Source organism: Desulfoluna sp. HI9BLuna (assembly GCF_056829775.1).
The window spans coordinates 5,242,501-5,300,171 of sequence record NZ_CP186555.1; the positions used below are offsets into that span (position 1 = coordinate 5,242,501).

The 57,671-nt window shown below is 58.6% G+C and carries 40 protein-coding genes and 1 pseudogene (1 of these 41 running past the window's edge); 22 read left to right on the plus strand and 19 right to left on the minus strand.

Going from position 1 to position 57,671, the window contains the following annotated elements; all coding sequences use genetic code 11:
* Positions 1-811: 811 nt before the first annotated feature.
* The 13 genes and pseudogenes from ACOYW0_RS21400 (at position 812) to tnpC (ending at position 16,036) form a co-directional block, all read left to right on the plus strand.
* Complete coding sequence (locus ACOYW0_RS21400; protein WP_482415794.1) at positions 812-1,252, plus strand: hypothetical protein; 441 nt, start codon at positions 812-814, stop codon at positions 1,250-1,252.
* A 729-nt stretch (positions 1,253-1,981) separates the two neighbouring features.
* Positions 1,982-3,310 (plus strand): NADP-specific glutamate dehydrogenase, encoded by a 1,329-nt coding sequence (gene gdhA / locus ACOYW0_RS21405; RefSeq protein ID WP_482415795.1) that lies wholly within the window; start codon positions 1,982-1,984, stop codon positions 3,308-3,310.
* Positions 3,311-3,482: 172 nt separating this feature from the next.
* Positions 3,483-4,850, plus strand: a complete 1,368-nt coding sequence (locus tag ACOYW0_RS21410) for an aminotransferase family protein (RefSeq protein WP_180142215.1) — start codon at positions 3,483-3,485, stop codon at positions 4,848-4,850.
* 128 nt (positions 4,851-4,978) lie between these two features.
* Complete coding sequence (gene mmsA / locus ACOYW0_RS21415) at positions 4,979-6,508, plus strand: CoA-acylating methylmalonate-semialdehyde dehydrogenase (RefSeq protein WP_482415796.1); 1,530 nt, start codon at positions 4,979-4,981, stop codon at positions 6,506-6,508.
* Positions 6,509-6,673: 165 nt separating this feature from the next.
* Positions 6,674-7,159 (plus strand): universal stress protein, encoded by a 486-nt coding sequence (locus ACOYW0_RS21420; protein WP_482415797.1) that lies wholly within the window; start codon positions 6,674-6,676, stop codon positions 7,157-7,159.
* Positions 7,160-7,265: 106 nt separating this feature from the next.
* Positions 7,266-7,985: an ABC transporter ATP-binding protein gene (locus tag ACOYW0_RS21425; RefSeq protein ID WP_482415798.1), complete on the plus strand. Its 720-nt coding sequence runs from the start codon at positions 7,266-7,268 to the stop codon at positions 7,983-7,985.
* Between the two features lie 312 nt (positions 7,986-8,297).
* Positions 8,298-9,410 (plus strand): ABC transporter substrate-binding protein, encoded by a 1,113-nt coding sequence (locus ACOYW0_RS21430; RefSeq protein ID WP_180142207.1) that lies wholly within the window; start codon positions 8,298-8,300, stop codon positions 9,408-9,410.
* 118 nt (positions 9,411-9,528) lie between these two features.
* A complete protein-coding gene (locus tag ACOYW0_RS21435; protein ID WP_180142205.1) occupies positions 9,529-10,323 on the plus strand; it encodes an ABC transporter permease in 795 nt (264 codons plus the stop codon).
* A 5-nt stretch (positions 10,324-10,328) separates the two neighbouring features.
* Complete coding sequence (locus ACOYW0_RS21440) at positions 10,329-11,168, plus strand: ABC transporter permease (RefSeq protein WP_218951053.1); 840 nt, start codon at positions 10,329-10,331, stop codon at positions 11,166-11,168.
* A gap of 25 nt (positions 11,169-11,193) precedes the next feature.
* Complete coding sequence (locus ACOYW0_RS21445; RefSeq protein ID WP_180142203.1) at positions 11,194-11,970, plus strand: ABC transporter ATP-binding protein; 777 nt, start codon at positions 11,194-11,196, stop codon at positions 11,968-11,970.
* A gap of 340 nt (positions 11,971-12,310) precedes the next feature.
* The gene (locus tag ACOYW0_RS21450; RefSeq protein WP_180142201.1) at positions 12,311-13,027 is read left to right on the plus strand and encodes a GntR family transcriptional regulator; all 717 of its coding nucleotides are present in this window, start codon (positions 12,311-12,313) and stop codon (positions 13,025-13,027) included.
* Positions 13,028-13,242: 215 nt separating this feature from the next.
* Positions 13,243-14,028: a sulfite exporter TauE/SafE family protein gene (locus tag ACOYW0_RS21455; RefSeq protein ID WP_180142199.1), complete on the plus strand. Its 786-nt coding sequence runs from the start codon at positions 13,243-13,245 to the stop codon at positions 14,026-14,028.
* Positions 14,029-14,613: 585 nt separating this feature from the next.
* Positions 14,614-16,036, plus strand: a pseudogene (gene tnpC / locus ACOYW0_RS21460) (IS66 family transposase).
* Between the two features lie 161 nt (positions 16,037-16,197).
* On the opposite strand, the gene ACOYW0_RS21465 reads toward tnpC, so the two are convergent.
* The gene (locus tag ACOYW0_RS21465) at positions 16,198-16,632 is read right to left on the minus strand and encodes a hypothetical protein (RefSeq protein WP_482415799.1); all 435 of its coding nucleotides are present in this window, start codon (positions 16,630-16,632) and stop codon (positions 16,198-16,200) included.
* Between the two features lie 9 nt (positions 16,633-16,641).
* Entirely contained in the window at positions 16,642-17,490 is an 849-nt protein-coding gene (panC, locus tag ACOYW0_RS21470) for a pantoate--beta-alanine ligase (protein WP_482415800.1), read from the minus strand.
* Between the two features lie 396 nt (positions 17,491-17,886).
* Here panC and ACOYW0_RS21475 point away from each other — a divergent pair, with 396 nt between their 5' ends.
* The 6 genes from ACOYW0_RS21475 to ACOYW0_RS21500 all read left to right on the plus strand — a co-directional run bounded on the left by ACOYW0_RS21475 (position 17,887) and on the right by ACOYW0_RS21500 (position 25,497).
* Positions 17,887-20,832, plus strand: coding sequence for a PEP/pyruvate-binding domain-containing protein (locus ACOYW0_RS21475; protein WP_482415801.1), 2,946 nt, complete (start codon positions 17,887-17,889; stop codon positions 20,830-20,832).
* A gap of 514 nt (positions 20,833-21,346) precedes the next feature.
* Positions 21,347-22,039 (plus strand): GntR family transcriptional regulator, encoded by a 693-nt coding sequence (locus ACOYW0_RS21480; protein ID WP_482415802.1) that lies wholly within the window; start codon positions 21,347-21,349, stop codon positions 22,037-22,039.
* The gene (locus ACOYW0_RS21485) at positions 22,032-22,781 is read left to right on the plus strand and encodes an RluA family pseudouridine synthase (RefSeq protein WP_482415803.1); all 750 of its coding nucleotides are present in this window, start codon (positions 22,032-22,034) and stop codon (positions 22,779-22,781) included. The genes ACOYW0_RS21480 and ACOYW0_RS21485 overlap by 8 nt, the downstream gene beginning before the upstream one ends.
* A 346-nt stretch (positions 22,782-23,127) precedes the next feature.
* Complete coding sequence (locus ACOYW0_RS21490) at positions 23,128-24,048, plus strand: dihydroorotate dehydrogenase (RefSeq protein ID WP_482415804.1); 921 nt, start codon at positions 23,128-23,130, stop codon at positions 24,046-24,048.
* Between the two features lie 321 nt (positions 24,049-24,369).
* Positions 24,370-24,831 (plus strand): DUF2147 domain-containing protein, encoded by a 462-nt coding sequence (locus ACOYW0_RS21495; RefSeq protein WP_482415805.1) that lies wholly within the window; start codon positions 24,370-24,372, stop codon positions 24,829-24,831.
* Between the two features lie 93 nt (positions 24,832-24,924).
* Positions 24,925-25,497, plus strand: coding sequence for a chalcone isomerase family protein (locus ACOYW0_RS21500; RefSeq protein ID WP_482415806.1), 573 nt, complete (start codon positions 24,925-24,927; stop codon positions 25,495-25,497).
* Positions 25,498-25,786: 289 nt separating this feature from the next.
* Here the strand turns inward: ACOYW0_RS21500 and ilvC are convergent, their stop codons facing one another.
* The 15 genes from ilvC to ACOYW0_RS21575 form a co-directional block, all read right to left on the minus strand.
* A complete protein-coding gene (gene ilvC / locus ACOYW0_RS21505; protein ID WP_482415807.1) occupies positions 25,787-27,253 on the minus strand; it encodes a ketol-acid reductoisomerase in 1,467 nt (488 codons plus the stop codon).
* 154 nt (positions 27,254-27,407) lie between these two features.
* Complete coding sequence (locus ACOYW0_RS21510) at positions 27,408-28,946, minus strand: 2-isopropylmalate synthase (protein WP_482415808.1); 1,539 nt, start codon at positions 28,944-28,946, stop codon at positions 27,408-27,410.
* Positions 28,947-29,182: 236 nt separating this feature from the next.
* Complete coding sequence (gene cimA / locus ACOYW0_RS21515; protein WP_482415809.1) at positions 29,183-30,763, minus strand: citramalate synthase; 1,581 nt, start codon at positions 30,761-30,763, stop codon at positions 29,183-29,185.
* Positions 30,764-30,892: 129 nt separating this feature from the next.
* Positions 30,893-31,378: an acetolactate synthase small subunit gene (gene ilvN, locus ACOYW0_RS21520; protein ID WP_482415810.1), complete on the minus strand. Its 486-nt coding sequence runs from the start codon at positions 31,376-31,378 to the stop codon at positions 30,893-30,895.
* 113 nt (positions 31,379-31,491) lie between these two features.
* Positions 31,492-33,177, minus strand: coding sequence for a biosynthetic-type acetolactate synthase large subunit (gene ilvB / locus ACOYW0_RS21525; RefSeq protein ID WP_482415811.1), 1,686 nt, complete (start codon positions 33,175-33,177; stop codon positions 31,492-31,494).
* A gap of 125 nt (positions 33,178-33,302) precedes the next feature.
* Positions 33,303-34,970, minus strand: a complete 1,668-nt coding sequence (gene ilvD / locus ACOYW0_RS21530) for a dihydroxy-acid dehydratase (protein WP_482415812.1) — start codon at positions 34,968-34,970, stop codon at positions 33,303-33,305.
* 535 nt (positions 34,971-35,505) lie between these two features.
* Positions 35,506-36,270 (minus strand): nickel pincer cofactor biosynthesis protein LarB, encoded by a 765-nt coding sequence (gene larB / locus ACOYW0_RS21535; RefSeq protein ID WP_482415813.1) that lies wholly within the window; start codon positions 36,268-36,270, stop codon positions 35,506-35,508.
* Positions 36,271-36,324: 54 nt separating this feature from the next.
* A complete protein-coding gene (locus ACOYW0_RS21540; protein ID WP_482415814.1) occupies positions 36,325-37,365 on the minus strand; it encodes a response regulator in 1,041 nt (346 codons plus the stop codon).
* 34 nt (positions 37,366-37,399) lie between these two features.
* Positions 37,400-40,708 (minus strand): hybrid sensor histidine kinase/response regulator, encoded by a 3,309-nt coding sequence (locus ACOYW0_RS21545; protein WP_482415815.1) that lies wholly within the window; start codon positions 40,706-40,708, stop codon positions 37,400-37,402.
* A 265-nt stretch (positions 40,709-40,973) separates the two neighbouring features.
* Complete coding sequence (locus ACOYW0_RS21550) at positions 40,974-42,674, minus strand: N-acetylmuramoyl-L-alanine amidase (RefSeq protein ID WP_482415816.1); 1,701 nt, start codon at positions 42,672-42,674, stop codon at positions 40,974-40,976.
* A gap of 13 nt (positions 42,675-42,687) precedes the next feature.
* Entirely contained in the window at positions 42,688-45,366 is a 2,679-nt protein-coding gene (gene mutS / locus ACOYW0_RS21555; protein ID WP_482415817.1) for a DNA mismatch repair protein MutS, read from the minus strand.
* A gap of 184 nt (positions 45,367-45,550) precedes the next feature.
* Positions 45,551-45,952: a hypothetical protein gene (locus tag ACOYW0_RS21560; RefSeq protein ID WP_482415818.1), complete on the minus strand. Its 402-nt coding sequence runs from the start codon at positions 45,950-45,952 to the stop codon at positions 45,551-45,553.
* A gap of 221 nt (positions 45,953-46,173) precedes the next feature.
* The gene (locus ACOYW0_RS21565; RefSeq protein ID WP_482415819.1) at positions 46,174-46,914 is read right to left on the minus strand and encodes a UPF0280 family protein; all 741 of its coding nucleotides are present in this window, start codon (positions 46,912-46,914) and stop codon (positions 46,174-46,176) included.
* A gap of 7 nt (positions 46,915-46,921) precedes the next feature.
* Positions 46,922-48,085, minus strand: coding sequence for a deoxyguanosinetriphosphate triphosphohydrolase family protein (locus tag ACOYW0_RS21570; RefSeq protein WP_482415820.1), 1,164 nt, complete (start codon positions 48,083-48,085; stop codon positions 46,922-46,924).
* A gap of 77 nt (positions 48,086-48,162) precedes the next feature.
* A complete protein-coding gene (locus ACOYW0_RS21575; protein ID WP_482415821.1) occupies positions 48,163-49,011 on the minus strand; it encodes a P-loop NTPase in 849 nt (282 codons plus the stop codon).
* A gap of 476 nt (positions 49,012-49,487) precedes the next feature.
* Here ACOYW0_RS21575 and ACOYW0_RS21580 point away from each other — a divergent pair, with 476 nt between their 5' ends.
* Positions 49,488-50,831, plus strand: coding sequence for a CCA tRNA nucleotidyltransferase (locus ACOYW0_RS21580; protein ID WP_482415822.1), 1,344 nt, complete (start codon positions 49,488-49,490; stop codon positions 50,829-50,831).
* 654 nt (positions 50,832-51,485) lie between these two features.
* Here the strand turns inward: ACOYW0_RS21580 and ACOYW0_RS21585 are convergent.
* A complete protein-coding gene (locus ACOYW0_RS21585) occupies positions 51,486-51,932 on the minus strand; it encodes a methyltransferase family protein (protein ID WP_482415823.1) in 447 nt (148 codons plus the stop codon).
* A 397-nt stretch (positions 51,933-52,329) separates the two neighbouring features.
* Complete coding sequence (locus ACOYW0_RS21590; RefSeq protein WP_482415824.1) at positions 52,330-54,060, minus strand: ABC-ATPase domain-containing protein; 1,731 nt, start codon at positions 54,058-54,060, stop codon at positions 52,330-52,332.
* A gap of 291 nt (positions 54,061-54,351) precedes the next feature.
* Between ACOYW0_RS21590 and ACOYW0_RS21595 the strand changes: the two genes are divergently transcribed.
* Positions 54,352-56,679: an efflux RND transporter permease subunit gene (locus ACOYW0_RS21595; protein WP_482415825.1), complete on the plus strand. Its 2,328-nt coding sequence runs from the start codon at positions 54,352-54,354 to the stop codon at positions 56,677-56,679.
* Positions 56,679-57,671, plus strand: partial view of a DUF1302 family protein gene (locus tag ACOYW0_RS21600; protein WP_482415826.1) — the 5' portion only. It continues 420 nt past the right edge of the window; 993 of the gene's 1,413 nt are visible here — the first part of the coding sequence; its start codon is at positions 56,679-56,681; its stop codon lies beyond the right edge, outside the window. Before ACOYW0_RS21595 ends, ACOYW0_RS21600 begins: the two co-directional genes overlap by 1 nt.

Genomic DNA, 57,671 nt, shown 5'->3' on the forward strand with positions numbered 1-57,671 from the left:
AAAATCGACCGATTTTATGTCGTCATCTCGTTTAGTCTTTAATGCCCCCGATTCAAGATCCGTGTTTGCCGAGCGTTGTTGGACATCCCGAAAGCCGATGCCCCACGCCAAACGGTGCGGGAGCCGCACCCTACAGCCCACGACGTCTATCGGTGTCTCGTCGGGTGCCTCGTGCGCACCGAAAGACGCCTCATAGACTGAAATGGACAGATCTGATGTCGCCATCTCGTGCTGTTTTTGGTGCCACCGATTCAAGATTCGTGTTTGTCAGCATGGTCAGGCTCTCTGAAAGTTGATGCCCCGAGCGATGCCAAGCGGTACGGGAGCCATGCCCACAGTTCACGAAGCGGGTGGGGGTGGGGGTGGGGCTGCGTGGCGCATCGTGTTTCAGTTGAATAGTCGGTAACGGTAATTCGTGTTGGAATGATGGACCCGAGGGCCACGTGATGCCATGCGGTTCAGGTCCTGCAACCATCGCTTCGGAAACCGTGCAGTCACCGGTACACGATACGGCGCAGCGTGCAAGAGATGTCTGTAGGAATTACTGAATCGATCTGTTTGTGTCTTACATCGATTGTTACGAAGAAGAGTGGAGACGCATCATAATAGGGTTTCTTCGGCGGATATAGAAGTAAGGTGAGGAAACATCACTTTACTTTTTGGGCCCGGAATTGTATAGCCTATGGATACTTATTGGGCCTGTTTCTCCAAGGGGAAAACTGGTTGCCCGAGGGTTCAATCCGGACAATCGAGCCTGAGTGGCTCATGAACAGTGTTATACAAATCATGCATGAAAACAGAGGAGACGACAATGAAGAAGCTTCTGGTTCTGTTCTGCTCCGCCGGTGTTCTGTTGATGGCGGGATGCGGGAGCGAAAAGGTGACCCCCGAAGATGTCGGGAAGAAGTACATGGAAAAACGGTTTGCCGGTGCCGAAGCCAATTTGACCGAGCTCAAGTATGACGTCGTGGATACCGGTGATGACACGGCCACGGTATCCATTGAAGGCAGTATCTCCTACAAAGAGCAGATTTTCCTCGAGAAAAAAGGTGGCAACTGGGTTGTGGCTGCGGAAGCTCCAGAGGCCACCGAAGCTGTTGCTGAAGCTGCAGAGGCAGACGAGGCCGTTCATGCAGAGGCGGATGCTGCACAGGAGGCAGAGGTCGATGCCGAGGCCCCTGCTGAGCCCGAAGAAGAAGCCCATGACGGCCACGACGACAGCCATGCTGCCGAAGAGGTCGCTCACCACTGATTTTTGAGGAATGCACGGGCTATAGGATCGCGTGATGTTTTCCTTGCCCGGTAGATTCCCTGGCTTGGTTATAAAAAACCGCCTCTTTCATATTTTGGGAAGAGGCGGTTTTTTTTGTTTCAATGTTGCCGATTCTTTCCCTCCTTGGCTGTAAGACCACCATGAATCTTGACGATGTACCGTTACCGTGGTATGTAATGTCATGCTTTTTTAGGTGGTTATGTCCTTATTTTTGTTTTGTCCATCTCTTGTAGGTTTCCCCGCTGTTTTTTTCTTCCATGGCTCCCCCCACGTGACGATTCGGCCTGTTTTCCCTTCTGATAGCGCAGTGAAGGCTCCATCTGTTGTTCGGACATCTTTATATAAAGGTGGTTATGGATCCCACGGTACCCGGCTACCCTGATGTCCTCTGAAGTATTGAAGCGGGGTCTTCCGGCATGGAATCGTGTTGCCGGTTTGGGGGCTGTAGATGAGGGGCACGGGGGCGTTGCGCAAGGTGTCATCAGTCCGTTTGATCAACATATTCAATGGGTCACAGGCCACTGGTTTGTGTGTTCAGGGCAGGGTGAACGCAGCCTTTGCCAATCGCGTGGCTTTGACTGATTTTAAAATGCAACGGAACGCTGTTTTAGTTCTTGACGCTCTCTTTTGGTATCTGATATATCAGATACAGAAGATCACGCATCATCGGTGATGCGCTGGTATGTATATTAAATTGGGATAAGCGACATGTCAGAGATTTTAGAAATCGTAAAAAACAGAGACCCTCATCAGCCGGAATTCCACCAGGCCGTTACCGAAGTGGTGGAGTCCGTAATGCCCGTTCTTGAGCAGAACCCTCAGTACCGACAGCACAATGTCCTGGAGAGACTTGTGGAGCCGGAGCGTGTCATTATGTTTCGAGTCCCCTGGCTCGACGATGAAGGCAAGATTCAGGTGAACCGAGCCTTTCGCGTTCAGATGAACAGTGCCATCGGCCCCTACAAGGGCGGATGTCGTTTTCACCCCTCGGTGAACCTCAGTATTCTCAAATTCCTCGCCTTCGAGCAGGTCTTTAAGAACGCTCTGACAACCCTTCCCATGGGAGGCGGCAAAGCAGGTTCCGACTTCGACCCCAAAGGCAAGTCCGACAACGAAGTCATGCGCTTTTGCCAGAGCTTTATGGCGGAACTCTTCCGTCACATCGGTCCCAACACCGACGTACCTGCCGGCGATGTGGGGGTAGGGGCCCGTGAGATCGGCTACCTGTTCGGTATGTACAAAAAACTCACCAACGAGTTCACCGGGGTTCTCACCGGCAAGGGCCTCAACTGGGGCGGCAGCCTGGTTCGCCCCGAAGCCACAGGGTACGGCGCCGTCTACTTCCTGGACGAGATGCTCAAGACCCGCGGCGAGAGCATTGAAGGCAAGACCGTAGCCATTTCCGGTTACGGCAACGCCGGCACCTATGTCATTGAAAAAATCAACGAACTCGGCGGCAAGGTGGTCACCATCGGCGACGAGTATGGTTACGTTCACGACCCCGACGGCATCAAGGGTGAGAAGCTGAAGTACATGGCCGACCTCTGGACCATTTACCGTCGCCCCGCCAAGGATTACGCCGACAAGTACGGCTGTGAGTGGGTGCCCGGCAAAAGGCCCTGGGAAGTCCCCTGCGACGTGGCCATGCCCACCGCCCTTGAAAACGAGCTCCAGCTCGATGACGCCAAGACCCTCGTTGCCAACGGCTGCAAGGCCGTTGTTGAGGTGGCCAACATGCCCTGTACCCTTGAGGCGGCACATCACTTCAAGGAGAACGGGATTCTCTTTGCCCCTGCCAAGGCAGCCAACGCAGGCGGTGTGGCCACCTCCGGCCTGGAGATGAGCCAGAACAGCATGCGCCTCTCCTGGGGCCGCGAGGAAGTGGACGCACGCCTCAAAGGCATCATGCAGAACATCCACAACACGTGCCTGTCCGCAGCCGAGCAGTACGGTATGCCCGGCAACTACGTGGCCGGCGCCAACATTGCCGGTTTCATCAAGGTTGTGGACGCCATGATCGATCAGGGCGTGGTTTAATCCGGGTATTTTAAGACGGTTACCAATGAAATACCCGGAATAAGACAATACAGACGGGGGACCGGCGCTTCTCAGAACGCGTCTTATGCAGCCGAAGTGAGTCGAGAGGGTCGGCGCCCCCACCTGTCTTTAACATACATGAGTTTCCATTTTTTCTGGAAGGAGTGGACCATTGATAGATTTAAAAAGCATCCCCACAACCAAGGAAGACCTCGATTCCTACGAGGTGAAAAACAACTTTCATTCCTGGTCTTACCAGCCTGAGAAGTCCCCCCTGCGCGTTGTGTCCGCCAAGGGGGTTCGCTTCACCACCGAAGACGGTCGTGAGCGCCTGGACTTCAGCTCCTGCTTTGTCAGCCACAACATCGGCCACCAGGACCAGCGCGTCATCGACGCCATGTGTAAGCAGGCCAACGAGCTGACCTCCTTTGCTCCCAGCATGTCCACCAAGCCCCGCGCGGTCCTGGCCAAGATGCTGGCGGAAGTGACCCCCGGAGACCTCTCCAAGTCCTTCATCTCCCTGGGCGGCACCGAGGCCAACGAAGCGGCCATTAAGATTGCCCACCAGTTCACCGGACGCCGCAAGATCATCGGCCGTTTCCGCAGCTACCACGGCGGCACCGCCACCTCCATGAGCCTTTCCCTGGGCGACTCCCGCGGCTGGCAGCAGGTCCTGGGCGGTGCGGATCTCGTTCGCGTGCCCCAGCCCTACTGCTACCGCTGCATGTTCGGCCAGAGCTACCCCGGCTGTAAGATGGAGTGCGTCAAGTACGTGGACGAGGTGATTGAACTCGAAGGCGGCGGCGACAAAGTGGCTGCCATCATCTTCGAGCCCATCACCGGCGCCAACGGCATCATCGTGCCTCCCGACGAGTACATGAAGGAGCTCCGTGCTGTCTGCGACAAGTGGGGCGTTCTCATGATCGCCGACGAAGTCATGACCGGCTTCGGTCGTACCGGTGAGTGGTTCGCCATGAACCACTGGGACGTGGTGCCCGACATCATGACCATGGCCAAGGGCCTCTCCTGCGGCTACCTGCCCATCGGGGCCACCATTGTACGTGAGCACATCGGCGAAGCCTTCAAGAACACCTTCTTCGGTCATGGCTGCACCTACGCAGGCCACGCCATGAGCTGCGCGGCCGCCGGTGCGGTGCTTCCCATCTACCAGGAAGACAACCTCATCGAGAACTCCCGCGTCATGGGCGCCTACCTCCTGGACAAGGCCATGGAGCTCAAGGAGAAGCACCCCAGCGTGGGCGATGTTCGCGGCAAGGGTCTGTTCGTGGGCATTGAGCTGGTCAAGAACAAGGAGACCAAAGAGCCCATCATGGCCGTTGCGGACCGCGTTAAAAAGGGCCTCAACCCCAAGACCGCCGTTGCTGCCAAGCTCGGCGAGCTGGGCATGATGGCCATGGCCGCCAACCCCAGCAACGTCATCGCCATGGCTCCTGCGCTTATCGTGACCAAGGATGAGATCGACGAAGGCATCGCCAAGATGGACGAAGCCCTCAATGTTGCCGACACCTATACTGAATAACAGCCTCTCTCCGGCTCCTGTCGGGAGCCGGAGGGACCTGTGGTTATAACTGAAGACCATTTCGCCGGGGCTGGGTTTATGAAGACCCCGGCGTCTTGAAACACGCTTTTCAAAAGGAGAGCAGTTACATGGAATTTACGAGAGTCAAGAACTTCATCAACGGTGAGTGGGTTGAAGACCCCAAAGCAACTTATATTCCCCTGCACAACCCCTCTACAGGTGAAGTGATCGGTGAAGTTCCCATGAGCAGCACCGAGGCCTCCATTGAAGCAGTCAAGGCTGCGGATGCCGCTTTCCCCGCATGGAAGAACCTGTCCATCGGCAAGCGCGTAGGTTACCTTTTTGCTCTTCGTCAGGCCATGCTTGACCATCAGGAAGAGCTCGCCGTTGCCATTGCCACCGACCAGGCCAAGCACATCAGCGAAGCCCGCGGTGAGGTGATGCGCGTTGTTCAGATTTTTGAAGCCGCCTGCAGCATCCCCACCCTGATGCAGGGCGAGACCCTGGATAAGATCGCCAACGGCATCAGCGGTCGTGTCACCAAAGAGCCCATGGGCGTGTTCGGCGGCGTGGCTCCTTTTAACTTCCCCGCACTCGTGTTCGGCTGGTTCATCCCCTACGCCATCGGCACCGGGAACACCTTTGTCTACAAGCCCTCCAACGAGTCTCCGCTCTTCATGCAGATCATCGGCGACATCTTCAACGAAGTGGGTCTCCCCAAAGGCGTGGTCAACATCATCCACGGCGACCCCAACGTGGTTGAGGCCTGGTACGACCGCCCCGAAATCGCAGGTGTCTGCCTCGTGGGCTCTTCCCCCACGGCCAAGGCCATCGCACAGGGCTGCGGCAAGAACGGCAAGCGCTCCATGCTCCTCGGCGGCGCCAAGAACTTCCTCGTGGTCATGGAAGACGCCAACATGGATGTGTTCATCGAGAACTTCATCCACTCCGCCTACGGCTCCGCAGGTCAGCGCTGCCTGGCCGGCTCCATCATCGCCGTTGTCCCGGAAGTCTACGACGAGTGCATCGAGCGCATGGTCGAAGCCTCCAAGAAGGTCACCGTGGGTGATGCCATGGATCCCGATATCTACATGGGGCCCGTCATCAGCAAGGAGGCCAAGGAGCGCATCGAAAAGTACATCGAGATCGGCATCGAAGGCGGCTCCAATCTCGTTCTCGACGGCCGCAGCCCCGAGCTGCCCGAGAAGAACAAGGACGGCTACTTTGTCGGTCCCACGATCTTCACCGACGTCACCCCCTGCCGCACCATCGCCCAGGAGGAGATCTTCGGCCCCGTGGTTTCCGTCATGAAGATCAACGACCTGAACGACGTGCTGGGACTCATTAAAGAGCAGCCCTTCGGCAACGGTGCCTGCATCTTCACCCAGAACCAGTACTACACCGAAAAATTCATCTCCGATGCCAACGTTGGCATGGTGGGTGTGAACGTGGGTGTCTGTGCCCCCCACCCCTACCTGCCCTTCGGCGGTATCAAAGACTCCCTTGTCGGCACCGACAAGGTCCAGGGGAAAGACGGTATCGACTTCTTTACCCAGAACAAAGTGGCCACCGTTCGCGTGACTCCCCCCGAGGGCGTTGCCGAGTGCGGCACCCGCGTAGACGGCGACAAGTCTGTTCGCAGCTGCGTAGCCCAGTAGGAGAAAGCTGATCCTGAAAAGGGAAGAGGGGGCCTGTGACAGGGCGCCCTCGACCCTTTCAGGACTGCCCGGACAAGGGGAGATGTGCCGCTCCCCGGATCCCTGCAAGGGGCTCTGAACTCCGGCTTAACCTGTGAAGTTACAAACCATACCGACAGGTGCACTATGGCGTACAAAAAAATTGTCGTGGCTGTTGATGTCAACGACGCAAGCTCTGCCCTCATGGAGCAATCCGTTGAGCTTGCCGTGAAAGAGGGAGCGGAACTCGCCGTGTTCCATTGCCTACGCCAGTCTACGGTTGCGGAACTGGAAGACCGCATAGGAACCTTCACGGAGATGGACCAGGCCTCATCTCACCGGAAACGCATTGAACGAAAAGATGCCCAGGTGATGCACGCCGAGGCATGGCTCCAGGGCCTGTGTATTCTGGCCAAAGGGAAGGGAGTCAAAACGAGAACCCATGTGGCTGTGGGAAAACCCGGGGAGGACATCGTCGAGTATGCCGGCGACTGGGGGGCGGACCTCATCGTGCTGGGGCGGACAAACCGCGGCACCCTGACCGACCTTCTCCTGGGGAGCGCCAGCAACCACGTGGTCCATCATGCGCAATGCTCCGTACTGCTCGTCCACACGAATCCGACGAGCGGGTAAAACCGACAGCGCCTGGTGACCTTCACGCCCAAAATAGATAACATCAAGAAACTATGAGGGGAATTTAAAGGTGGGGAACAATCCAGCTGTAAGAAATAAAATTGAAGTGAAGAACCTGACCAAGCGATTTGGCGACCTTCTGGTTCTTGACAAGATCAACTTTACCGTGGCTGAGGGGGAATTCCTCAGCATTGTCGGTCCGACCGGGTGCGGGAAAACGACCTTCCTGAACCTTCTGTCCACGCTCATGCCTTCCTCTGACGGCAATATCTTCATCGATGGAGAGGTTGCCGATCCCACCAAGCACAACCTTGCCTTTGTTTTTCAAGAGCCCACATGCCTGCCGTGGCGAACCGTACGTGAAAACGTTGCCTTTGGCATGGAGGTGAAGAACGTCTCCGAGGCGGAAAAAGAGGAACGCCTTAATCGCATCATGGATATGGTTGGCTTGACTGACTGCGCCAGCCTCTATCCCAACCAGGTATCGGCCTCCATGATCCAGCGTATCGCTGTGGCCCGTGCCTTCTCCGTCGACCCTGACCTGCTCCTGATGGATGAACCCTACGGCCAGCTCGACGTCAAGCTCCGCTATTACCTGGAGGACGAGCTTGTCTCGCTCCAGAACAAACTGAAAAGCACCGTTATTTTCGTAACCCACAACATTGAGGAGGCCGTCTACGTTGCCGACCGCATCCTGGTCCTGAGCAACAAGCCCACAAATGTTCGCGCCGAGGTGGTGGTGGACCTGCCCAGGCCCCGCAACCCCATGGACCCCAAATTCGTTGAGATCCGTGAGCACGTCACCGAACTCATCCGCTGGTGGTAACCGCCGCCTTTGGGGAAAAGATGCACGAAACCTTTTTTTAACCGGATGGTTGAAAGGGGCAAAAGCCGTTCAGACTGCAATCCCGGCTTTTAGCTTCCGCGCCACCCGGCAGCACCACGGTCCGCAGGCGAGGTTTACGCCGATGGGACCGCTTAAAGAACCCGACCTTGAGGCGATCGGGCGAGAAAAGACCCGATGGATGTCGGGCACTTTAGCACCTGTTGGTGAACCCTCCCCTTTTGAGGTGTGCAGGAGGAGGGACGAGGTGTCACTCCGTGAAACATTAACTGTAGTTATGCGAAGGAGAGTGTAATGAGAAAGCTTAAATTAATCGGCATCGTGTGCCTGGTTCTTTTGTTTGCCGTGACTGGCGTCGGAACGGCATTCGCCAAGAAGAAGCTTTTTAAATTAAAGACCTGCTGGCTTCCCGAACATGAAGCATTCATGGCCTGGTACATGGTGGAGAAGGGCTGGGACAGGGAAGAAGGTCTGGACATGGAACTTCAGTACTACGACTCAGGGATGGCACAGCTGGAAGCCCTTCCCTCAAAATCATGGCACCTGGGCGGTAACGGGGCCACTCCCCACGTCCTGGCAGGCCTGCGCTACGGCACTTACTGCGCCATGGTGGGCAACGACGAATCCTTTACCAACTCTGTGCTCGTGCGCGCCAACAGCCCCATTTTAAAGACCAAGGGATGGAACCCCAAGAACCCTGAGGTCTACGGCAGCCCCGAAACCATCAAGGGCATCACCATTCTCACCACCACGGTCTCTTCTCCCCACTACACCATGAGCTCCTGGCTCAAGGTTTTCGGCCTTAAAGACAAGGACGTCATCGTCAAGCACATGGACCAGGCCCAGGCCATGGCGGCCTTTGAAGCGGGCGTGGGCGACGCCGTCTGCCTCTGGGCTCCCAACATGTACATCGGCATGGACCGCGGCTGGAAGGTTGTGGGCAACATCCACACCTCCGGCACCAGCCTGCCCATCACCATGATGGTGGCCCGTGAGTTCGGCGACGAGCACCCCGAGATCGTGGCCAAGTTCCTCCGTCAGTACTTCCGCGTGGTCAATCTCATGAAAGAGCACGGCCAGGGCAACTTCGACACCCCCACCAGCAAGCAGCTCCTCGCCGATTACCGCCGGTTCTTTGAAGAGTGGGTGGGCACCCCTCTGACCAAAGAGATGGCCATGATGGACATCAAGATGCACCCCGTGTTCACCCTGGAAGAGCAGCTCGAACTCTTTGCCAAGAAGGACGGCCAGATGAGCACCGTGGAGATCTGGATGCGCGACATCACCGATTTCTTTACCGCCCAGGGCAAATTCACCCAGGCCGAGCGCGACAAGGTCGTCAACAGCGACTACATCACCGACAAGTTCCTGAAGCTGGTGAAGACTCCGATCCCTGCGTACAACTAAGGATTGCTTCCTCCTGACATAAGGGATTTCCCCCTTTCCCTTTCCGGTGTTTTCGGAAAAGGGGAAGGGGGATCGGATGCAAAAAAGTACACGATTACGACTCGGAGGTTCATGATCCATGAGTTATGAAGAGGTGAAGGTTACCAAAGAACCCATCATGGTGATCCTTCCAATCATCAGCATCATCTTCTTTTTCGGGGCCTGGCAGTCCCTGCTCACCTTCGGGGTGGTGCCCAGTTCCCTTTTGGCGTCTCCCCTGGAGGTCCTCAAGCTGTTCATTGCCAAGTGGACCCAGTTGAACCCGGACGGCGCACTTCTCACCACCCACATGTGGACCAGCATCCAGGAGGCATTTACAGGGTATGTTCTGGCGCTGCTGGTGGGGATTCCCCTCGGTCTTGCCATGGGGTGGTTCCCGGTTGTGGAAGGCCTCGCCCGACCCATTTTTGAATTGATCCGACCCATTCCCCCCATTGCCTGGATCCCCCTGACCATTTTCTGGTTCGGCATCGGCATCCCCGGCAAGGTCTTTATTATCTGGATCGCCGGTATTGTCCCCTGCGTTATTAACTCCTACGTCGGGGTGAAGATGACCAACCCCGTGCTGATTCAGATGGCGCGGACCTACGGTGCCTCCAGCTGGCAGATTTTTACCAAGATCTGTATTCCGTCTGCGCTTCCCATGGTTTTCGGCGCGCTCCAGATTGCCCTGGCTTACTGCTGGACCAACCTGGTGGGGGCCGAGCTCCTGGCTGCCGACAACGGACTGGGCTTCATGATCACCATGGGCCGCCGTCTGGCCATGCCGGACATGGTGCTCCTCGGGATGGCCATGGTAGGGTTGACGGGCGCTGTCATCGGCGTGGTCATCGATGCCGTTGAAAAGCGACTTCTTGCAGGGATAAGGAGGTAGGACACGTGACATCAATTGCCAACGAAACCCAATCGACGGCCAAGGAGCGGAGCCCCATCACGGTGAAGACCGTTTTGATGAACAAGTGGTTCCTCTACGCCGTCTCCCTGACCTGTTTTTTCGGGCTGTGGGACTATGTGGCCTACAAAAAGATCCTGGGCAGCTCCCTGGCCCGTCCCCTGGAGGTGGTGGAGTACATGGGGTACATGATCACCCACCGCCTGGCCGGCAACTCTTTGTGGGGCCATGTCTGGGCCAGTACCCGGCGCATCCTCATCGGCTTTTCCATTGCGTCCCTTGTGGCCGTGCCCCTGGGGCTGATGATGGCCCTGAACAAGTACGTCAACGCCATCGTCAAGCCGATCTTCGACCTCATGAAACCCATGCCCCCCATTGCCTGGATCTCCATCTCCATTCTCTGGTTCGGTATCGGGGAGCCCTCCAAGGTCTTTATCATCATCATCGGGACCTTTGTGCCCTGCCTGTTGAACTCCTACAACGGGGTGCGCCTGGTGGAGCCCGAACTTTACGATGTGGTCCGGGTCCTGGGCGGCAACCGGCGGGACGAGATCCTTCAGGTCTGCTTTCCCGCTGCCTTTCCTTCCATCTTTGCAGGGCTCCAGATCTCCCTTAGTATCGCCTGGACCTGCGTGCTGGCAGCTGAGCTCGTCAGTGCCCGCTCCGGCCTGGGGTACGTCATCATCAAGGGCATGAACCTGGGGCGTCCTGCCATGGTCTTGGGGGGCATGGTGGCCATCGCCCTTGCTGCACTTCTGACATCGCAGCTGGTGGGATTGCTGGAAAAAGTGCTCTGCCCCTGGAAGCGTGAAATCGAGGGACTCTAACCCATTGGAGGATGGAAACAAGACAATGGCTGAAAACGGAAACACAAACGCAAAAATTTCCTGTCGGAACATCAGCAAGACGTTCATCCAGAAGGGGAGCCAGAAGGTCCATGTTCTTGAAGACATCAGCCTTGATGTGGAAGAGAACGAGTTTGTGGTGATCTTAGGGCCCGGTCAGTGCGGGAAGAGTACCCTCTTGAGGATTATGGCGGGCCTTGAAACCCCCACCACCGGCAGCGTGGTCATCAACGGCAAGGAGGTGGACGGTCCGGGACAGGACCGGGGCCTCGTGTTCCAGAGCTACATGCTCTTTGCCTGGCGAACCGTCATGGGCAACGTGGAGATGGGCCCGAAGCTCCGCGGGGTCGGTAAGGAGGAGCGCCGAAAGGTGGCCCAGCACTATATCGACATGGTGGGCCTCCAGGGCTTTGAGAGCAAATTTCCCCACCAGCTCTCCGGCGGTATGAAGCAGCGCGTGGGCATTGCAAGGGCCTACGCAAACCAACCCGAGGTGATGCTCCTGGACGAACCCTTCGGCCAGCTTGACGCCCAGACCCGTATCTACATGGAGCAGGAGACCGTCCGTATCTGGGAGCAGGAGAAACGAACCGTCATCTTTGTCACCAACAACATCGATGAGGCCCTGTATTTAGGGGATCGCATCATCTGCATGGAGGGCAAGCTGCCCGGTCGCATCCGCGAGGTGTACGAGGTCAACCTGCCGCGACCCAGGAAATTTACCGACCATGAATTTTTGAAGCTTCGCCATGAAATTACCGAAGCCTCGGAGTTGACCTTGTAACCCAAACGCGTTTACCGCACATCGGCGGGCCCTTCATCTTTCATGGGAAAGGTGGAGGCCTGCCGGGCGGGACCCGGGAAGGGGTTACGGTGTTTTTTTTTAGTGGGAGGGCCTTTGGCCGCGGCACAGAGTGTGTGTCTGACGGGCAAGGGGCCGGGTTTTAACGGATTCATCTGTTTTGTGCGTGGTGTTCAATGAAGAATACTCTGTGCTGGATATTTCATAAAATATATAATATAAAATATCAGATAATTTGCAATGCGAGGCACAGGGGGCTCCAAGGGCCATGAGGCCGGATCGACCCCTGTTTGCCTGAAATAAAAGACCATAAGGAAGGACCATGCAGTCGTCAGCAAGACAGGGGGAAAGCGGGGTGATTAACGTTCAACCCCTGCGCGAACAAATTTACGATTACCTTCGCAATGATATCAACAAAGGCAACCTGCAGCCCGGACAGTTGGTGAACACCAACGAGATCAGCCGGAGCATGGGCATCAGCAAGACCCCCCTGCGCGAGGCGCTGATTCAACTGGAGTGCGACGGTTTTGTCACCATCCTCCCCCGGCGTGGGGTGATGGTCAACCGGCTGACCCTTTCGGACGTGCGCGAGTCCTGGGAGATCTGCAGGGCCTTTGAGTCCGAGATGATCAACCGCCTGTTTCACCGCATCGACGCCTCCTGCATCGCGTCCATGGAGGCCATCAACAACGAGATGAAAGAGGCCATGGCCGAAAAGGACACGGATCGCTTCTACCAGCTCAACATCGACTTTCATGATGCGTTTCTCTCGTTGTCGGACAACCGCCAGATGCTTCGCATCCTGAAGCGCATCAAGCAGAGGCTCTACGATTTTCTGTCCCGCTCCTGCATTCCGGAGTGGGAGACCGTCAACTGCGACGAGCACGAGCACCTCATCGAGCTGCTGCGCTCCGGGGACCGGGAGTCCGCCACGGCGTTTCTGCGGGATATCCACTGGTCTTTTGAGAAGCAGGAAGACCATATCCGGCGCTTTTACAAGCAGGCCACCAAGGAAGAGGTGGCCCTGGCCGGGGAGTGAGGGTCAGGAAACACAGGCTATATCATCCCGGGGGTCAGGCCCGGGGTGCGATCAATATGAAAAAAGACGGGTGAACGCAGCAAGGCTGCATTACCCGTCTTCGTGGTTTTAAACACAGGTGGGAGCCTGCTGTGGTACCGAGCCGGAAGGGGGCAGGGGGCAGCATGTTTTCGGTTCTCCGGCCCCGACCGTTATGTACGAAGGATGTTTGACGTATGATGACCTTTCTCTTGACCGGTATCGTGGTGTTCCTTACCCACACCCTGGAAGTGATTACCGGCTTTGGGTGTACTGTTCTCGCTTTTCCCTTTGTGACCTGGATCCTGGGGATCTATGAGGCCAAGATTCTGTTGGCCGTGTTGACCTGGATCCTGGGCGCCTACCTCGTCTCAACGAAGTTTCGCCACATCAACTGGCGCCAGTTCGGCATCATCGTGGCCCTGGTTGGCCTGGGCATGCCCGCGGGTATTTACCTCTTCAACCATTTTCCCAGCGACACCCTGAAGCTGCTTTTGGGGATCTTCATTGTCTGCACCTCCATCATGCAGCTGAAAAAAGAGTACGGCGGCATCCAGCTTCGCGTCACCATCCCCGAGTGGGTCTACTACGTGCTCCTGGTGTTGGGCGGTGTTCTTCACGGTGCCTTTGCCACGGGCGGTCCCTTTGTGGTCCTCTATGCCACGCGCAAGCTCCGGGACAAAGGAGAGTTCCGGGCCACCCTGAGCCTCCTGTGGGTTTCGGTCAACACCTTTCTCATTGCCACCGACGCCACCTTTGATCCCATCCTCTCCAACATGGGCGCCGTGATCACCCAGGGCGCCGCCATGGGCCAGAGCCTCCTCAACCTGGTCTGGTCCCTGCCGTTTCTGCTGGTGGGCATTCTCATCGGTGAGGTGGTCCATCATCGGGTGGATGCGGCCCTTTTCCGAAAGATCGTCTTCTGGGTGCTCCTGGCCACGGGTGTGTTCATCATCCTCGCCAACGTGCTTCATATCGCATAACGATTCAGCCCGAAAAAAGCCTCCGGCGGCCCTGCCGGGGGCCAAACTTTTAAAAAGTTTGACAAACAGGTCTTAAGTAAGCCTTCCAGGCTACGCCGAAACAATTTCGACATTTTCTGCCTTAGAAGAGTTTTTTGCGGAGCTTTTTTTTAAAAAAGCGACCCGCCGGAGGCATAGCTGAATAGTTACACAGATTTTAAAAATTCTTCTTAAATGAATTTTACGTGATTTTGCCCGAGAAACGAGGGACGAAGCGCAAGGGCAATCAGCTTTCGAGGTGGCTCACCTCGCCGCCGGATGTCTTTTTTTATTGTAACTATTCAGCTCACACATAAAATGTATTGAACTGCATTTTTTTCTTGACAGGATTTTTGATCAAATTTTTCATTTTGACCTGCGGATCTCTTACTCCGTTATTCCGGTGCTCAGGCCTGGCTATGAGGACCATAATTCATCTTATATGAAGGGCTATACGACCCGGCACCCTCAAATTTTTAAAGCCTGAAATTCGAAAGCTCAGGAGCCAAAATTCCGTTTTCAAAACCTGTGGTATACTATCCTCGTCAAAAAAGATGAGGAGACAGGGTGAAGATCGAAAGCATTGATATTCAAGCGGCGACAGACAACGCAAGGAAACTGATTCAGCAGGACGAGGACCTCTCGCCCGCAGTTGCAGCTGTGATCGAATTGCTGCTTACAATCATCACCCTTTTGGCGAACCGTCTAAATCTCAATAGCAAAAACAGCAGCAAACCGCCTTCTACCGATCCCAACAGGAAGAAGGAGAAAAAGCAAAACACCGAAGGAAAAAGCCCGGGGGCCAAAATGGCCACGAGGGAAAAACTCTTGAGCCCGTAGACAAGGCAGATCTCGTATTGCCGTTGAAACTCAATATGACCGAACTGCCACCGGGTGACTATCGCCACGTAGGTTACGAGACCCGGCAGGTCATTGATTTGAAGGTTGCTCAATACGTTACTGAGTATCGATCCGAGATTCTTGAGGATGCCTTCGGCAATCGATATGTTGCTCCTTTCCCGAAAGGAGTAGATCGACGCGTCCAATATGGCACGGGTCTCAAGGCTCACGCGATCTATCTTTCCCAGCATCAGCTGGTCCCCTACGAAAGAATCTGCGAGCACTTTCGGGATCAGGCCGGTATCCCAATCAGCGCAGGGTCGATTTTCAACTTCAACAAAGAAGCGTTTAACGCGCTTGAGGCGTTTGAAGAAATCGTCAAAGCCAGATTGTCCGGCTCGTCCGTCTGCCACGCAGATGAAACCGGCATCAACATGAACGGTAGTCGATTTTGGCTGCACTGTCTGTCGAACGATCTTTTCACTTACTTTTACCCGCACGAAAAGCGTGGCAGAGAGGCTATCGATGAAATGGGAATTATCCCAAGCTTCAAAGGCGTGTTGTGCCACGATCACTGGAAACCCTACTTCAATTACGACTGCCTGCACGCATTGTGCAACGCTCATCACTTAAGAGAGCTGGAGCGGGCTTGGGAGCAGGACAGTCAGCAGTGGGCCAAAGACATGAAGTTCTTGCTCCTTGAGATCAACAAGGTTGTGAACGAACACAGCGGCAAGCTTCCATCGGATATTGCCGGGGGCTTTCGAAAGCGCTACCTGAGCATCCTGGAAAAAGGAAATCTCGAATGCCCGCCCCGGATGAAACGAAAAGGAAGAAGGGACAACGCGGGCGGATGAAACGATCAAAAGCGAGAAACCTTCTCGAACGGATGGAAGACTTCGAGAACGAAACCCTTCGTTTCATGGACGACCCGCTGGTTCCTTTCACTAATAATCAGGGTGAAAACGACATCCGGATGACGAAAGTCCATCAGAAAATTTCTGGGTGCTTCCGATCTATGGAAGGGGCCAAGATCTTCTGCCGAATACGCAGCTACCTTTCTACATGCAAGAAAAACAACGTGCATGCAAGCGACGCATTGCGCCTGTTGCTTCAGGGTGAATTACCCTCCTTTTTTGAAGCTGATTAACCCCTGTCGGCGAACCTACAGCTGAATAGTTACTTTTTATTTACTTTAAATACGCAAAAACCGGTCCCGGCATGTCATGCCGAGACCGGTTTTTTTGTTTGGTAACCATGGGCTCCCATTGACGGGAGGCCGGGGTATCTATGTCTACGCCTTAGTGGTGATCATTTGAGAACCGTGACATCCATGGCCGCCAGGGCCATGCGGGTGTCCGGGGATGCCTCGTAGAGTCGGATCATCTCGGTGGTGATGGGACGGCCCAGCTCCATGGAGAGCTTGTCGGCCAGGAGCTCCCTGTCGAGGTCCGGGACCCGGGCAGGGGACATGCCGGCCTGCTTGAGGTGCTTGTCTATGATGGATTTGTCCCCCTGGGGCACGTAAATGGTCCCGGTGGAGATATCCACGGCAAAGGCGATCACCCCCGGGATGATGCCGAACAGGAGCCCTGCGGCATCCAGGAGAAACACGGCGGTATCGAGCCTGCCGCCGGACTGTCCCTTGCGCTCGGGGTAGAGGAGGTACCCGCAGGCCGTGAGGCTCAGGACGGCCGTCAACAGGGCGATGGCCGTCATTTTTCGTATCAGGTTTCTGGCTTTCATGGTGAGTCCTTATTGCGGCACCAGTACCGTATTGTCGATGAGCCGGGTTTTGCCCAGCATCACGGCAAGGGCCATGAGGGTAGGGGAGGTGACGGTCTCCACCTCGTCCAGGGTTTCGGGGTCGCACAGGGAGATGTAGTCGATGGTCATGTCCGGGCAGCCGGACAGGTGGGTCTCGGTCATGGCCTTGATGGCTTTGGCCTGGGTCTCTCCTGCGGCGATCATCTCCCGGGCCTTTGACAGGGACTGGCTGAGGCGAAGGGCCTCAATACGCTCGCCTTCGCTTAAGTAGGCGTTGCGGGAGCTCATGGCCAGGCCGTCTGCTTCCCGGATGAGGTCTCCGCCGATGATCTCGATGTCCATGTTGAGATCCTTGACCATGCGGCGGATGATGGCAAGCTGCTGAAAGTCCTTTTCACCGAAGACGGCCACATGGGGCTTGACGATGTGAAAGAGCTTGGTGACCACCGTGGTGATCCCCTTGAAAAAAACGGGGCGGGAGAGGCCGCAGAGGTGATTGGGCAGGGTCTCCAGCTGGACGTAGGTCTCGTAGCCCTCGGGGTAGATCTGATCGCTGGTGGGGGTGAACACCACGTCCACACCCGCGTCCCTGGATTTGGCCAGGTCACTTTCCATGGCCCGGGGGTAGGCGTCCAGGTCCTCATTGGGGCCGAACTGGGCCGGGTTTACAAAGATGCTGGTGACCAGGATATCTGCGTGTTTCTTTGCCTCCCGCATGAGGGAGAGGTGCCCGTCGTGGAGAAAGCCCATGGTGGGTACAAAGGCAATACGTTTTCCCTGTTGCCTCAGGCTGTCGCTTAAGCTCTGCATCTCGTGAATTGAACCGATGACGTCCATGTGGGTGGCCTCACTATTGGGGTTTGTTTCTTTTTTAACGTATGACGGCACCTGTGTCCGGGGCGGCTGTTTCTCCTGCCGTTCCAGCACCGGATGCCTGTTTTATCAGCCATGGGCTTAATCCAGTCCCGCTGAAAAGTCAATCCGTTGGCGGCGCTTTCCAGTGGAAAGGCCGGGAAACAGGCCGGAATTGAGAGTCCAAGGACCCTTGGAGGCCCCAGATCCGCAGGCCCTGTGCGGGGTGTGGTGGCAGAGCTTCCCATGCCTGGTCCTTGCATTGGTATTTGGTGTCTGATATATCAAAAGGTGCCCCTTTGTAAATCATGGCAAGCGGTATATATCTCTGAGACTCGGTACGAAGGAGGGTGTGGATTGACACAAAACGGCAGGTTGTCCATGGAAGAATTTGATTCCCGGTTTAAGGTGTTCTATGAGTTGATGCCCTGTAAAATCAGGGAAATCCTGTTGGTGTCCAGCCTGTATGATGCGTGTATCATGGAAGAGGACGGGCGCCTTTCCGAAAAGATCGTCACCGAGTACCGGGGGCTCAACCTGAGCCGTCCCCCGCGCCTGACCTGGGTGTCCACGGCCGAAGAGGCTCTGGACATGCTGGAGAAGCGTTCCTTTGATATGGTGGTCACCATGTTGCGCCTCGTGGACATGGATGCCTTCACCCTGGGGGAAGAGATCAAGCGCAAGTGCCCGAATATCCCCGTTGTGTTGCTCACCCACAGCCCCCTGCCCAGCCAGTTCGACCCGGTTCGGTCCAAGTCCCGGGGCGTGGACCGCATGTACGTGTGGACCGGAAACGCCGACATCCTCCTGGCCCTGATCAAAAGTGAGGAAGACCGTCTCAATGTGGCCCACGACACCGAAAAGGCCGGGGTCCGTATCATTTTGATGGTGGAGGACTCTCCTCTGTACACCTCGGCCATTCTGCCCATCCTTTACAAAGAGGTGGTGACCCAGGTCCAGGACGTCATGGAGGAGGTCCTGAACCACGAGCACCGGCTCCTCACCATGCGGGCCCGTCCCAAGATCCTCGTGACCCAGAGTTATGAAGAGGCCATGGAGATCTACGAAGAGTACAAGGAGTACATCCTTGGCGTGATCTCCGATGCCAGTTTCCCCCGGGACGGAGCCGTGTGCGATGATTCCGGGTACCTGGTGCTCTCCCATATCCAGGGGGAACAGGCGGACATCCCCCTGATGATGGCCAGCACCGAGTCGTCCAACCGCAGAGTTGCCGATGAGCTCGGTATCTATTTCGTGGACAAGAACTCTCCCTCCCTGTCCGGTGACTTCCACCACTATTTTGTGAACCAGCTGGGCTTCGGAGACTTCGTGTTTCGGGACAGCGACGGGGGAGAGCTCTGCCGGGCCCCCAACTTCCGTGCCCTTGAGAAAAAACTGGCCGATATCCCGGATGAGTACTTTTACAACCACTGGAAGAAAAACGATTTTTCCCGCTGGTTCTTCGCCCGTTCCGAGACCCTTCTGGCAAACAGGTTGCGTCCGGCCACGGACGAAGATTTCATGGGCAACATCGCCGACATGAAGGCCTTTATCCTCAAGAACATTCAGGAGCGGCGCCGCAACCGCCAGAAGGGGGTGGTGGTTCAGTTTGATGCCGATGAATTTGACCCCGAGACCGAGTTCCTGAAAATCGGGAACGGCTCCCTGGGTGGCAAGGCCCGGGGCCTGGTCTTTGCCTCCACCCTGCTTCGTCACCACCCGGAACTCCACGACAGCTTCGGGGGCGTTGAAATTTCCCTGCCCCAGACCCTGGTCATCTCCACCGAGGGTTTCGACGCCTTTGTGCGGGAGAACGACCTCAAGTGGGTGGCCAAGGCCGATCTGCCAGATGAAGAGGTGATCGAGTTGTTCCAGGACGCCACTTTCCCCGGCTGGATCGACGAAGAACTCCGGGCATTTTTAAAGGAGATCAACCATCCCCTGGCCGTCCGCTCCTCGGCCCTGTTTGAAGACGCCCAGTTCATGGCGTATGCGGGGCTCTACCATACCAGCATGATCTCCAACGACGATGCGGAGTTGGAGGTGAGGCTGAATCAGCTCATCTCCGCGGTGAAGCTCGTCTACGCCTCCACCTATTTCCAGGGACCCAAGAGTTTTGCCCGGCGGGTAGGGCATCGCACCGAAGAGGAGAAGATGGCGGTGATCATCCAGGAGGTTTGCGGGCGGCGCTGGGGTGATTACCATTATCCGGCAGTCTCGGGGGTGGCCCAGTCCTACAACTACTACCCCTTCGGCAAGATGGAGGCGGATGAAGGCATCGCCGCCATCGCCATGGGGCTCGGGCGCACGGTGGTGGAGGGAGAGCAGGCCCTGCGGTTCTCGCCGCGAAGGCCCCATATCCTGCCGCAGTTTTCCCGGGTGGAAGAGATCCTGAAAAACGCCCAGCAGAGCCTGTATGCCCTGAAGGTGGGGGCCAAGGCCCGGCGCTCCGTCATGACCCTCAACTCGGAAATTGAAAAGCTCAACATCCGTGACCTGGACGACGCCGGACCTGCCTCTTTCCTTTCCGGGACCTATGTCCGGGAAGAGAACACCATCCGGTACGGCCACCAGTGCCGGGGCCCCAAGGTGTTAACCTTTGACAGGATCCTTAAGTACAACATGTTTCCTCTGCCTGAGCTCCTTTCGAAGGTCCTTGAGATCGGTTCCCAGGGCATGGGCTGCTCCGTGGAGATCGAGTTTGCCGTGGAGCTTCCCCTCAAGCCTGGGGAGCAGGGGCGCTTTGTGCTGCTTCAGATACGGCCCATGACCGACCGTGACGAGCTGGCCGACGTGGTGATCACCGATGAGGAGAAGGCCGCCGGGGTCAGTGTCTCCTCCCACGCCTTGGGAAATGTCAAGGGGCAGCCCGTCACTCATATCCTCTATGTGAAGCCCGATACCTTTGATCTGAAGAACACCCGGGAGATTGCCCGGGAGATCGGCCGCATGAACGCGGAGATGGCCAGGCGAGGGGAGAAGTACCTGCTGCTGGGACCGGGACGCTGGGGCTCGGCGGACCGCTGGCTGGGGATTCCCGTGACCTGGGAGGAGATCTCCGAGGTGTGCGGCATCATCGAGAGCAGCCACGCGGACCTCAAGGCCGATCCGTCCCAGGGTTCCCACTTTTTTCATAACATCACGGCCCTGGGAATCAACTACGTCTCCATCCTGGCGGAGCGGGGCGATTTTTTCGACATGGAATGGCTCCTTGAGCAGCCGGTGGCCGTGGACGGGGAGTTTACGGCCCTTGCCAGCTTCGAGGTCCCGTGCGTGATGAAGGTGGACGGGCGACATGCCGTAAGCGTTCTGTTACCGCCTGCCTGAGGCACCGTGCAGGGGGAACATGTTGGGACCGTATCGCCCTGGGGTAAACACGTTTTCCCTTGGTGAAGGCCCTTGAACAGGCGTTGACGGGCGAGACATTTGTGTGTACATTCCGTTTTTTTGCATGATGGGGGCTCCTGTTTTTTTAAGGGATTGGTGAAAAGGGGGCTCCTTGCCTCCCCGTGGGAGGAGGCAGGTTGAAGAGCCGGTGTTGCCATGGGGCGCTGCCGGCTGGTGTGATTATATTTGAAAGGATACTTTGGAAAGGGTTTTCCGGCGCGCAGGTTTTGGCGCGAGCGGAAACATGGCCCGGGTGCTGTTGAATTGACCAGACTGATTTTTTTGACATCCATCCGGAGTTACCGACGGAAGAGCTGAACAGGATGCCCGCAGGGCATCCTCCTTGGGGACATTCCATGGAGCGGGAACACAACCCGTGACCCACGGAATGATGGGGACCCCGAGGGGCGCGTTGCCGCACCGCCCTTCCGCATACTGATGAAGGAGATGTGTGATGGATAATCAGGGAAAACAAGGCATAAGCATCATTGCCAAACCTTTGCGGGAACAGATTTACGAGTATTTAAGGGATGAAATGTATCGGGGCAGCCTCCTGCCCGGCTCCCTTGTGAACGTCAATGAGATCAGCCACCGCCTGGGCATCAGCAAGACCCCCCTCAGGGACGCGCTGATCCAGCTTGAGTGCGACGGGTTTGTCTCCATTCTTCCCAGGCGCGGGGTGATGATCAACAAACTCTCCCTGGAAGATGTCAAAAACGCCTGGGAGATCTGCAGGGCCCTGGAATCGGAGATCCTGATTCCCGTGTTCGACAAGCTCAAGGAACCGGCCCTGGCCGAGATGGAGCGGTTGACCAAGGAGATGAAACGGGCCTCGGAGGTCAAGGATACCTACAGCTTCTACCAGAACAACGTGGCCTTTCATAACGTCTTTCTAAACCTCTCCTCCAACGACCAGATGCGCCGCATCATCCAGCTCAACAAGCAGCGCCTCTATGACTTTCTTACCCGCAAGCACATCCCTCAATGGGAAGAGGAGCACTGCGAGGAGCATATGGCCTTCATCGACCTGATCCGTCGCGGAGACGCAGACGAAGCCGCCCAATACCTGAAGGTGACCCACTGGTCCCTGGAGGACCAGGAGACCTATATCCTCCAGTTCTACTTCAACGGGGAAACCCATGAGTAAGCGCGCTTCCGTGAGCCTGGAGACCTTGGGCATACGCGTCCTTGACGGCGGCAGGGGCTGGGTGGCCCTGGACAAACCCTGCGGGGTCTCGGTCCATAACGATCCGGGCAGGGACCTGGTCTCTGCAGTGATCCATACCCTTGCCACGGAGCCCGTAAGGCTCCTGCAGGAAGAGGGCGCCAAAGCCGACTCGGTCCATGCCGTGCACCGCCTGGACGGGGACACCAGCGGGGTGGTGCTCTTTGCCTTCGGCAAAGAAGCGGCACGGCACCTGACGCGCCAGTTCGAAGAGAAACAGGTCACCAAGGAGTACTTGGCCCTGGTCCACGGCGACCTGACACCCGAAAAGGGAAAGTGGGCGCAGCCCCTGGCCAAGGAAGCCGGCGGGCGCACCAACCCGGCAGGCAGCGGAAAGCGCATGGCCTCCACCACCACCTTTTCCGTTGTGTCCCGGTCCGTGCACTACACCCTGGTGCGCTGCAGCCCTCTCACCGGCCGCAAACACCAGATTCGCCGCCACGCCAAACTGGCGGGCCACCCCCTCACAGGAGACCGGAGGTATGGCTCCAAACGCGCCCTGGCCGTTCTGGAAGAGCGATTCGGGTACCGTCGCCTGGGCCTCCACGCCCGGACCATCACCTTTTGCCCGCCGGGTTCAGACCAGACCATCACCGTGGCGTCGGCCGACTCCGTGCCCGAGGCCATGGAGGCCCTTCTCCAGGGCGATATGGCCCAAGAATGATTTTACGTCAATGACGTTTAACCTGTCAGCAGCTTAATAAGCTGCTGTCATGGCGTTAACAGCTTGCATGTGACATTTTGTAGGGTGTGCTTGCGCACCATTTGTTCTGAATCGTTACGCCGATGTTTAAAACCTGTTTGTTAAACTTTTTTAAACGTTTAGCCCCCGGCAGGGCCGCCGGAGGCATGCTTTTCGCTTTCGCGAACCCCGGGGTGTTGCATGGGGACCGACTGTGGTATAGTGCGCCATTCGGATCGGCATCCGTGGATACCGCCGGGCCTGGGGAGTTCCCTGAAGCATTTGCGGGCGGGCAGATAAGTCACCATCAATCTATACGAAAGAGATCATGAGCCAGACCATCAATACATCAGTGGATATCGGAGGCGTACGCCTCGCCAACCCGGTGATGACCGCATCGGGAACCTTCGGGTACGGCAAAGAGTTTGCCGAGGTCCTCAACCTCAACCGGCTGGGCGGCGTCGTCATGAAGGGGCTTTCCCTGTATCCCGCCAAGGGCAACCCTCCCCCCCGCATCGCAGAGACCTCCTGCGGCATGCTCAACGCCATCGGCCTTGAGAACGTAGGGATCCAGCGGTTTATCAAGGAAAAACTTCCGGAGATGAAGGCCTTTGACACCAAGGTGTTCATCAACATCTACGGCAAGACCGTGGAAGAGTACGCGGCCATCGCGGACACCGCCGAGGGCGTGGAGGGCATCCACGGCATCGAGATCAACATCTCCTGCCCCAACGTGAGCGCAGGGGGCCTGGCCTTCGGCGTGGATCCCGTTGCAGCCGCCGATGTGGTCAGGGCGGTGAAGGCAAAAACCAGCCTGCCCGTCATGGTCAAGCTCAGCCCCAACGTCACGGACATCACCGAGATCGCCCGGAGCGTGGAAGGGGAGGGGGCTGACTCGGTTTCCCTGATCAACACCCTCACCGGCATGGGCATCGACATCCATACCCGTAAGCCCCTGCTGGCCAACGTGGTGGGGGGGCTCTCCGGCCCCGCGGTGAAGCCCGTTGCCATCCGCATGGTGTACCAGGTTGCCAAGGCCGTGAAGATTCCGGTCATCGGCATGGGCGGGATCATGACCGCCGACGACGCCGTGGAATTCCTCATTGCAGGGGCCTCCGCCGTTCAGGTGGGCACGGCCAACTTTGTGTACCCCGACGCCGCCGAGAAGGTGGTGGACGGCATTGAAGCCTTTCTCAAGGAGAAGGGGATCAGCGATGTCAACGACCTCATCGGGAGCGTAGAGGTCTGAAGCCCTTAAAGCCCTGACAGCCAGTCTTCGATGATCGGGTTATACGAAAGAATTTTAAAAAGCCGCGTTTTTACGCGGCTTTTTTTATTGGGGCACGACACCTTGGGATACGGCTTCAGCCGTGGGGCTTTTCCCTTGCGTCTCGTTCCCCTCAGGTTCCGAAGGCGGTGCCCCGGGATCGGCAGGTGGTGAATATCCTTGCTTTTGAGCTCTATCTTTGTTTATTAAGACTGAACATAGTTAGGGTTTATGTCTGTTGTCTTTTCATTTGGTTTGTCGTTCGAATGTTAACCGATGTGAAACAATGGAAAGGGGGAGTTGATGAAGCGCACCATCCCGGTTCTTCTTGTTCTGGCTCTTTTGGTCTGCCTGCCCGGCGCAGGCTCTTGCGAGGTGTCGGCAGACGCCATTCTGGGGCAGTGGTACACCAAGGATAACGAGGCTGTCGTCGAAATCTACAAAGAGGGCGACACCTATGCGGGGAAGATTGTCTGGCTGGCCGAGTCGGTGGCCACCGATGAGAACGGGGCCCCTGTGGTGGACGCCAACAACCCCGACCCGGAAAAGGCCAAACAGCCCGTTCTGGGCATGACCCTGGCCCACGGGTTTTCCCATGTGGGGGGCAATGACTGGGAGAATGGTCATATCTACGACCCGGACAACGGAAAAACCTACAAGTGCCTCATGAAGCTTAAAAAAGGGGGCAAGCAGCTGAAAGTGCGCGGGTTCATCGGGGTGTCTCTGCTGGGACGCAACGAGTACTGGACGCGCAAGGGGCAGTAGCTGTTTTATCCCCGGTGCAGACATGCGCGTGTACCGGCCCGGGCACCCCGGGCCGACATCATACCGACCATCAAACGTCAATGAGGAGGAAATATGTGTAAGCGAATTGTGATGATACTTCTGGCCCTCTGCCTTGCCACAGGCACTGCTTTTGCCGTGGATGCAGAGGATGTCACCTTCCCGGAAAAGGTCACCTTTGACGGCGTGGACCTTGTCTTCAACGGCTCGGGCATCCGTGTCAAAAGCTTTGTAAAGCCCTATGTGGCGGCCCTTTTCCTCCAGGAGAAGAGCTCCGACGGCGACGCCGTGGTCGCGGCCGATGCCCCCATGGCCATCCGGCTCCACATCACCAGCAAGCTCATCACCTCCAAGAAAATGTCCAAGTCCACCCGCAAGGGCTTTAAGACCTCCACCAACGGCAACACCGCCCCCATTCAGGCGGAGATCGACCAGATGATGGACGTGTTCAGTGAAAAGATCCACGTGGACGATGTCTACGACATGGTCTATGTCCCCGGCACCGGCACCTCCATTTACAAGCAGGGAGAGAAAAAGGCCACCATCAAAGGGTACGAGTTCAAAAAAGCCCTCTTCGGCATCTGGCTCGGCGCCAAGCCCACTACCGAAGCCCTCAAGGCCGGCATGCTGGGACAATCCAACGGTTAGTAAAAAACAAAAGCATGCCTCCGGCGGCCAAGGGCTGACCTTGGAACCCAGGTTCGCACATGCTCCGTTCCTTCGTTCCTCAGGTACGTCACATGTGTTGACGGGCTGCGCCCGTGAGCAGTGGGAATGGCTACCCGAGGCTCGTCATGCAGCCTGTTGCGATGCTTAAAAATAAAAAAAGGTGGAACCGAACATTCGGTTCCACCTTTTTTATTTCAGCTTGCTCTCCACACCGCCGAAGGCGGTACGTAGAAAGAAAACGCGGTCGCGATGCGACCGCGTTTTCTTTCTACAAGATAGCTTTCATGGCGGTCATGAAGCTGCGGAGTTCTTTGCCGATGACTTCCACGGGGTGGTTGCGGATGGCATCGTTGACGCCGATGAGGGCCACGTTGTCCACGCCGTTGCCGTCTGCGGCAAGGCCTTTGCCGATGATGTCGGTCTCTACGCTCTTCATGAAGTCGGCCAGAAGGGGCACGCAGGCATTGGCGAAGAGGTAGCAGCCGTATTCTGCGGTATCGGAGATGACCTTGTTCATCTCGTAGAGCTTCTTGCGGCTGATGAGGTTGGCGATGAGGGGGGTCTCGTGGAGAGACTCGTAGTAGGCGGATTCCTCTTTGATGCCAGCGGCCACCATGGTTTCAAAGGCCAGCTCAACGCCTGCCTTGACCATGGCCACCATGAGGATGCCGTTGTCAAAGAATTCCTGCTCGGAGATCTCCATGTCGCCGGCGGTGGACTTTTCAAAGGCAGTCTGGCCGGTCTCTTCACGCCACCCCAGGAGCTTGGCGTCGCCCTCGGCCCAGTCGGCCATCATGCCTTCGGAGAAGGCGCCGCTCATGATGTCGTCCATGTGCTTGTTGAAGAGGGGACGCATGATGGTCTTGAGCTCTTCGGATACCTCAAAGCACTTGACTTTGGAGGGGTTGTCCAGACGGTCCATCATGTTGGTGATGCCGCCGTGCTTGAGGGCTTCGGTGACGGTCTCCCAGCCGTACTGGATGAGCTTGCTGGCGTAGCCTGCGTCCATGCCCTTTTCGATCATTTTATCAAAGCAGAGGATGGAGCCGGTCTGGAGCATGCCGCAGAGGATGGTCTGCTCGCCCATGAGGTCGGATTTGACCTCGGCAATGAAGGAGGAGAGGAGAACACCTGCGCGGTCACCGCCGGTACCGGCGGCGTAGGCCTTGGCGATCTCCAGGCCGTCGCCGTTGGGGTCGTTCTCTTTGTGGACGGCGATGAGGGTGGGGACGCCGAACCCGCGCTTGTACTCTTCGCGAACCTCGGTTCCGGGGGATTTGGGGGCCACCATGACAACGGTGAGGTCCTCGCGGACCTGCATGCCCTCTTCAACGATGTTGAAGCCGTGGGAGTAAGCCAGGCAGGCGCCTTTTTTCATGAGGGGCATGACGGCCTTGACCACGTTGGTGTGCTGCTTGTCCGGGGTGAGGTTGAGCACGAGGTCGGCGGTGGGGAGCATCTCTTCGTAGGTGCCGACGGCAAAGCCATTTTCGGTTGCGTTCAGGTAGGACTGGCGCTTCTCGTCGATGGCTGCCTGACGCAGGGTGTAGGAGACGTCAAGGCCGCTGTCACGCAGGTTCAGGCCCTGGTTAAGACCCTGGGCCCCGCAACCCACGACAACGATTTTTTTGCCTTTGAGCTTCTCCACGCCGTTGAACTCAGACGGGTCCATGAAGCTGCATTGGCCAAGCTGTTCCAGTTGAAGGCGTAAGGGAAGGGTGTTGAAGTAGTTCATCTTTGGATGCTCCATATCGTAAAAATAAAGATTAATGGGCCATATCGGCTTGCTGGGGCCACCCGCGGGCGGCCCGAAGTTTTCTTACCTGTTTATCAAACGTTTCAAAAGCTTGGCCTCCGACAGGGCCGCCGGAGGCTTTTTTTATATAAACCTATATCACATCACAGGACGTGACGGGGTTTGACTTGAAATATTCAAGGCGGTTGAGGCCGTTGATGTAGGCCTTGGCGCTGGCCGTGATGATGTCCGGGTCGGCGCCGCGCCCCAGGGAGACATGCTCCCCTTCCTTCATGCGGACGGTCACCTCACCCTGGGCGTCGGTGCCGCCGGTGAGAGCGCCGATGGAGAAGCGCAGGAGCTCGGGCTCCCGCCCGGCGATTTTGGCGATGGTGTTGAACACCGCGTCGATGGGGCCGTTGCCTTCAAAGGCTCCCTGCTTCACCTTGCCGTTGATGCCCAGGCGCACGCTGGCCATGGGGTAGACGGTGGTGCCGGAGGTGACGTGGAGGTACTCCAGGGTGTACACCTCGTGGCTTCGCAGGACCACGTCCGTGACCAGGGCTTCCAGGTCCTCGTCCATGATCTCTTTTTTCCGGTCGGCCAGGACCTTGAAGCTTTCGAAGACGGTGTTGAGTTCCTCTTCGGTGAGGTTGTAGCGCATCTCCTCCAGGCGGGAGCGCAGGGCAAAGCGTCCGGACAGTTTGCCCAGCACCAGCTTGTTGGTGGTGAGCCCCACGGTTTCCGGCCTCATGATCTCGTAGGTCATGGGGTTTTTGAGCATGCCGTCTTGATGGATGCCCGATTCGTGGGAGAAGGCGTTGGCCCCGACGATGGCCTTGTTGGGCTGCACCATGATGCCCGTGATGGAGCTGACCAGGCGGCCCGTGGCGTGGATGCGCGTGGTGTCGATGCCCGTCTCCATGGGAAAGGTGCCGGGGCGCGTGTGCAGCGCCATTACCACCTCTTCCAGGGCCGTGTTGCCGGCCCGCTCGCCGATGCCGTTGATGGTGACCTCGGCCTGTCCGGCTCCGGCTGCAATGGCCGCCAGGGTGTTGGCCGTTGCCAGTCCAAGGTCGTTGTGGCAGTGGACGCTCAAGGTGGCCTTGTCCATGCCCGGGGTGTTGGCCATGACGTGGCGCACCAGCTCGCCGAATTCACTGGGGACCGCGTAGCCCACGGTGTCGGGGAGGTTCACGGTGGTGGCCCCGGCCTCGATGACCGCCCCGAAGATGCGGCAGAGAAAGTCGGGGTCGGTGCGGGAGCCGTCTTCGGCGGAGAACTCAATGTTGTCCGTGTACTGCCGTGCGTGGGAAACCGCTGCCACGGCTCGCTCCACAACCTCGTCGCGGCCCATGCGGAGCTTGTACTCCAGATGGATGTCCGAGGTGGCGATGAAGGTGTGGATCCGGGGTTTTACCGCGTCCTTGATGGCTTCCCAGGCCCGGTCGATGTCCCCGGCGGTGGCCCGGCACAAGGCGGCCACTTCCGCGTTTTTTACGGTCTCCGAGATGCGGGAGACCGCCTCGAAATCACCGGGGGAAGATGCGGGAAACCCCGCTTCGATGACGTCCACGCCCAGAGCGTCCAGATGGGTGGCGATGCGCAGTTTTTCCGCGGTGTTCATGCTTGCGCCGGGTGACTGTTCGCCGTCTCGTAAGGTGGTGTCAAATATGGTGATGGTTCTGTTCATGGTTTTGTGCTCCGAAAATTGGGTCTGCAAGTTTGTCTTGTGGTTCTAACGATGTGTCGTTTGAATTCAGGCAAACCCAGTGAGCATGGACCGCAGGATGCCTGCGGCGTCTCCTGCGGTCATTGTCACCTCTTTCATGGTACGGGGCCTCCTGGTCCCCTGTTGGTGGTATGGCGGCCATTGAAGACCGCCGTGTGTATGTGGCCTGCGGGACGTGCCGCAAAGGGTGCGTCCGGCTATTTTTTCTTGGCCAGCTTGTACTGAAAGCTGTCGGCCAGTGCCTCGAAGCTCGCTTCGATGATGTCCTCGGAGACGCCGATGGTGCTCCAGATGTCGTCGCCGTCCCGGGATTCGATGAGGACGCGGACCTTGGCTTCGGTGCCGCCCCGACCGTCCATGACGCGGACCTTGAAGTCCACGAGGTGCATGGTCTCCAGCTCTTTGTAGAACCGGCTCAGGGCCTTGCGCAGGGCGTTGTCCAGGGCGCTCACCGGGCCGTGGCCTTCGGCTGCGGTGATCTCGCTTACGCCGCCTACGTTCACCTTCACGATGGCGTGGGAGGTGCAGGGGCGGTCCTTGTCCTTTTCAATGGTGACCCGGAACGACTCCAGGTCGAAGACGGGCTCGTATTGTAGCAGGAACTTGTCCATGAGGACCTTGAAGGAGCCGTCGGCCACCTCGTACTGGTAGCCTTCCTGTTCCAGCATCTTGATCTCGCTGACGATGCGCTTGGAGTCGAACTCCGGGGCCTCAAGGTCGATGCCCATCTCCTTGGCCTTGTATTCGATGTTGCTCCGGCCCGCCTGGTCCGAGACCAGCACCCGCCGCCTGTTGCCCACATCCTCGGGATCGATGTGCTCGTAGGAGAGGGGCTCTTTCATGACGGCGCTCACATGGACCCCGCCCTTGTGGGCAAAGGCGCTCTTGCCCACAAAGGGGCGGGAGGCCAGGGGGATCATGTTGGAGGTCTCGCTCACGAAGCGGGACAGCGGTTTCAGTTTTTTCAGGTTCGCCTCGGAGACGCAGGGGCGTTTCAGTTTCAGGTTCAGGATGGGGATCACCGAGGTGAGGTCGGTGTTGCCGCAGCGTTCCCCGTACCCGTTGATGGTGCCCTGGACCATGATAGCTCCTGCCTGGACGGCAGCGATGGAGTTGGCAACGGCCAGGTTGCAGTCGTTGTGGGCGTGGATGCCCATGCGGACATTGCGGCCGGTCTCGGCATCGAGGGCGGCCTTGACCGTCTCCAGGATCTCCGTTACCTCGTGGGGCAGGGTGCCTCCGTTGGTGTCGCACAGCACCACCACATCCGCGCCCCCGGCAAGGGCGGCGGACAGGGTTTTCACCGCGTACTCCGGGTTGGCCTTGTACCCGTCGAAGAAGTGTTCGGCGTCGTAGAGGACCTCGCGGCCGTGGCTTTTGAGAAAGGCGACGCTCTCTTCGATCATGGCCAGGTTCTCAGACAGGGTGTTGCCCATGATGTCCACCACATGGAGGTCCCAGGTCTTGCCGAAGATGGTGATAGCCGGAGAACCGCAGCCCACCAGGGCCTTTAAGTTGGCGTCTTCCTCGGCGGGGATCCCCTGCCGCCTGGTGGAGCCGAAGGCGGTGATGCGCGCCGTGGCGAAGGTTTCGCCTTTGGCCAGCTCGAAGAAGCGATCGGCGGCAGGGTTGGAGCCGGGCCATCCGCCTTCGATGTAGTGGATGCCCATGTCGTCCAGGCGCTGGGCCACTTTGAGTTTGTCCTCCGGCGAAAAGGAGATGTTCTCTCCCTGGGCGCCGTCGCGAAGGGTGGTGTCGAATATCAGGACCGGTTCCATGTCATCTTGCTCCGGGTGTTGTCTTGAAAAATGATAACCAGGTGGCTCTTGTGCGTCTGTTTGTCTCTTATACGCACCGGCCATGGGGTTGCCCCGGCCTCTTTAAGGCCGGGGATGTCTGTTTTGTGATCAGTTACCGCGATACAGGGCAATGCTGCCGGTGCGGACGATCTCTTTAATCCCCATGGGGGTGACCAGCTCGATAAAGGCCTTGAGCTTGTCTTCCGTGGCCGTGGCCTGGACGGTGACGTGCTCGGGGCCCACATCCACGATCTTGTATCGGAAGATGTCGATGATGTTGATGAGGTCACCGCGGTTTTCGGCCTTGGCGTGGACCTTGATGAGGGCCAGCTCCCTCTGGACGTAGTCCGATTCGGTGAGGTCGTGGACCGTCACCACGTTGATGAGCTTGTGGAGCTGCTTTTTGATCTGCTCCATGATGCCGGGGTCTGCCGTGGTCACCATGGTGATGCGGGAGATCTCGGGCTCGTTGGTGGCTGCCACGTTGAGGCTCTCGATGTTGTAGCCGCGGCCGGAGAAGAGGCCGACAATGCGGGAGAGGACGCCGGGCTCGTTGTCCACCTGGATGGAGAGGATGTGTCGTTTTTCGCTCATGGGTCGATTTCCTTCGTATCTATAAGGGGGGCCGGATTTCGGCCGCCCGTATCGGTTCAGGGTGCGATGGCGTTAAACGGCGGCCCTGCTGCAACGCAGGGCCGGTCCACGGATCAGACAAGGAGCATGTCGGTGATGGCCTTGCCCGCAGGGACCATGGGGTAGACGTTCTCTTCCCGGTCCACCATGAACTCCATGATCACGGCCCCTTCGGTTTCGAGGCCCTCTTTGAGGACGGCTTCCACCTCCTCGGGCTTGGTGGCCCGGAGTCCTTTGGCGCCGTAGGCCTCGGCAAGCTTCACAAAATCAGGGTTGTGGTCCAGGGTGGTGGCGGAGTAGCACTTGTCGTAGAAGAGGTCCTGCCACTGGCGCACCATGCCCAGGTAGCGGTTGTTGAGGATGATGACCTTGATGGGCAGTTTGTGCTCCACGGCGGTTGCCATCTCCTGCATGTTCATCTGGATGCTGCCGTCACCGGCCACGTCCACCACGAGTTTGTCCGGGCAGGCCATCTGGGCGCCGATGGCCGCAGGCAGGCCGAAGCCCATGGTGCCCAGGCCCCCGGAGGTGATGAACTGGTGGGGCCGGTTGAAGTGGTAGTACTGGGCGGCCCACATCTGGTTCTGGCCCACCTCGGTGGTGACGATGGCCTCGCCCTTGGTCATCTTGAAGAAGGTGTCGATGACGTATTGGGGCTTGATGGTCTCCTGCTGGTCGTAGGCCAGGGGCGTGGTGTTTTTCCAGGCCTCGATCTGGCTCTCCCACTCGGTTCGGTCCGGCGCGTTTTCGGAGACCGCCTCTTTTTCCAGGAGCTCGTTGAGCTTCTCCAGAGCGATCTTGCAGTCCCCCACGATGGGCACGTCCACCTCGATGTTCTTGTGGATGCTGGTGGGGTCGATGTCGATCTGGATGATGGTGGCGTTGGGGGCGAAGTCGTCGGTTCGTCCCGTGACGCGGTCGTCAAAGCGGACCCCCACGGCCAGCATCAGGTCGCACTGGCTGATGGCCATGTTGGCACGGAAGGTGCCGTGCATGCCCGGCATGCCAAGCCACAGCGGATCGGTACCGGGAAAGGCGCCCAAGCCCATGAGGGTGCTGGTAACGGAGATGTTGGTGTTTTTTGCCAACTGGGTCAGGGCCTCGGAAGCCCCTGAGAGCACCACGCCGCCGCCGGAAAAGATCAAGGGACGCTTGGCGTTCTTGATGAGCCCGGCCACGCGGGAGAGCTGCTTGACGTTGGGCTTGTATGTGGGCTTGTAGGTCCGCATGGAGATGTCCTGGGGACCGTTGACCTTGGCCTTCAGGGACTGCACGTTTTTGGGGATATCCACCAGGACCGGGCCGGGGCGACCGGAACGGGCCAAGAAGAAGGCTTCCCTCAAGATGCGCTCCAGGCTGTCGATGTCCTTGACCAGGTAGTTGTGCTTGGTGCAGGGACGGGTGATCCCCACGATGTCCACCTCCTGGAAGGCGTCGTTGCCGATGAGCTGGGTAGGGACCTGGCCGGTGATGATCACCATGGGGATGGAGTCCATGTAAGCCGTGGCGATGCCGGTGACGGTGTTGGTGGCACCGGGTCCGGAAGTGGCCAGGCAGACGCCTGTGCGGCCCGTGGCCCTGGCAAATCCGTCGGCTGCGTGCACGGCGCCCTGTTCGTGGCGTGCAAGGATATGTCTGATATCCGTCCTGGCAAGTTCGTCGTAGATATCGATGACCGCACCACCCGGGTATCCGAAGATGGTGTCAACCCCCTCTTCCTTCAACACTTTCATCAGGATTTCAGTTCCTGTGAGTTCCATTGCAGACATTCCTTGATCCTTTGCTTGTTTGGCGACGGGGAAAGGCCGCGTCCCGTCGCCGTAGTCATCGTCAAAATTCATTTAAAACGGAGTAAACGGCCGCCGAAGCGGCCGGTAAGTCCATGTTACTTCACCACAGCCCCTTGGCTGGCCGAAGAGACCATGCGGGCGTAACGGGCCATGTAGCCCTTGGTGATGCGGGGGGCGGGTGCCTCCCATTCGGCTTTGCGCTTTTCAATGGCCATCTCGGGGATCATCAGCTCGATGCTCTTGGTGGCGATGTTGATGGCGATGAGGTCCCCTTCGCGGATGAGGCCGATGGGGCCGCCCGAGGCCGCCTCGGGTGAGACGTGGCCGATGGCCGCGCCGCGGGTGCCGCCGGAGAACCGGCCGTCGGTGATAAGGGCCACGGAGCCGTCCAGCCCCATGCCCGCGATGGCGGAGGTGGGGGTGAGCATTTCGCGCATGCCCGGGCCGCCTTTGGGTCCTTCGTTACGGATGACCACCACGTCGCCTTTGTTGATCTTGCCGGCCATGATGGCCGCAGAAGCCTCTTCTTCGGATTCAAAGACACGGGCCGGACCCTTGTGCTGCATCATCTCGGGGAGGACGGCGGACTGCTTGACCACGCAGCCCTCCGGGGCGATGTTGCCGAAGAGGACGGCAAGGCCCCCTTCCTCGTGATAGGGGTTGTCCCAGGGGCGGATGACGTCGGCGTCCAGGACGTTTGCGGCTTTGATATTATCCCCCACGGTGGCGCCGGTGACGGTGATGCACTCGGTGTTGAGGCGTCCCTGGTCGGCCAGGATTTTCAAGATGGCCTGGATGCCGCCAGCGCGGTTCAAGTCTTCGATGTGGTCCTTGCCGCCGGGGGACAGGGAGCAGAGGTGCGGGGTGACCTTGCTGACCTCGTTGATGAGGGACAGGGGCACCTCAACGCCCGCTTCATGGGCGATGGCTTTTAAATGGAGCACGGTGTTGGTGGAACAGCCCAGGACCATGTCAACGGCCAGAGCGTTGGCAAAGGCCTCCTCGGTGAGGATCTGGCTGGGGGTGATGTTTTTTTCCACGAGTTCCAGAATCTTCATGCCCGCCAGTTTGGCCAGGCGTTCCCGGGCGGCCATGACCGCGGGGATGGTGCCGTTGCCGGGCAGGCCCAGGCCGATGGCTTCGGTGAGGCAGTTCATGGAGTTGGCCGTGAACATGCCGGAGCAGGAGCCGCAGGTGGGGCAGGCCGAGTCTTCCATGGCGGTGAGCTCTTCCTCGGTCATCTTCCCGGAGAGAACCGCGCCCACGGATTCAAAGACGCTGATGAGGTCCACCTTTTCATTGGGGCGCTCGGGATGGCGCCCGGCCAGCATGGGGCCTCCGCTGATAAAGATGGAGGGGATGTCGAGGCGCGCGGCGGCCATGAGCATGCCGGGGACGATCTTGTCGCAGTTGGGGATCAGGACCAGGCCGTCCAGGGCGTGGGCCGTTGCCACAACTTCAACGGAGTCGGCGATGAGCTCCCGGCTGCCAAGGGAGTAGCTCATGCCGGTGTGGTTCATGGCGATGCCGTCGCAGACGCCGATGGTCCCGAACTCAACAGGCATGCCGCCTGCCATGTAGATCCCTGCCTTGACCGCTTCGGTGATGCGGTTCAGGTGGGTGTGACCCGGAATGATGGTGTTGGCCGAGTTGGCGATGCCGATGATGGGGCGCTCAATTTCGGTGTCGGTGTAGCCCATGGCCTTGAAGAGGGATCGGTGCGGGGCTCTCTCTACGCCCTTCTTGACATTGTTGCTTTTCATGACGTGCTCCATAAAAAAAGCCGTTACCAGCGAGGGCTGATAACGGCTTTTTTTTTGTGTGATATTTATGTTAAGCCATTACCAGTCGCCTTTATGTAGACGAATCCCAATCACGGGCACAATGCCCACTACAAGAATGAGAATCACAATAATAAGGTTGGTAATCGCTTTGGCGTCGTACATGAGTCCGGGTTTCCTAAATAGATTCATTTGATCGTCACTTGATATCCTCTTCATCCCCCTTTGTCAAGGAGTTCGTATCGGATGTGGAAAAAAGTCGGGGGGAATCTTTTATATATGTTAAGCGTGCGGCCGGTTTGCTTTAGGAAAATCGTGTTTCTTTCGGCAGAATCAATTTTGCGTGCACGTATAACATTTTGATATTATAGGGGTGTTTTGAATATTTCTCTTTGGGTGGGGCAGGGCGGGGATAAAATCACGCCCATGGTTGACCACGGGCGTTTTTACAGGCTTTTTTCGCCGATGGCGAAGGGCCGAAGGTCCGGAATGCGGCCCGGTTCCCCGGCAGAATGGCTTACGATGCGGGCAGGGGAATGTGGTTGATGGCCGAGGCCATGTATCCGGCGCCGAAGCCGTTGTCGATGTTTACGGCGGCCACGTTGGAGCTGCAGCTGCTCAGCATGCCGAACAGGGCGGTCATGCCGCCGAAGCTGACCCCGTACCCCACGCTGGTGGGCACGGCAATGACAGGGGCCTTCACCATGCCGGCCACCACGCTGGGCAGGGCCCCCTCCATGCCGGCCACCACGATGATCACTGTCGCCTGTTCCATGGCTTCTCGGTGGCGCATGAGGCGGTGAATACCGGCAACCCCCACATCAAAGACCGACTGCACGCGGTTTCCCATGTAGCGGGCTGTGAGCAGGGCTTCCCGGGCCACGGGGATGTCCGAGGTCCCGGCCGAGAGCACCAGCACGGTGCCGTGGCCGGTGGGTTCCGGCTCTTCCGAGGCACAGATGACCATGCGTGCGTCCGCCTCGTACCGGCAGGTGGGAATGGCTTCAATGATGCGCCGGGCCTTTTCTTCGTCCACGCGGGTGGTGAGGATGACGTTTTCCTGGTGCATCATCCTTTCCATGATGCCGATGATCTGCTCGCTGGTCTTGCCCTCTCCGAAGATCACCTCGGGAAAGCCTTTGCGCAGGCTCCTGTGATGGTCGATGTTGGCAAAGTCCAGGTCTTCGTTGACCACGTGGGTGAGCTTACCCGCAGCCTCGTCCACGGAGAGGTCTCCGTTTTTGAGGGTTTCGAGAATCTGTGTGAGGCGTTGTTTGTCCATGGGGGTCCGTCACGGGTTGGGGGGTGAGTTCTTGGGGTACCTGTCGGACCTGTTCTAATCGTTTTTTGCGATGAGGTCAACGACGGCCTCGCGCATCTCCATGAAGAGCTCCACCAGCCGGGGATCGAAATGGGAACCGCTGCAATCCTGAATTTCCCGGAAGGCTTTGTCCACGGGCCAGGGAGCTTTGTGGGGGCGCTCGGAGATGAGGGCGTCAAAGACATCGCAGATGGCCACGATGCGACCGATGAGGGGGATCTCTTCGCCTTTGAGGCCCTGGTTGTAGCCGGTGCCGTCCCATCGCTCATGGTGGGTGAGGGCGATGGTGCGGGCGTCCTGCATGAGTGGAGAGTTGCTTCCGGCCAGGAGGCGGGCGCCGATGGTGGTGTGCCCTTTCATCTGCTCCCATTCGGCGTCGGTGAGTTTCCCTTTTTTCATGAGGATTTCGTCCGGGATACCTATTTTTCCGGCGTCGTGCAGGGTGCTGGAGAGGGCCAGGCGCTCGGTCTCCTCTTCGGAAAGCCCTGCCTTGCTGCCGAGCATCTCGGCCAGTTTGCTGATGCGCAGCACGTTCTGGCCGGTGCCGCAGTCCCGGAATTTGGAGGCCAGGCTCAGGCGGGTGACGATCTCCACCTGGGTCTCCTTGAGTTCCCGGGTGCGCTGCCTCACCTTTTCTTCAAGGATGAGGTTTTTGTTTTTGAGGCTCTCCTGGGTCACCTTGAGGGTGAGGTGGGTTTTCACCCGGGCCCTGACCTCGGAGATGTCAAAGGGTTTGGTGATGTAGTCCACGGCACCGATGGAGAGTCCCTTGCGCTTGTGGGCGGGGTCGTCCATGGCCGTGATGAAGATGATGGGGATATCCCGTGTGGCCGGTGACTCCTTGAGCCGACCGCAGACCTCAAAGCCGTCCATGCCCGGCATGAGGATATCCAGGAGGATGAGGTCCAGATGATTGGCGTGGGCGTACTCAATGGCCTTTTGGCCGCCTAAGGCCACCCCGAGCTTGTAGTCCTCCCTGAGGGCCTGGACGAGGATATCGATGTTGGCCTTTGTATCGTCAACGAGGAGGATTCTCCTGTTGGCATGTTCTGTCATGGGGTCGGTCCTTGTGCCAGGCTTCAATGGCCTCTTATTCGTTGGGGCGCGACGACGGGCTTGTGCCTGTCGGGGCTGGCCTGCCGGTGTGTTTGAGATGGCGCGAGAGGGTGTCCGTAAGGGAGGCGGCCCCCTCGAAATCGTATGCCAGAATCGCTTTTTCCATGGCGGTGATCAGCTGCGTCATGTCGGAGGCCGGCCTGGGGATGCGGGCCAGGTTTTCCTTGACCTTCCGGAAGCACCCCTCTGAGGCCACGGGATCGAATTGGGCCAGGTGGCCGGCCAGCTCGGGCAGCAGGGCCAGGGCTGTTTCCGTGGGTGAGGACGGACGGGGGCGCGTGACGGGTGTGGCGTTGCCCGGGGCTGTGGTGTTGCCGATCTTTCCGGCGGAGTCCAGCACCACGGCAAGGGAGGCTTCCACCAGGTGGAAACTCTCTGCGATATGCTCCTTTTCCTCTTTTTGGATGGCCGTCTCAAGGGATTTTGCGGCCAGCATGAGTTCCCCTGCGGAGATGTTTCCGGCCACGCCCTTCAGGGCGTGGACGCTTCGGCCGGCCTCTTCGAGGTCTCCTGCGGCCATGAGCTTTCTGAACTCCGTGAAAAACGGTGTGTACTGGGCTTTGAATTCCTGAAGGATCCGGACATAGGTGTCCCAGGAGCCCCCCAGCCTATGGACCCCTTCCTCCAGGTTGAGGCCGGGAAGGGTAAAGGAGAACTCCCGGCGAGAGGGGGCCTGGTCGGGCCGGCGGGCGTATCGGGCTCCCAGCTTCAGGGCTTCTGTAAGGCGGATGTTTTTCCGGATGACCGAAAAGAGGCGGGTTCGGTCGATGGGCTTGGATATGTAATCGTTCATGCCTGCGGCCAGGCATTTTTCCCGGTCCCCGTACATGGCGTGGGCGGTCATGGCGATGATGGGCAGACCGATGCGTTTCAGCTCGTTGCGGATGACCCGGGTAGCCTGGTAACCGTCCATCTGGGGCATCTGGATGTCCATGAGCACCACGTCGTAATTTTGTGTCTTTATCTTTTCAACGGCCTCGGTACCGCACTCGGCCGTGTCGATGAGGGCCCCGGAGCCCTGAAGCATCTCGGTGGCCACCATGCGGTTGATGGGGTTGTCCTCCACCAGGAGAATGGAGACACCGGAAAATTCGTCGCTGGGGGAGGGGTGCCGGGCGGTGTCGTTTTTTTGCGTGGACTCGTAGCCAAAGATTTCCATGATGGAATCAAAGAGCAGGGACTGCTTGATGGGCTTGAGCAGGAAGCTCTCCACCCCGAGCTGCTTGGCCCGCTTGATCTCAAACCCATTGCCCAGGGCGCTGATAATGATGATGGGGGGTGCATCCGATCGTTTTGTCTCTTTGATCTGCCGGGCCACCTCAATGCCGTCCATTCCCGGAAGCCGAACGTCCAGGACCACCAGGTCGTAGGAGCGGCCCTGGTCGGCTCCCCGGCAGAGGCCAAGGGCCTGCTCCCCGGACTCGGCCAGGTCCGTGCGAAACCCGAAGGACTCCATGTACCGCTTGATGACCATAAGGGTGGATGGGTTGTCGTCCACGATGAGGGCGCACATCTCGCCCATGGTGGGCGGCAGGGTGGGGGTGGCCGTGATGCTTTCGGGCACCACCTTGAACCGGGCGGTAAAGGAGAAGAGGCTGCCCTTGCCCCGCTCACTTTTCACCCAGATGTCGCCTCCCATGATGCGGACGATGTTTCGGCAGATGGCAAGGCCCAGGCCCGTGCCACCGTATTTGCGGGTGGTGGAGCCGTCTGCCTGGGCAAAGGCGTTGAAGATATCGTCCGTGCCGCTTTCAAGGAGGGCCGGGTCAATACCGATGCCGGTGTCCCGGATTTCAAAGAGGAGGGTGGCCCCGGATCCCTCCATCTCTTTTAAGGAAACGCGGATGCAGATCTCTCCTTCCTCGGTGAACTTAAAGGCGTTGCTGATGAGATTGGAGAGCACCTGCCGCAGACGCAAGGGGTCAGCGATGAGCTGTCGGGGGATCCTGGGATCGATGTCGATGATGAGCTCCAGTTGCTTTGCCATGTTCTTTTCAAGGAACATGTCGGTGCTCTCGTCGATGAGTTCGTGCAGCGAAAAGGGGATGCTCTCAAAGGTGAGCTTTCCCGCATCGATTTTGGAAAAATCGAGGATGTCGTTGATGAGCTCCAGAAGGGAGAGGGAGGAGCTGCGGATGATGCCTATATACTCCAGGCGTTTTTCCGTGTCGATCTGCTTTGTGAGCAGATCGGACATGCCAACGATGGCGTTCAGCGGGGTTCGGATTTCGTGGCTCATGTTGGCCAGGAACTCGCTCTTGGCCCGGGTGGACTTGTCCGCCTCCTCCTTGGCCCGGGTGAGGCGTTCGTTGGCCCGGATCAGCTCGGCAGTCCGCTCCTCCACCCGTTTTTCCAGGTCGTTTCGTGCCTGGGCAAGGGCCTCTTCAGCCCGCTTCCGGTCGGTGATGTCCCGGGCCACGCCCCGGAAGCCTGTGGGTTCCCCGTGCTGGTTCCGGATGAGGGTGGCGGAGATGGAGAGGACAGCGGACTTGTTTTTGCCTACCATTTCATAGTCGCTGATCTTTCCGGGGATGCCGGTTGTGTAGATGGTGCTGAAGACGTTGAAGAGCTCGGCGGCGGTTTTTTTGCTGGTGTACGCCTTGTAGTGGAGGCCCATGAGCTCCTGGCGCGTGTAGCCGGAGATGTCGCACATGGAGTTGTTGAAGAAGATGAGCTTGCCGGCCAGGTTCACCTCGAAGAATCCCTCCTGGATGCTGTCCAGGATCGTCTGATAGGAGCTTCGGCTCTTGATGAGCTCCTCTTCGTAGGTTTTGCGCTTGGCGATCTCTTCCCGGAGCTTCCGGTTGGCCGCCACCATCTCGGCGGTTCGGTTTTCCACCTTCTCTTCCAGCTTGTCCCGGTACTCTTCCAGTTCGGCCTGGCTGGTGATCTGCCGGGTGATGTCCCGGAGAAAGGTGAGAGTCGCGGGGCGCCCGTTCCACAGGATGCCGGAGGAGCGCAGGCGAACCACACCGAAGCTGTCGTCGGCTTTGACGGTGCGGAAGGTGTACTCGGAGAACCCTTCCCCTGAGGCATCTCCAATGGTGAGACGGTAGCTGTCAAGGACTCTTATGGTGTCGTCGTGGTGGATGAATTCGGCGATGGGGTGGCCGATGATCTCCTGGGCCGGAAGGCCCAGGTGCTGTTGCACCTTGCCATTGGCAAAGACAAAGCACTCGTCCTGAATGACCACCACGCCGTCGCTGGCGTGTTCAACCATGGCGTCTTTGACGGCAAGGGAGGCACGGGCCTGGTTCAGCTCCGCCTCAAGGCGCAGAATCATCTCTTCCGGTGTCTCATGTCGCGTGGGGTCTGGCAACGGATAGCCCTCCGGTGAACGCCTGCCCATTCACCTTGATTTCATCATCGAAGCAGCCGGGAGGCAGAAAGCGTCGGTGCTTCCCTGGGGATAAGGAAAAACAGGCGTGAGCAATGTTTATTTTTACAGCACTGCGTTTATCGTTACCGTACCTTTTCTCCAATTACAATGGGTTTGACTGTTTTTTTGCGGACTGTTCCCTCTCTGCGGACAGGAACTCTTGCCTGATTTATTGCCCTTTGCGGGCTAAAGACGAGGGGTGGGTGGACTCGATGTAGCGCTTGACTCCCTTGACGATGCCGTCGCAGATTTTTTCCTGATAGGCGGAGTTGCCAAGGCGCTTGCACTCCCGTTTGTTGCTGATAAAGCCTGTCTCCACAAGGATGGCCGGCATGCGGGCACCCAGGAGCACATAAAACGGTGCCTGCTTGACGCCTTTGTTTTTGATGTTGCTGTAACTTCCCTTGAGGTTGGCAACCAGGGAACTCTGGACGTACTGGGCGAGCCTGCTGGATTCGTTGATCTTGGCGTTTTTCATCAGGCTGTTCAAGATGGTGTGCAGGTCGCTGATGTTTTTTTCACTGGTGGCGTTTTCCCGGGCGGCCACGTTGATGGAGGCCCGGTCCTTGGCCAGGTTAAGGAAATAGGTCTCCACCCCGTAGGCCTTTCTGTTTCGGGAGGCGTTGGCGTGGATGGAGATGAACAGGTCGGCCCGCTTGCGGTTGGCAAAGGTGGTGCGTTCGTCCAGGCTCAGGTAGCGGTCGGTGCTCCGTGTGAGGATCACCTCGCATTTGAGCTCCTTGCGGAGCTTCACGGCCAGACGCTTGGCAAGGGACAGGACAATGTCCTTTTCGGCAACCCCCTTGTAATACCCCGGGGCTCCGTGGTCCTTGCCGCCGTGACCGGCGTCGATGACGATACGCCGGACGCCCAGGGCCAGCTGGCGCGCCAGGTCGTCGGGGGTGATGAGATCCCCTGGATCTTTTCTCGGTGCCCGTGGCGAGGGGGCAGGGGTTGAGGGTTTGCTGCTCCAGATGTCCACCACAATGCGGTCCGGCTTTTTCAGGGAGAACACCTTGTAGTGGCTGAAATTGACTGCGTCCACCACCACCCGGACAGTGCCGGGTTTGAAAAGGCCGGAACGGACCTGTTTGACCCTGGGATCGTTGGGAAGGGTGATGCTCGTTTCCAGTTTTTTCTCCGCGTGCCCCTTGATATCGATCCAGATTCGCTTGGGGCGCTTGTTTTTCGGGTCGTGACGTAGCATGCCGTGGGTAAAGGCCAGGGACCCCTTGGTGTCCAGCACGATGCGGGTGCGTGAGGGAAGGGAGCCGTAGCGGATGTGGGTGACGGCGCCGTCGGTGGCTTTTTGAGGGGCAGGCGAAACCACGGGTTTGTTGGCTTTCCGTGTCTCGGAGGCCTTGACGGAAACGGGCGGGGCCTTGGGTTTGGCCGGTCTGGCCGCGGGTTTGGGAAGGCGCCTCAGGAGCTTGGTGGCCTCATGGCTGTAGCGGCTGGAGCTGAAGGCCCTCGCCTGGGTCAGGAGGCTCCGGGCGCGTTCGAGGTCGGAGCGCTTGCCGGAGTATTTTTCCAGTTCAATGTAGAGTTTGCCGGCCTGGTAGAGGCCTGCCGGGGCCCAGGGCCCTCGGGTGTCCTTGCGCCAGGCGTCGAGGTATTTGTTGGCGCAGGTTTCCCATTTATCACGCCTGTTTTTCCAGGAGGGGGTCTTCAGGAGTTTGCGGTGATAGGATTCTGCAGCGTGGTATGCTTTTTTTGCCTCGTCCCGTGGGGCCGCCCCGGCCAGGGGGGCGGCAAACAGCATCGGCAAAAGAAACAAGAGCAGGAGACAGGCCACGGCAACGGCCCGAGGAGTGCCCAGGGACCGTATGGGGCCATCTGTTTTTTTGTGGATCTCTCTGGTCTGCTGCACCCGATCTCCCACTTCAGCTCTTTGATTCCTCTTCGGACAGGGTTTTCAGTTCGTTGAGCAGGGCCAGGGCCTGCAAGGGGGTGGTGGCGTTGATGTCCACCGACCGGAGTTTCTCAAGGACCGGATTTTCCCGTGACGGGAAAAGGGCCAGCTGGACAAATCCGCTCTCTTTTTTTCTGGCTTTCCCGCTCTTCTTGGGCGGCTTTGCCTTTTTTTCCGGGAGGCCTTCTCCCAGGCGCCGCCCGAGGTTTTTCTGGTCGCCGTTTTCATCGCTTTCGATGACGGAGAGTACTTTTTTGGCCCGTTTGATGACGGTCTGGGGAACACCGGCAAGGCGTGCCACCTGGATACCGTAACTTCTGTTGGTCCCGCCTTCAACCAGTTTTCGCAAAAAAATGATGTTTTCGTTCCACTCTTTCACCGCAATGTTGAAGTTTTTGACCCGGGGCTTGAGCCCTTCGAGTTCCGTCAACTCATGGTAATGGGTGGCAAACAGGGTTTTGACACCGGCTCCCGAGAGGTCGTGGAGGTACTCGGCCACGGCCCAGGCAATGCTGAGGCCGTCGTAGGTGCTGGTGCCCCTGCCGATTTCATCCATGATGATGAGGCTGTCGGAGGTGGCGTTGTTGAGAATGTTGGCCGTCTCCTCCATCTCCACCATAAAGGTGCTCTGCCCCTGGGAGAGGTTGTCCAGGGCGCCCACGCGGGTGAAGATGCGGTCGGTGACGCTGATAACCGCTTTTGCCGCCGGGACAAAGGAGCCCAGCTGAGCCATAAGGGTGATGAGGGCCACCTGCCGGAGGACCGTTGATTTACCGGCCATGTTGGGGCCGGTGATGAGGATCACCTGATTGTCCGTGTTGTCCAGTCGGATGGAGTTGGGGACGTACCGCTCTGCGGTGATCATCTTTTCCACCACGGGGTGGCGTCCGTCCCGGATGTCGATGATGCCGTCGGTGGTGATGGCGGGCCGTGTGTAGCCGTTGTGGTCCGCAATCTCGGCCAGGGCCAGGAGCACGTCCACCCGGGCGATGAAGCGCGCGGCCGAAGCAAGGTCTGCGTTTTTCTGGGTCACGGAATCCCGCAGGGAGCAGAATATCTGGTACTCCAGGGTGCTGCGCCGCTCTTCGGCGTGGAGGACCTTGGTCTCGAACTCCTTGAGCTCTTCGGTGATGTAGCGTTCGGCGTTGACCAGGGTCTGCTTTCGGATGTAGCTGTCCGGCACCTGGGCGGACTGGGCCTTGGAGACTTCGATGAAGTACCCGAAGACCTTGTTGTATTTCACCTTGAGGGAGGAGAGGCCGGTCTTTTCGCGCTCCGTCACCTCCAGCTCGGCGATCCAGCTCTTGCCGTCGGTGGTGAGGCGGATGAGCTCGTCAAGCTCTTCGTTGAACCCTTCCTTGATGATGCCGCCCTCCTGAAGGGTCAGGGGGGCGTCTTCCCGGACGGCTCGCTGGAGCAGTTCGGCGAGCTCGGCAAGGCCAGCTGCGTTGCCGTCGAAGCGGTAAAGCTCAGAGCCGAAGTCCGTGAGCTGTTCCAGCAGGCGGGGCAGGGCCACAAGGGAGTTCTTCAGGGCGGTGAGGTCCCTGGCGTTGCCCTGGTTCATGGCGATACGCCCGGCAAGTCGCTCCAGGTCAAAGACCCCGCTTAAGTCCTCTCGGGCCAGGCTGCGGCGCGTCATGTGCTCCTTGGCCTCGGAGACGGCGTCCAGTCGCGCTTCGATGGCCTTGGGTGCCAGCAGGGGCGAGCGTACCCAATTTTTGAGGAGGCGGCCCCCCATGGCGGTGACAGTCTTGTCGATGGTGCCCACAAGGGTCCCTTTTCGAGAGCCGTCCCGTAAGTTGGCGATGAGCTCCAGGTTCCGGAGGCTGGAGTCGTCCATGACAAGGTAGTCGTCCAGGCCGTAGGTCTCAATGCGGTCGAGGTGTTCGATTTTCCTGAGCTGGGTCTCGCTGACATAGGAGAGGATGGCACCTGCGGCGCCCACCCCGGCTTTGAGCCCTTCACACCCGAATCCTTCAAGAGAGCGGGTGTTGAACTGATCCGTCAGGCGGCTCTTGGCGCCCCTGTGGTCGAATTCCCGGTCTTCCAGGTAGGTGAAGGAGCTGGTTTGCAGGGCGTCTTTCAGGGGCTCCATGTCCCGGTCGATGCGCAGGGATTCGGGAAGCAGGACCTCCGAGGGGGAGAGCTTCACCGATTCATCAAAAAGGGCGGAGAGGTCCGAGGTCTCGCAGAGGCGAAAGGTGCCGGTGGAGATGTCCAGGCAGGCCAGCCCGGCAGCCCCGTTGTTCCGGTGGATGGAGAGGATGAAGTTGTTGCTCTTCTCATCGAGAAGGGCCGAGTCCAGGATCATGCCCGGGGTGACAATGCGGGTGACGTCCCGTTTGACGAGTCCCTTGGCCGCCTTGGGGTCCTCCACCTGTTCACAGACAGCCACCTTGAGCCCGGCGTTGATAAGGCGGGCGATGTAACTGTCCGCTGCCTTGGCCGGGACCCCGCACATGGGGATGGGGTTCTCGGATTTTTTGTCCCGGGAGGTGAGGGCAATTTCAAGGACTTTGGACGCTTTTTCCGCGTCTTCGAAGAACATCTCAAAAAAGTCACCCATACGGTAAAAAAGGATCGCGTCCGGGTGGTTGGACTTGATCTCAAGATACTGGGCCATCATGGGTGTGGGTTTGTTTTGCGTCATGGTTGTCTTGTTGGGTGCCGCTCCCCGCGAAAGCAAACGCCGCGCTCAGTGGCGCGGCGTATATGGCTTTGGGACGGATTACTACAGGGCATCTCCGGGACGGAAGGCCTTATGGCGACGGTACGCCGGTGCCTCTTCTGCCGGGTGATTTCCCGTGGGGTTCTGGTTAAATCTGGGCGAATAATCAGCTCTGTGAGGACTCGGATTCCAGAGCTTCGGGGGCCTCTTCAACGACTACTTCTGCCTGGGGCTCGGGGGCTTCCACGGGGCGACGCTTCAGCAGGTCCATCTCACCGCGCAGGGTGGAGATCTTCTCCTGCTGGGAATCGATGACGGCGTTGAGTTCCTTGACCATCTTGCTGGATCGGAAACGGGCCATGAGGCCGGAGGTGTAGGCCAAAAGGAAGCCCACGAGGAAAAAACCGAGGAAGTAGAGGCCGTGGGCGATGGCCGGAGACTGGTAGCCCCACAGTTTGAGGTCCACGGAAAGAGCCTCTGTGGTAAGCAGAAAGACCCGATTCTGGTAGGCTACGACAAACAGTGCGACAAGTATCAAGAATATCAGAGCAAATTTAAGTTTTTTCATGGTTTTCTCCTGGTGTCGTGCCCGGTTTTTTTCCGTCGGCAGGTTTTTTGAGCCTGCGTTTGGGGCGCGGTCCGGCACAATGTGGCGGACGGGTTCGGCGAATCGGCAGGCAATTCGAGAAAGATACTGTTGGATTCACATAAACTTTTTGATTGAAAAGTTCAACCTTTTTTTCTCCTGAAGGGCTTGGGCGGCGGGCTTTTTGGGCCGCAAGCCATGGCTCAGAGCCGCACGAGGTCCAGGGCTCCCCAGAACCCGATACGGGAACCTGCCACAACCACAAGCCCTTCCACTCCGGGGATGGTTTTTCCAAATTCGACGGCCCCGTCGATGTCTTTTTCACCTGTAACCCTGTTCCCGATGGACGTGGCCGCCGCATCGGCAAGGGCGCCGGATGGGGAGACCACGCATACGGCGTCGCTATTCCCGAAGCTCAGGGAGTGGCCCACGGTGCCGGAGGAGGTGCAGACGGCAAAGGGCGCTTGCACATCCTTGAAGGCCAGGCCCACCTTCATGGAGAAGGGGGAATCCCCTGCGTGGAGGGCCACGGTGGTGTCTCCTTTGACGGCAATGAAGGTGTCCCCGCCGTTTTCAACGATTACCTCGGAAGAGTGGGGGAGCAGGGCCCTTGCCACAGCCTCGGAGAGGGCACCCGCCACGGCGGCCATGGGGCCGACCCCTGCCTTTTGACATGCATCGGCCATGGTGCGGACCAGGGACGGGGCCGGGCCGGTGACCGGTACGGGGACCAGGGAGGTGGCAAAGTCCGGGTGGGTTTCGAGCCATGTCTCCAAAGGGGTGCGGGCATCCAGGATGGCCCGGACAGCTTCGGCGGTGAGGTCACGGCAGGCGGAAATGGCAAGGTCGGTCTCCTTGACCGTGGCCCGAAAGGTGGTAAGGCTCTCCCGTGTGCAGAGTTTGCGATAGGTTCGGTTTTGATAAAGGGGGTTTTCGTTGCTCATGGGGTCTCTATGGTGACGGGGTGAGATGAATGACCTTCGGGCGGAGTTCCTCCGGGCAGAGGCGCAGGAAGTAGGTATCGGTCATGCCCGAGATAAAGTCCCGGACCACCATTTCGGCCGGGGTGGTTTCCAGGTAGGCCGCGGGCATGGTGCGGACAAAGCCCTCCATGATGAGGGAGCCTTTGCGCTTGCTGCGCAGGTCGTCCAGGCAGGTGTCAAAGACCAGGGCAAAGAGCTGGGAGAGGTTTCCCAGGTGCTCCTTGATGGCCGGGCTTCGGTAGATGCGCTTGAGGTTGAATGTCTTTAGGGCCTTTATGGCCTCTGCCGCCTCGTCGGAGTAACGGATCTCCCCTTCGGTGCTGTGGGTGATGACGTCGGTGACCAGGCTGTAGACGATGGTGCCGTTGGTCTCTCCCAGGATTCGGGTGCAGGGCTTCGGCAGGTCGCTGCGCTTGATGATGCCCAGGCGGATGGCGTCTTCGATGTCCCGGCCGATGTAGCTGATGGTGTCCGCAAATTTGACCACGCACCCTTCAAGGGTCAATGGTGCCGGGGCAAACCGCTCTCCCTGGCCCAGTCGGTGCATTTCGTCGTCCAGCTGGGCAAAGGTCTTGTGCCGGTCCGGGGAAAGGGGAAGGTCATGGCTTTCGCCGTTGTGGCAGAAGATCCCGTCCAGGGTCTGGAGGGTGAGGTTCCAGCCTTTCCCCTCTTTCTCCAAGGTGTCAAGGCATCGGACGCTCTGGATGTTGTGGCGGAAGGGGCCCAGACCCACCTGTCTGGAAAGCTCCGAAAGGATCTTTTCCCCCTGGTGGCCGAAGGGGGCGTGGCCGATGTCGTGGCCCAGGGCGATGGCTTCAATGAGGTCTTCGTTGAGCCCCATGGCCCGTCCCACGGTGCGCGCAATGCGGGAGGCCAGCTGCACGTGGAGCACCCGGTGGGTGAGGTGATCGTTCTGGATCAGGGAGAAAACCTGGGTTTTGTCGATGTATCGGGTGTAGGCCTGGGAGTTGATGATCCGGTCCACATCCACGGCGTAGGCGGGGCGGTAGCCGGATGCTTCGGCGGAATCGGGCTGGCGGCGAAGGGCGTTGGTGGACCTGGCGGCAAGGGGAGACAGGGTCTCTTCCACGCGTTCTAAACGGCGTCGGATTGTGGTGCCGGATGGGTCCATGGGTTGCAACCGTTGGTGTGTGGGCTGACAAGCGGGCGTACCGGCCCGGAAACAAGCCGGGCCGGTACGCGTCGATTTTACAGCTGCTTGACGATTTTTGCGATCACGCCGTCAAGGGCTTTGGAGAATTCGTTGGACTTGTTCTTGGTGAAAATGGGGGTGCCTGCATCCGAGGCTTCCACCACCTCCGGGTCAAAGGGGAGGGTGCCCAGGAAGGGAATGCCCATCTGGGTGGCCGTGGTCTGACCGCCGCCGCTTTTGAACAGGGAGATCTTGGTGTTGCAGCCGGGGCAGGAGAAGGGGCCCATGTTCTCCACAAGGCCCACCACGTCAAGCTTTACGGTCTGGCAGAAGTTGATGGACTTGCGCACATCGGCAAGGGCCACTTCCTGGGGCGTGGTGACCACGATGGCCTTGGACTCGGGGATGGTCTGGACCACGGTGAGGGGCTCATCGCCGGTTCCCGGAGGGGCATCAATGACGAGGAAGTCAAGATCACCCCACTCCACCTGGCTGACAAACTGCTGGATCATGCCCGCTTTGGCCGGTCCCCTCCAGATAACGGCCTGGTCGGCTTCGCGCATCAGGCACTGCATGGTGATGACCTTGAGGTTCTCACCCTTCTGGGCGGGGATGAGTTTTCGATCTTCGTTGATGTCGAGGAGCTCGCTTAAGCCCATGATCTGGGCAATACTGGGGCCGTGGAGGTCCACATCCATGAGTCCTACCTTGAAGCCCTTGTCGGCAAGGCCCACGGCGAGGTTGGCGGAGATGGAGCTTTTTCCCACACCACCTTTGCCGCTCATGACAAAGAGTTTGTTCTTGATCTTGGAGAGGGTACCCTTGATCATTCTTTCCTGTTCCTGGGCGGCATCGGTTTTTCCGCCTTTGGCTTTTTTAGCCGCATCCACACTGTCGTGAATCATGGTGCTCAACACTCCTTGTGAGTTCAGTCTGCGGGCTTGCATGTGGTGCTGGTGTTCGGCCCGCGGGTCATGAGGTCACCGGACTGATCGTCCGGGCTTTCACACTCTCCACGAGCGACACATGGAATGCACACGCCGTTTCGTGGGGACTGTAAAAACAGGGTCGCCTCCCCTGCCGTCCATCAGGGGAAGACTCAATATAATGCAAATCAGGATTTCTTCAAGGTGTAATGGACGAGATATTTTTTTACCTGATCTGTTTTGGGGTGGCTAACTTGTTTTGTTTTCTTTAGTCTCTGTTGATCGTGTTCCTTGTATTTGTGAGCGATCCCCTGTAAATCAAAGACAAAGGAAGGGTGCCGGACCGTCATGTTCACGGCGCTTTTTTTTTATCGCCATTTCCGGCTCGCCTTTGGCAAGCCGCATATATGTTCCGGTTGTATGCCGACTCTTCGTTTCTTTTTTTTTAGGTGCAGATGCTGACTATGGATAAAAAGACCATCGAACCGGGTGCCTTTGCGGCGCACTCCATGGCGTTGACGGTGCTGGGCCGTCTCAGGGATAAGGGCTTCCAGGCCCTTGTGGCAGGCGGGGCTGTGCGGGATTGCCTCCTGGGGCGCCCCGTACGTGAACTCGATATTGCCACCAACGCCTCCGCCCTGGAGGTGACGGCGCTTTTTAACGGTGCGCGGGTGGAAAAGGTGGGCCGCAGTTTTCCCCTGGTCCTTGTGAATGGGGTGGAGGTGGCTACGTTCCGTGGGGAGAGCCTTGAAGAGGACCTTTTTCGGCGGGACCTTACCTTCAATGCCATGGCCTGGTGCCCGGATACCCATCGGGTCATCGACCCCTGGGGGGGCGTCGGGGATCTGTCGAAGCGCATCGTCCGATTTACAGGCAACCCTGTGGAACGAATCCGGGAGGATCCCTTGCGCCTGTTGAGGGCGGCGCGGTTTGTGGCGGAGCTTTCCGGGGAGATGGCAGAAGAGAGCCTTGATGCCATGGCAGCCGAGGCAGGCCTTATGGCCGACGTGGCTTCCGAGCGGATCCACCATGAAATCCTCAAGGCCATGGCAGGAGAGACGCCGTCCCTGTTTTTCGAGACCCTGAGGCAAGGTGGGCTTCTTCCGTATCTCTTCCCCGAGATGGAAAAGAGCGTGGGCCACGACGGGGGCATACATCACGACGAGACCGTCTGGGAGCACATGATGATGGCCACCGACGCCATCTCGCCAAAATTCCCCTTGCTGCGCCTTGCCATGGCCCTGCACGACGTGGCCAAACCCCGGTGCGCGGACACGGGCAAGAACGGTATCCGGTTCCATGGACACGAAAAGGCGGGCGAGCCCCTGGTGGACGCATACCTGGAGCGCCTGGGGTTCAGCAACCAGCAACGGGCCTATGTCTCCAAGATCGTGCGCCACCACATGCGGCGCATCGACGCCGATTCCACCCCCAAGGCCGTGCGCCGGATCCTGCGGGACCTGGACGAGAGCAGCCTGTCCTGGCAGGACTGGATGCGCGGGGTCTTCGCCGACGGCAAGGCCAACAAAAAGAAGCGGGGCGGATACTCCCTTGCTGAAATGCGGTTGATGGTGGGCGCCGTGTACGCCGAGATCTCCCCCAAGAAACAGAGCGCCTTTTCCCTGGCTCACCTGGCCGTCAACGGCTCTGACCTCATCACCCATGCGGGCATTCCCCAGGGCCCCTGCGTGGGAAGGGTCCTCAAGGCCCTCCTTGACAAGGTGATCGAATCCCCGGAACTCAACACCAAAGAGACCTTGCTTAAAGAAGCGGCATTGTTGGCCGGGAAGCAGGCATAGCCTTGGGTGGCTAAAAGCAGCCTTCTTATGGTCAACGTGAGTGGAAAAAGCAAGCCTCCGGCGGCCAGGTGGGGGCACCTGGAAACCCTATGGCGAATGCATGGAGGAATCTATTATGCCATCGTTTTCTGGGCATTCGCATGATGTGTGACATCTGGCAACCGTCTTTGCAGGAATGGCCGATTTCATTCTTCTAAAAATACGATGAAGAACTTTGGGATTCGCTTGACTTTAACCATAATAACTCCGGCAATATAAGATATCGCCTGAAATCATAAGGTTGGGTTTAACAAACAGGCCTTCATCGTTCTTCTTGAATGACCTTTGAAAAAACCGAGAAAAATCAACGGAAACGGAGTGTGGGGTTCTGTGACGTATGCGCCACGAGGTAAATGTTTCCTGGCAGGCGCCAATCCGATCAATCGGGGGGCGTCGTCGGGTAGGGTGCACTCCGTGCACCAAAACCAGCGCCCTTCATGCCTCGTCCGTCTTGGTAAAATCAAAACCTTGGGTAACTTGGACACGGTGCACAGAGTGCACCCTACGGGCTGCCGGGTTTTTGGGACAGTGTCAGCAATAAAATCGTCATGGCCCAAACGATGACCAAGACGCATCCGAAACCTGCTTTCAATGTGGCACGCCTTGCCGCATTTCTTAAACCCACCGTGGAACCTTTTGGCAATAGTCCCGGTAACTCTCCCCGAACAACTCTTCCATCAGTTTTTCTTCCCCGGAAATGACAAATCGGAACAGGACCACTTTGAGGGCCCAGATAAAGGGCAGAATGGCGAGGTTTCCCAGGACCGCGCACCAGCCGGTCATGGTCATGAGGGCCACCACGTACATGGGGTTCCTGCTCTGGCGGTAAGGGCCCCGGACGACAAACGCCCTGGGGCGGGTAAAGGGGTGGGTGGGGGTATGTGCCCGCCGGAACTTTTGGACGGCATGCCAGAAGATCCAGAGGGCAGGCACCCAGAAGATGGGACCGGTAAGGTAAAAAGGGCTTTCCGGAAGCCTGAGGACCGGGAGCAGCCGATCCGTAAGAAAAGCCAGGCCGGCCATGAGGGTGAGCCAGACCGGAGGCCAGATTCGCAGTTGCATTTTAGGTGGTTCCTTTCTTTTGTGGGCGGAGTGTTTGCACATAGTGAGTGGTAAATAGTGAGTGGTGAATAGTGAATGGCACGGTTTCGTAAGGCGTGCCACCCACGGGCGGAGCCCGTCAGCAAATGTGAAGGGGCGAAGCCCCGGAGCATTTGCGAACCTGGGTTCCAAGGGGTGGCTAAGCCACACTAAGATAGAGGCTCTTGGCTGCTGGCGGCAGTGCGGTTAAATCCATCATGGACAAGTAGCGACAACGTATCCTGTGAAGCCGACGCTTGTGATCCAGTCCACACAAACCATTCGCGTTTGTGTCGGGCGAAGCCCGAGTCGAAGGCCCTTGCGCCTTGACCTGAGGAACGAAGGGCAAAGCGCAAGGGCAATCAGCTTTCGAGGTGGCTCACCTCGCTGCCGGAGGCCTGCCTTTTCCCGTGACGTTGAATGTCCGGGCGCGGTTGATGACGGCGGCCAGTTCGAGCTTTCGAAAGGCGGCCAGGTCGCCCCTCAGGATGTCGGAGAGGGATTCGAGGCCCTTTGCTTCAACTGTGTCCATGACCTGGTCCAGGATGTCTGCCAGGGTGCGGGAGCCGTCCATGAGGGGGGCGGCCATGGCCACGGCCTGGGCAAGGGCTCGGGTCTGGGAGGCTTCCACGATCTGTTCCACGTCGTCAAAGGTGATGCGGGTGGTGCCCAGGACCATTTCGTGGCGTCCGTAGGTGGTGATTTTGACCCGTCCCCGTCGCTCCTCAAGGGGGATGCTTTGGGGGTGCGGGGTGCGGTGGGCCACGGGGCGCAGGGGGCCGGTGGTTTCCTTCACGCGGCCGTCGGCATGCTCTTTGGCGATGGCGTGGGCTTTGGCTGTGACATCTTCCGGGGCGTAGTCCGTCATCTGGATGACATGGTCTGCCGTGGCAAAGTAGTCGCCGGAGCCGCCCATGACAAGGATGGTGGAGACGCCCTGGCGCGTGCGAAGTTCTGTGACCCGGTCGATGAAGGGGGTGATGGGTTCGTTTTCCGATGCCACCAGGCGCTGCATTTTTTCATCGCGGATCATAAAATTGGTGGCCGAGGTGTCCTCATCCAGAAGGAGGAGCCGGGCTCCAGCTTCGATTCCTTCGCAGATCCCTGCGGCCTGGGAGGTACTTCCGCTGGCGTTCTGGGTGTGGAAGGCTGCGGTGCTGCGTCCGAAGGGGAGGTTGTTGATAAAAGGCGAAATATCGGTGCCCGAGATGCTGCGGCCGTCGGCGGCCCGGATTTTAAGGGCATCGGGCCGGGTGATCACCAGCTCCCGGCCGTCCCCGGGGATGTGGTTGTAGACCCCCAGCTCCAGGGCATTCAACAGGGTAGACTTGCCGTGGAACCCGCCGCCGACGATGAGGGTGACCCCTTCGGGGATGCCCATGCCCGTTACCTTGCCCCGGTTGGGCAGCTCCACCTCCATGCGCAGGGAGGCCGGGGAAGAGAAGGGAACGGTCCCTTTGCCCAGGGGCCTTGAGTCGATGCCGCTTGCCCGGGGGAGCAGGGCGCCGTCGGCCACAAAGGCCACCCGCCCGAGGCCTGGAAGCTGGGCCCTCAGGGCATCGGCGTCTTCGCAGCATGTCACGTGGGCGGTGAGGGCGGCTCGTCTGTTTTTTTTGAAGAAGAGAGCTTCGGTGGCAATGGCCGGAAGCTCGGAGAGGAGCATCTCCATGGCATCCCGCCCGGCGATGCGTCTCCCAAAGGCGGGCAGCCCGAGGAAGAAGCGGGCCTCGACGTGGTCGTCCGTGACGGACATGGCCGTGCGGGGCAGGATCTCCTGGGACGGGGTGTCGATGAGGATGAGCCCACCTTTGCCTGTGCCCCGGGTTCCTTTGATTGTGCTCCGTGCGGTGCGGGCGAAGAGCCGGGTCAGGTAGTCGCAGAGGGCCGTGGTTCGGCTCGGGTTTGAGGTGAAGCTGTTGTCAAAACCGGAGGCGTTGCGGTCCACACGGACACGGAGGCGCGAGGGCTGTGCAAAGGGGTCCCCCTGGACATGATCGATGTAGAGGGTGAATGCCTTGAAGGCATAGGTGCCCTGAAGCTCTTTGTAAGCTTTGTATCCCTTGCCGTCGATACGGCGCAGGATGGTTTGAAGTGTCTGCGTGTCTTTCATGGGGGATCCGTTGTGGTGTTGGGGCGTGTTTGGCGCCAAATTGACCGGCGAGGGCGGGTGAGGCCTCTCCTGATTCGGTTACGTGTCAGGATACCCCAGGGGCATCTATGCTGACAAGGTATGACGCAGTGGTTGATGCTCGATTTGTACCGTGAACGTTGTTAATAATCCGTTGACAGGCCAGGGGGGACACGGTACACCCTGTAACGTCTTCCCCCTGTCATAACGTCTGTTATTTTGGTGCCCCGGACCGGGGCATGCCCCCGGATGTGCCTTCAGCAGAGAGGTCCCATGAACCGACTGATCGATGTTGCGGTGTCGCACCACCGCCGTGTCCTGCTTCTGGTGTTCCTGGCAACGCTCCCTTTTCTCTGGTTTTACGCACACCAGAGCTTCCGTAATCACATCAATGAGTTCTTTGATGCCGACGACCCGGATATCGCCTACTACACAGCCTTTCAGGAGGTGTTCGGAAACGACGAGGTGATGGCTGTGGTCTTCAGGGACACGGATATCTTCACCCCGGAGAATCTCTCCTTTATCCGGCACCTCACCGATATCATGGAGCGGCATGCCGGGGTGCAGCGGGTGCTTTCCCTCACAAACGCCGAGGTGGCTGTGGGTGAAGAGGATACGGTCTCCTTCGACCCGGTCCTGCCCGACGGGGAGGTCACCCTCGAGGTGGCGGAGGCCTCCCGGGGGATGGCACTGTCCCATGAGATCCTTACCGGCCAGGTCATCTCCGCCGACGGCACCACCACCTGCCTTCTTGTGGAGCTGCTTCCCTTTGACTCCAATGAGGAGAAAGGCAAAGCGATTCGGTCCCTTCAGGCCGCAGCGGACGCGGTCTCCGGGGGGCGGCACCTCCGGTACTCGGGAGGCCCCTGTGTGGAGGTGGAGATCAACGCGTTGACAAGGCGCGACAACATGCTCTTTACTCCTGTGACCTTTCTGATTATCATGGTCATCGTTTATCTCATGCTGAGAAATGCGGCTTTGTCACTTCTCGGCCAGGTGAACATACTGATCATTGTTTTATGGGGGGTCGGGCTTCTGGTGATGTGCGGAGAGGTGGTCAACACGGTGACGGTGGTGATCGCACCGGTGCTTCTGGCCATCTCCATTGCCGACTCCATCCATATCCTTTCCCACTACCGCACCCTGTACAACCGCAACGGCCGTGATCATCGGGCTGCGGTGAGGGAGGCGGCCCGCAACCTCTGGCGACCCTGTCTGTTTACCAGTCTCACCACCGGCATGGGCTATCTCTCCTTTGTGACCACAACGGTGAGGCCTGTGAAGATCGTGGGGGTGTTCACCGCCGTCGGCGTCATGATCGCTTTTTTCATGTCCGTGTTTGTCCTGCCTGCGTTTTTGATGGCGTGCCGTGCGGCTGTGGAAAAACGCCATGGGGACCGAGCCCCCCTTGGCAAGGGGGCCCAGGATCCCCTGATCGGGATGTTGACGCGCCTGGGGCGCTGGGTGGTGGCTCGCAGCGGAATGGTGGTGCTTGTCTTTGTTGTGGCGGCGGCAGGGGTGGGGTACGGCATGACCCGCCTTCGGTTTGATACGGACTTTGCCGCGTACCTCAAGGACGGCAACCGGGTAAAAAAGGACATTCGGTTTGTGGAGGGCAATATCAGGGGGACCGTCCCCGTTGAGATGGTGATCGAGGCGGTGGGCCCGGAAAGTGATTTTACCCACCCGGAGAGCATGAAGGTGCTCTCTGAGGTGGCGGAGGAGGTGATGGCCCATATGGCCGGGCAGTACACCCATGTGTTCTCTGCGGCAGATTACTTTGCCGAGATCCATGGCGCTTTTACCGGCGGAGACGGTGGAAAAGGGGCGCTTCCGGAGAGTCGCACAGACCTTCTGGATTATTACGAACTGGCAGACCCTGAGGTGCTGGAGCGGATCTTGTCCCCGGATTACCGGATGGCGCGCATCTCCTTTGCCTCCAGGTTCGGGTCCAACGCCAATGCCGAAAAGGTCCGGGCCTTTGCCGAGGCAAGGGTGGGGCAGATTTTGGGAAGTAACTACCGGTATCGGTTTACAGGGCTCTCGTCCCTTTACAACACCATGGACAAGAACCTGAAGATCAGCCAGATCAGAAGCTTCGGCACCGCCTTTGCCCTGATCTTCGTGATGATGTTTTTTGTGTGCAAGAGCCCGCTTCTGGCTCTGATCAGCATGGTGCCCAACCTGTTTCCCATCTGCACCACCCTGGGCATCATGGGGTGGGTCGGCATCCCCCTGGACACCTCCACCATCATGATCGCAAGCGTTACCATCGGCATTGCCGTGGATGATACCATCCATTTCATTACCTGGTTTCGGCGGAATTGCGAGGCCGGGCTCTGCATCCGGGAGGCCCTGGTGAAAACCTTTGGGGATACGGGCAAGCCCATCGTGATGACGTCTATGGTGCTGTGCACGGCCTATTTTGTGTTTATGACCGGGTCGGTGAAGCCCGTCATTGCCTTTGGGGCGTTGGCGGGGCTGTCCATGTTTTTTGCGTTGCTGGGGGATCTCCTGATCCTGCCGGCGTTGATTTACCTGATAAAGCCTGCGCTGTGCAGGGACGAGGCACAAGGTGATGCCCCGGGGAGATGTGTCTGATGTGTTGTAGGGTTGTGGCCTGTGTTGTTCTGATCTGGGCCGTGTGTGTGGGGTGGGTGTGTCCGGTGTGCGCCTGGCTGCCGGAGGGTGTGGAGGCCGAGTGGACCCTCGGGGCCAAGAGCATGGCACCCTTGAACAATACGGATTATGTCGAAGACAGCATGATCAGCAACGAGGTGAGGCTGGAAGGGGCGCTCTTCTGGGCGGGGGAGGGGTTTTCTGTGTATGGGACCCCTGAGCTGCGGATCAACGATGCCGTGTTCAGTGATTCTCCGGGAGGGGAGATCCGCTACAGCGACAGCGGGACCACCCTCAGGCGAAACCTCACGTTGTCGTCGCGGGGAGTCGAGCTCTCGTTCCGGGAGCTTTATGTGGAAAAGGAGACGGACACAAGCCGCTGGCGGGTGGGAAACCAGGTTTTTGCCTGGGGCACCGCCGACTTCATCAACCCCACCAGTTACTTCAACCCCGAAGATCTCCGGGAACTTTTCCTGAAAGAGGAGGACGGTCTGCTGCAGGGGGTGCCTGCGGTCTCCATGCTGCGTTTTATCGGGGACTACTCCGTGGAGGCGGTTTTCATGCCCATGGGCGTTGGGCGGCTCAATGCCTGGGAGGGGGACTATTTTTACATCGATCCCGATAACTTCTCCCTGCCCGTGAAACGTACGGACAACGAAGAGCGCGATGTAAGCGTGGACAATGCGGGGGTGGGGATCAAGGCGTCCCGGAGCGTGGGCAGCTGCGATCTCTCGTTGAGTGCCTACCACGGCCCCGATCGTGAGCCCCTCATCACACCGGACCGGGTGATTATGGAACCGGGGGAGCCGGTGTCTGTGGTGGCCCGGTCTTTCCACGGGGATGTCACCTCTGTGGGGGCAGACGTCTCCGCCGACCTGGGGCAGTGCGTGGTGCAGGCGGAAGGGGCGTGGAGCTTTGACAAGCAGGGGTATGTCACCCAGGACACGAGTAATCCGGCTGCCATGGTGTTTCCC

Excerpts from the sequence above, each read along its gene's own strand:
- ACOYW0_RS21585 (WP_482415823.1), bottom strand. The coding sequence starts at position 51,932 with ATGCAACTGCGAATCTGGCCTCCGGTCTGGCTCACCCTCATGGCCGGC.
- ACOYW0_RS21490 (WP_482415804.1), top strand. The coding sequence starts at position 23,128 with ATGAGCCAGACCATCAATACATCAGTGGATATCGGAGGCGTACGCCTC.
- ACOYW0_RS21570 (WP_482415820.1), bottom strand. The coding sequence starts at position 48,085 with ATGGACCCATCCGGCACCACAATCCGACGCCGTTTAGAACGCGTGGAA.
- ilvD (WP_482415812.1), bottom strand. The coding sequence starts at position 34,970 with ATGAAAAGCAACAATGTCAAGAAGGGCGTAGAGAGAGCCCCGCACCGA.
- ACOYW0_RS21540 (WP_482415814.1), bottom strand. The coding sequence starts at position 37,365 with ATGACAGAACATGCCAACAGGAGAATCCTCCTCGTTGACGATACAAAG.
- panC (WP_482415800.1), bottom strand. The coding sequence starts at position 17,490 with ATGGACGTCATCGGTTCAATTCACGAGATGCAGAGCTTAAGCGACAGC.
- ACOYW0_RS21500 (WP_482415806.1), top strand. The coding sequence starts at position 24,925 with ATGTGTAAGCGAATTGTGATGATACTTCTGGCCCTCTGCCTTGCCACA.
- ACOYW0_RS21475 (WP_482415801.1), top strand. The coding sequence starts at position 17,887 with ATGGAAGAATTTGATTCCCGGTTTAAGGTGTTCTATGAGTTGATGCCC.
- ACOYW0_RS21565 (WP_482415819.1), bottom strand. The coding sequence starts at position 46,914 with ATGAGCAACGAAAACCCCCTTTATCAAAACCGAACCTATCGCAAACTC.
- ACOYW0_RS21580 (WP_482415822.1), top strand. The coding sequence starts at position 49,488 with ATGCTGACTATGGATAAAAAGACCATCGAACCGGGTGCCTTTGCGGCG.
- ACOYW0_RS21485 (WP_482415803.1), top strand. The coding sequence starts at position 22,032 with ATGAGTAAGCGCGCTTCCGTGAGCCTGGAGACCTTGGGCATACGCGTC.
- ACOYW0_RS21450 (WP_180142201.1), top strand. The coding sequence starts at position 12,311 with ATGCAGTCGTCAGCAAGACAGGGGGAAAGCGGGGTGATTAACGTTCAA.
- ACOYW0_RS21435 (WP_180142205.1), top strand. The coding sequence starts at position 9,529 with ATGAGTTATGAAGAGGTGAAGGTTACCAAAGAACCCATCATGGTGATC.
- cimA (WP_482415809.1), bottom strand. The coding sequence starts at position 30,763 with ATGGAACCGGTCCTGATATTCGACACCACCCTTCGCGACGGCGCCCAG.
- ACOYW0_RS21560 (WP_482415818.1), bottom strand. The coding sequence starts at position 45,952 with ATGAAAAAACTTAAATTTGCTCTGATATTCTTGATACTTGTCGCACTG.
- ACOYW0_RS21420 (WP_482415797.1), top strand. The coding sequence starts at position 6,674 with ATGGCGTACAAAAAAATTGTCGTGGCTGTTGATGTCAACGACGCAAGC.
- ACOYW0_RS21400 (WP_482415794.1), top strand. The coding sequence starts at position 812 with ATGAAGAAGCTTCTGGTTCTGTTCTGCTCCGCCGGTGTTCTGTTGATG.
- ACOYW0_RS21455 (WP_180142199.1), top strand. The coding sequence starts at position 13,243 with ATGATGACCTTTCTCTTGACCGGTATCGTGGTGTTCCTTACCCACACC.
- ACOYW0_RS21590 (WP_482415824.1), bottom strand. The coding sequence starts at position 54,060 with ATGAAAGACACGCAGACACTTCAAACCATCCTGCGCCGTATCGACGGC.
- ACOYW0_RS21510 (WP_482415808.1), bottom strand. The coding sequence starts at position 28,946 with ATGAACAGAACCATCACCATATTTGACACCACCTTACGAGACGGCGAA.
- ilvC (WP_482415807.1), bottom strand. The coding sequence starts at position 27,253 with ATGAACTACTTCAACACCCTTCCCTTACGCCTTCAACTGGAACAGCTT.
- mmsA (WP_482415796.1), top strand. The coding sequence starts at position 4,979 with ATGGAATTTACGAGAGTCAAGAACTTCATCAACGGTGAGTGGGTTGAA.
- ilvN (WP_482415810.1), bottom strand. The coding sequence starts at position 31,378 with ATGAGCGAAAAACGACACATCCTCTCCATCCAGGTGGACAACGAGCCC.
- ACOYW0_RS21480 (WP_482415802.1), top strand. The coding sequence starts at position 21,347 with ATGGATAATCAGGGAAAACAAGGCATAAGCATCATTGCCAAACCTTTG.
- gdhA (WP_482415795.1), top strand. The coding sequence starts at position 1,982 with ATGTCAGAGATTTTAGAAATCGTAAAAAACAGAGACCCTCATCAGCCG.
- ACOYW0_RS21595 (WP_482415825.1), top strand. The coding sequence starts at position 54,352 with ATGAACCGACTGATCGATGTTGCGGTGTCGCACCACCGCCGTGTCCTG.
- ACOYW0_RS21445 (WP_180142203.1), top strand. The coding sequence starts at position 11,194 with ATGGCTGAAAACGGAAACACAAACGCAAAAATTTCCTGTCGGAACATC.
- larB (WP_482415813.1), bottom strand. The coding sequence starts at position 36,270 with ATGGACAAACAACGCCTCACACAGATTCTCGAAACCCTCAAAAACGGA.
- ilvB (WP_482415811.1), bottom strand. The coding sequence starts at position 33,177 with ATGGAACTCACAGGAACTGAAATCCTGATGAAAGTGTTGAAGGAAGAG.
- ACOYW0_RS21545 (WP_482415815.1), bottom strand. The coding sequence starts at position 40,708 with ATGATTCTGCGCCTTGAGGCGGAGCTGAACCAGGCCCGTGCCTCCCTT.
- ACOYW0_RS21465 (WP_482415799.1), bottom strand. The coding sequence starts at position 16,632 with ATGAAAGCCAGAAACCTGATACGAAAAATGACGGCCATCGCCCTGTTG.
- ACOYW0_RS21575 (WP_482415821.1), bottom strand. The coding sequence starts at position 49,011 with ATGATTCACGACAGTGTGGATGCGGCTAAAAAAGCCAAAGGCGGAAAA.
- mutS (WP_482415817.1), bottom strand. The coding sequence starts at position 45,366 with ATGACGCAAAACAAACCCACACCCATGATGGCCCAGTATCTTGAGATC.
- ACOYW0_RS21430 (WP_180142207.1), top strand. The coding sequence starts at position 8,298 with ATGAGAAAGCTTAAATTAATCGGCATCGTGTGCCTGGTTCTTTTGTTT.
- ACOYW0_RS21495 (WP_482415805.1), top strand. The coding sequence starts at position 24,370 with ATGAAGCGCACCATCCCGGTTCTTCTTGTTCTGGCTCTTTTGGTCTGC.